The organism is Bacteroidales bacterium, assembly GCA_031275285.1.
Lineage (GTDB): Bacteria > Bacteroidota > Bacteroidia > Bacteroidales > UBA4181 > JAIRLS01.
Map to the genome: position 1 here is coordinate 1 of JAISOY010000089.1, position 57,671 is coordinate 57,671.

Annotated in this window: 42 protein-coding genes (1 of these 42 running past the window's edge); 22 read left to right on the forward strand and 20 right to left on the reverse strand. The window is 40.4% G+C overall.

The features are described from left to right. Positions 1-14: 14 nt before the first annotated feature. On the forward strand, positions 15-6,815 hold the full coding sequence (gene sprA, locus LBQ60_09540; protein MDR2038153.1) for a cell surface protein SprA: 6,801 nt from the start codon (positions 15-17) through the stop codon (positions 6,813-6,815). A 15-nt stretch (positions 6,816-6,830) separates the two neighbouring features. Here sprA and LBQ60_09545 read toward each other — a convergent pair whose 3' ends face one another. Beyond that, the gene (locus LBQ60_09545; protein ID MDR2038154.1) at positions 6,831-8,888 is read right to left on the reverse strand and encodes an acetate--CoA ligase family protein; all 2,058 of its coding nucleotides are present in this window, start codon (positions 8,886-8,888) and stop codon (positions 6,831-6,833) included. 11 nt (positions 8,889-8,899) lie between these two features. Beyond that, the gene (gene recR, locus LBQ60_09550; protein ID MDR2038155.1) at positions 8,900-9,532 is read right to left on the reverse strand and encodes a recombination mediator RecR; all 633 of its coding nucleotides are present in this window, start codon (positions 9,530-9,532) and stop codon (positions 8,900-8,902) included. A gap of 173 nt (positions 9,533-9,705) precedes the next feature. Here recR and fabG point away from each other — a divergent pair, with 173 nt between their 5' ends. The 3 genes from fabG to LBQ60_09565 all read left to right on the forward strand — a co-directional run bounded on the left by fabG (position 9,706) and on the right by LBQ60_09565 (position 13,350). After that, positions 9,706-10,452, forward strand: coding sequence for a 3-oxoacyl-[acyl-carrier-protein] reductase (fabG, locus tag LBQ60_09555; protein ID MDR2038156.1), 747 nt, complete (start codon positions 9,706-9,708; stop codon positions 10,450-10,452). A 165-nt stretch (positions 10,453-10,617) separates the two neighbouring features. After that, positions 10,618-11,022: a hypothetical protein gene (locus LBQ60_09560; GenBank protein MDR2038157.1), complete on the forward strand. Its 405-nt coding sequence runs from the start codon at positions 10,618-10,620 to the stop codon at positions 11,020-11,022. Between the two features lie 105 nt (positions 11,023-11,127). Then, positions 11,128-13,350: a DUF4114 domain-containing protein gene (locus LBQ60_09565; GenBank protein MDR2038158.1), complete on the forward strand. Its 2,223-nt coding sequence runs from the start codon at positions 11,128-11,130 to the stop codon at positions 13,348-13,350. Positions 13,351-13,452: 102 nt separating this feature from the next. On the opposite strand, the gene yihA is transcribed toward LBQ60_09565, so the two are convergent. From yihA to LBQ60_09600, 7 genes are all read right to left on the reverse strand, one after another. Continuing rightward, positions 13,453-14,049, reverse strand: coding sequence for a ribosome biogenesis GTP-binding protein YihA/YsxC (gene yihA / locus LBQ60_09570; GenBank protein MDR2038159.1), 597 nt, complete (start codon positions 14,047-14,049; stop codon positions 13,453-13,455). Then, the gene (locus tag LBQ60_09575; protein MDR2038160.1) at positions 14,046-14,873 is read right to left on the reverse strand and encodes a phosphatidylinositol-specific phospholipase C/glycerophosphodiester phosphodiesterase family protein; all 828 of its coding nucleotides are present in this window, start codon (positions 14,871-14,873) and stop codon (positions 14,046-14,048) included. Before LBQ60_09575 ends, yihA begins: the two co-directional genes overlap by 4 nt. Before the next feature lie 34 nt (positions 14,874-14,907). Next, entirely contained in the window at positions 14,908-15,903 is a 996-nt protein-coding gene (locus LBQ60_09580) for an adenosine kinase (protein MDR2038161.1), read from the reverse strand. A 106-nt stretch (positions 15,904-16,009) separates the two neighbouring features. Beyond that, positions 16,010-17,152 (reverse strand): DUF4105 domain-containing protein, encoded by a 1,143-nt coding sequence (locus LBQ60_09585; GenBank protein ID MDR2038162.1) that lies wholly within the window; start codon positions 17,150-17,152, stop codon positions 16,010-16,012. 100 nt (positions 17,153-17,252) lie between these two features. After that, positions 17,253-17,633 (reverse strand): glycine cleavage system protein GcvH, encoded by a 381-nt coding sequence (gene gcvH, locus LBQ60_09590; GenBank protein ID MDR2038163.1) that lies wholly within the window; start codon positions 17,631-17,633, stop codon positions 17,253-17,255. Positions 17,634-17,741: 108 nt separating this feature from the next. Beyond that, the gene (gene prmA, locus LBQ60_09595; GenBank protein MDR2038164.1) at positions 17,742-18,578 is read right to left on the reverse strand and encodes a 50S ribosomal protein L11 methyltransferase; all 837 of its coding nucleotides are present in this window, start codon (positions 18,576-18,578) and stop codon (positions 17,742-17,744) included. Next, positions 18,575-19,048, reverse strand: a complete 474-nt coding sequence (locus LBQ60_09600; GenBank protein ID MDR2038165.1) for an Lrp/AsnC ligand binding domain-containing protein — start codon at positions 19,046-19,048, stop codon at positions 18,575-18,577. Before LBQ60_09600 ends, prmA begins: the two co-directional genes overlap by 4 nt. A 194-nt stretch (positions 19,049-19,242) precedes the next feature. Between LBQ60_09600 and asnA the strand changes: the two genes are divergently transcribed. Both asnA and LBQ60_09610 read left to right on the forward strand, forming a co-directional pair. Continuing rightward, a complete protein-coding gene (gene asnA, locus LBQ60_09605) occupies positions 19,243-20,280 on the forward strand; it encodes an aspartate--ammonia ligase (protein MDR2038166.1) in 1,038 nt (345 codons plus the stop codon). 26 nt (positions 20,281-20,306) lie between these two features. Continuing rightward, positions 20,307-20,957, forward strand: coding sequence for an HAD family hydrolase (locus LBQ60_09610; protein ID MDR2038167.1), 651 nt, complete (start codon positions 20,307-20,309; stop codon positions 20,955-20,957). Between the two features lie 44 nt (positions 20,958-21,001). Here LBQ60_09610 and LBQ60_09615 read toward each other — a convergent pair whose 3' ends face one another. Further along, positions 21,002-21,226, reverse strand: a complete 225-nt coding sequence (locus LBQ60_09615; protein MDR2038168.1) for a hypothetical protein — start codon at positions 21,224-21,226, stop codon at positions 21,002-21,004. Positions 21,227-21,387: 161 nt separating this feature from the next. Between LBQ60_09615 and LBQ60_09620 the strand changes: the two genes are divergently transcribed. The 5 genes from LBQ60_09620 (at position 21,388) to hisG (ending at position 26,688) form a co-directional block, all read left to right on the forward strand. Beyond that, positions 21,388-22,449, forward strand: a complete 1,062-nt coding sequence (locus tag LBQ60_09620) for a glycosyltransferase (GenBank protein ID MDR2038169.1) — start codon at positions 21,388-21,390, stop codon at positions 22,447-22,449. A gap of 150 nt (positions 22,450-22,599) precedes the next feature. Continuing rightward, the gene (gene efp / locus LBQ60_09625; protein MDR2038170.1) at positions 22,600-23,169 is read left to right on the forward strand and encodes an elongation factor P; all 570 of its coding nucleotides are present in this window, start codon (positions 22,600-22,602) and stop codon (positions 23,167-23,169) included. 18 nt (positions 23,170-23,187) lie between these two features. After that, complete coding sequence (gene tyrS / locus LBQ60_09630; protein MDR2038171.1) at positions 23,188-24,483, forward strand: tyrosine--tRNA ligase; 1,296 nt, start codon at positions 23,188-23,190, stop codon at positions 24,481-24,483. A gap of 105 nt (positions 24,484-24,588) precedes the next feature. Beyond that, entirely contained in the window at positions 24,589-25,788 is a 1,200-nt protein-coding gene (locus LBQ60_09635; protein ID MDR2038172.1) for a hypothetical protein, read from the forward strand. A 48-nt stretch (positions 25,789-25,836) separates the two neighbouring features. Continuing rightward, the gene (hisG, locus tag LBQ60_09640) at positions 25,837-26,688 is read left to right on the forward strand and encodes an ATP phosphoribosyltransferase (protein ID MDR2038173.1); all 852 of its coding nucleotides are present in this window, start codon (positions 25,837-25,839) and stop codon (positions 26,686-26,688) included. Between the two features lie 476 nt (positions 26,689-27,164). Here hisG and LBQ60_09645 read toward each other — a convergent pair whose 3' ends face one another. The 3 genes from LBQ60_09645 to LBQ60_09655 all read right to left on the reverse strand — a co-directional run bounded on the left by LBQ60_09645 (position 27,165) and on the right by LBQ60_09655 (position 31,782). Next, positions 27,165-28,583 (reverse strand): transporter substrate-binding domain-containing protein, encoded by a 1,419-nt coding sequence (locus LBQ60_09645; GenBank protein MDR2038174.1) that lies wholly within the window; start codon positions 28,581-28,583, stop codon positions 27,165-27,167. A 35-nt stretch (positions 28,584-28,618) separates the two neighbouring features. After that, the gene (locus LBQ60_09650) at positions 28,619-30,769 is read right to left on the reverse strand and encodes a putative porin (protein MDR2038175.1); all 2,151 of its coding nucleotides are present in this window, start codon (positions 30,767-30,769) and stop codon (positions 28,619-28,621) included. A gap of 398 nt (positions 30,770-31,167) precedes the next feature. Continuing rightward, on the reverse strand, positions 31,168-31,782 hold the full coding sequence (locus LBQ60_09655; protein MDR2038176.1) for a hypothetical protein: 615 nt from the start codon (positions 31,780-31,782) through the stop codon (positions 31,168-31,170). Positions 31,783-32,010: 228 nt separating this feature from the next. Between LBQ60_09655 and LBQ60_09660 the strand changes: the two genes are divergently transcribed. Beyond that, positions 32,011-33,750, forward strand: coding sequence for a DEAD/DEAH box helicase (locus LBQ60_09660; protein ID MDR2038177.1), 1,740 nt, complete (start codon positions 32,011-32,013; stop codon positions 33,748-33,750). Beyond that, a complete protein-coding gene (locus tag LBQ60_09665; protein MDR2038178.1) occupies positions 33,719-34,219 on the forward strand; it encodes a GNAT family N-acetyltransferase in 501 nt (166 codons plus the stop codon). The genes LBQ60_09660 and LBQ60_09665 overlap by 32 nt, the downstream gene beginning before the upstream one ends. Before the next feature lie 80 nt (positions 34,220-34,299). On the opposite strand, the gene LBQ60_09670 is transcribed toward LBQ60_09665, so the two are convergent. Beyond that, complete coding sequence (locus tag LBQ60_09670) at positions 34,300-37,245, reverse strand: outer membrane beta-barrel protein (protein ID MDR2038179.1); 2,946 nt, start codon at positions 37,243-37,245, stop codon at positions 34,300-34,302. 167 nt (positions 37,246-37,412) lie between these two features. Between LBQ60_09670 and LBQ60_09675 the strand changes: the two genes are divergently transcribed. From LBQ60_09675 to nusB, 7 genes are all read left to right on the forward strand, one after another. Further along, complete coding sequence (locus LBQ60_09675; protein ID MDR2038180.1) at positions 37,413-38,453, forward strand: asparaginase; 1,041 nt, start codon at positions 37,413-37,415, stop codon at positions 38,451-38,453. 230 nt (positions 38,454-38,683) lie between these two features. Next, positions 38,684-39,916 (forward strand): metallophosphoesterase, encoded by a 1,233-nt coding sequence (locus tag LBQ60_09680; protein ID MDR2038181.1) that lies wholly within the window; start codon positions 38,684-38,686, stop codon positions 39,914-39,916. 136 nt (positions 39,917-40,052) lie between these two features. Then, positions 40,053-40,718 (forward strand): uracil phosphoribosyltransferase, encoded by a 666-nt coding sequence (upp, locus tag LBQ60_09685; GenBank protein ID MDR2038182.1) that lies wholly within the window; start codon positions 40,053-40,055, stop codon positions 40,716-40,718. A gap of 22 nt (positions 40,719-40,740) precedes the next feature. After that, the gene (locus tag LBQ60_09690) at positions 40,741-41,352 is read left to right on the forward strand and encodes a DUF4254 domain-containing protein (GenBank protein MDR2038183.1); all 612 of its coding nucleotides are present in this window, start codon (positions 40,741-40,743) and stop codon (positions 41,350-41,352) included. Positions 41,353-41,388: 36 nt separating this feature from the next. Continuing rightward, positions 41,389-41,703: a hypothetical protein gene (locus LBQ60_09695; GenBank protein ID MDR2038184.1), complete on the forward strand. Its 315-nt coding sequence runs from the start codon at positions 41,389-41,391 to the stop codon at positions 41,701-41,703. A gap of 107 nt (positions 41,704-41,810) precedes the next feature. Beyond that, positions 41,811-42,839, forward strand: coding sequence for a glycosyltransferase family 9 protein (locus LBQ60_09700; GenBank protein ID MDR2038185.1), 1,029 nt, complete (start codon positions 41,811-41,813; stop codon positions 42,837-42,839). Positions 42,840-42,926: 87 nt separating this feature from the next. After that, positions 42,927-43,871, forward strand: a complete 945-nt coding sequence (nusB, locus tag LBQ60_09705) for a transcription antitermination factor NusB (protein MDR2038186.1) — start codon at positions 42,927-42,929, stop codon at positions 43,869-43,871. A 79-nt stretch (positions 43,872-43,950) separates the two neighbouring features. Here the strand turns inward: nusB and LBQ60_09710 are convergent, their stop codons facing one another. From LBQ60_09710 to pssA, 3 genes are all read right to left on the reverse strand, one after another. Next, complete coding sequence (locus tag LBQ60_09710; protein ID MDR2038187.1) at positions 43,951-46,041, reverse strand: SurA N-terminal domain-containing protein; 2,091 nt, start codon at positions 46,039-46,041, stop codon at positions 43,951-43,953. Positions 46,042-46,173: 132 nt separating this feature from the next. Continuing rightward, positions 46,174-46,776, reverse strand: coding sequence for an ACP phosphodiesterase (locus tag LBQ60_09715; GenBank protein MDR2038188.1), 603 nt, complete (start codon positions 46,774-46,776; stop codon positions 46,174-46,176). 13 nt (positions 46,777-46,789) lie between these two features. After that, the gene (gene pssA / locus LBQ60_09720; GenBank protein MDR2038189.1) at positions 46,790-47,548 is read right to left on the reverse strand and encodes a CDP-diacylglycerol--serine O-phosphatidyltransferase; all 759 of its coding nucleotides are present in this window, start codon (positions 47,546-47,548) and stop codon (positions 46,790-46,792) included. Between the two features lie 382 nt (positions 47,549-47,930). On the opposite strand from pssA, the gene LBQ60_09725 reads away from it, so the two are divergent. After that, on the forward strand, positions 47,931-54,029 hold the full coding sequence (locus tag LBQ60_09725; protein MDR2038190.1) for a PAS domain S-box protein: 6,099 nt from the start codon (positions 47,931-47,933) through the stop codon (positions 54,027-54,029). 113 nt (positions 54,030-54,142) lie between these two features. Then, positions 54,143-55,012 carry a DUF1080 domain-containing protein gene (locus LBQ60_09730; GenBank protein ID MDR2038191.1) on the forward strand — a complete coding sequence of 290 codons (870 nt, stop codon included), beginning with the start codon at positions 54,143-54,145 and terminating at the stop codon, positions 55,010-55,012. 266 nt (positions 55,013-55,278) lie between these two features. Here LBQ60_09730 and LBQ60_09735 read toward each other — a convergent pair whose 3' ends face one another. The 3 genes in view from LBQ60_09735 to ligA are tightly spaced (at most 34 nt apart) and all read right to left on the reverse strand, a layout consistent with a single transcriptional unit that may run on beyond the window. Continuing rightward, a complete protein-coding gene (locus tag LBQ60_09735) occupies positions 55,279-56,460 on the reverse strand; it encodes a DUF1343 domain-containing protein (GenBank protein ID MDR2038192.1) in 1,182 nt (393 codons plus the stop codon). Beyond that, on the reverse strand, positions 56,457-57,278 hold the full coding sequence (gene murQ, locus LBQ60_09740; GenBank protein MDR2038193.1) for an N-acetylmuramic acid 6-phosphate etherase: 822 nt from the start codon (positions 57,276-57,278) through the stop codon (positions 56,457-56,459). The genes LBQ60_09735 and murQ overlap by 4 nt, the downstream gene beginning before the upstream one ends. Positions 57,279-57,312: 34 nt before the next feature. Then, positions 57,313-57,671: the final stretch of an NAD-dependent DNA ligase LigA gene (gene ligA, locus LBQ60_09745; protein MDR2038194.1), read on the reverse strand. Its footprint extends 1,702 nt past the window's final position; the window shows 359 of its 2,061 coding nt (coding positions 1,703-2,061); the start codon falls outside the window, past its right edge; the stop codon is at positions 57,313-57,315.

Here is a 57,671-nt window from a genome sequence, read left to right on the forward strand (position 1 = left end):
GTATCGGCGATAAAATGCGGCTGGGAATCAACTATAATACCCAGGCTTCTTTCGACTTTGAAAATGAGACCAAGTTGGCGTATGAAGGAAAAGAAGATGAGATCATCCAGAAAATAGAAGCCGGGAATGTGTCGTTGCCCTTACCGGGTTCTTTGATTACCGGAAGCCAGAGCTTGTTCGGTTTGAAGACGGATCTGAAATTCGGCAATTTATCCGTCACGGCTGTGGTCTCACAACAAAAAGGACAGACTTCCACCATCGAGATCAAGGGCGGATCACAAATCAATGATTTTGAACTGGCTGCCGATGAATACGACGCCAACAAGCATTTTTTCCTGTCGCATTATTTCCGCGATCATTACGAACAGGCTTTGAGAAATATACCCACCATTACTTCAGGAGTCACGATCACACGTGTCGAAGTATGGGTGACCAACCGTACCAATTCCACCGAAAACAGACGTAACATGGTGGCTTTTATGGACTTAGGCGAATCCACACATATATACAATAATCGATTTTGTGTCGGGGGAAATTGCAGTACGGAACAACTTCCGCAAAACGATACGGCAAAGATTTTTAATACATTATATACAGATGTAAGGGATATTGTCCGCAACTTCAACTCGGATATAAACGGGGAATTAGAAAGGTTAGGGAAAGGTCTAGCTTCAGGTGTTCATTTTGAAAAACTACAGGGAGCACGGATGCTTACCGAACGTGAATTTACTTTTCATCCTACATTGGGTTATCTCTCACTGAATACGGCCCTTAACGCCGATGAGGTGCTGGGGGTGTCGTATGAATATACCTATCGGGGAAAAACATACAGGGTCGGAGAAATTTCCAGTTCAGGCATTGCAGGAGAGAGAGGACTGGTTGTTAAATTATTGAAGGGTACCACCCTTGTTCCTAAATACCCGACATGGAAGCTGATGATGAAGAATATTTACTCGATCACAGCATACAACCTGGAACAGAATGATTTTCAAATGAATGTACTGTATGCTGACGATCGATCGGGAAATGATATCAATTATATTCCGGAAGATGCTGTGAGTAAAGATATTTTGTTGCGCATTATGGGACTCGACCGGTTGAATTCCCAATTGGATGCCTATCCGGACGGAGCATTTGACTTTGTGGAAGGAGTGACCATCAATTCCGGCAATGGAAAAATTATTTTCCCTGTATTGGAACCATTTGGAAGTACGCTTCGGAATCATCTCAAGCAAAAAGGTCTCCCGGACTCAAAGATAGATAAGTATGTGTACCAGGAACTATACGATTCAACATTGACCAAAGCACGTGAAATAGCGGAACTGAATAAATTCCTGTTGCGGGGAAGATATAGCTCGGAAGGTGGTTCGGAGGTGATCCTGAATGCCATGAATATCCCGGAAGGGTCTGTAGTGGTCACCGCAGCCGGAACACGGTTGGTGGAAAATGTGGATTATACGGTTGACTATAACATGGGGCGTGTAAAAATACTAAATACAGGTCTGCTGGAATCAGGAACCCCCATCAGGGTGAGTGTAGAAAGCAATGCCCTGTTTGCGATGCAACAGAAAACCCTGTTAGGTACCCATCTGAATTACCGTTTTTCAGACAATTTCAATATTGGGGCTACGGTACTTCGTTTGACCGAAAGGCCATTGACACAAAAGGTAAATATGGGAGACGAACCCTTGTCCAATACCATGCTGGGACTCAACTGGAATTATAATACGGAACTTCCTTTCCTTACTTCCTGGGTGGATAAGCTTCCGCTAATACAGACCAAGGCCCCTTCAAGCCTCGACTTCACTGGTGAATTTGCACAGTTGCTTCCCGGAAAATCCAAAGGCGTCATGAACCGGGGTTCCGCTTACATCGATGACTTTGAAAGTAGTCAGACGCCCTATGATCTAAGGGCTTTTGCCGCCTGGCACCTGTCCAGTATCCCCCAAGGGGACAATAATATAAGGGGGGGGACAATGTTCCATGAGTCTACACTCAATAATGACCTGGAAATAGGGAAAAACCGGGCGCGTCTGGCATGGTATACCATTGACCCGCTGTTCGTAGCAGAAGGTTATATGAACTCTTCCACTACCCCTGATTATATCCGTCAGAATCCGGGAAAATATATTTCCAGCAACTTTGTAAGGGCGATCTATGAAGAAGACATTTTCAAAAAGAGGGAGCATATTGTAGGGAAACCTACCAATATAGCAGTCCTGAACGTGGCTTATTATCCCCGTGAACGCGGTCCTTATAATTACGATTTCCAAAATGTGAATCCGGATGGAACATTAAGGGATCCTAAAAATCGCTGGGGTGGGATGACACGGGAAGTGCAACCCAGTGATTTCGAATCGAACAACATACAGTATATCGAGTTCTGGATGATGGATCCTTTCGTGGAGGATCCGCAGAAGCAGCTGAGTGGGGCCGACCTATATTTTAACCTGGGAAATATTTCGGAAGACATATTGAAGGATGCCCGTAAATCGGCAGAACAGGGTTTACCGGTCAATGGAGATTTAAGTATGGTAGATTCCACCAACTGGGGATACGTACCTAAAATACAACCGATTGTCCACTCGTTTGATAACGAGAACCGCACCTATCAGGATGTAGGTTTGGACGGGATGGGAGATGCACGGGAACGCCGCTTTTTTTATCCTTTTGTTGATGGATTAGAAAGAATCCTCGACCCGGAACCATTTCAGACCGTATGGAGAGACCCATCGAGCGATAATTTCCGTTATCCGAGAGGAGGAGAGTGGGACCAGGCCCAGGCGGATATCCTCACCCGTTACAAATATTACAACGGATTGGAAGGGAACTCATCCAACAATGATTTCTCCAATTCCAGCCTGCCGAATGAGGAAGATATCAACCGCGACAATACCATGAGCGAAACGGAAAGTTATTTTCAATATAAGGTACAGATACGTCGTGAGCAGCTGGAAGTAGGAAAAAACTTTATCGTGGATAAGGTGACGAATGATTCTACCATCATCGGAGGAGTAAGAGTACCTTCTGCAACATGGTACCAGTTCCGGGTTCCCCTGAGTGAGTATGAGAAAGCTGTCGGAGGGATACAGGAATTTAAAACCATCCGTTTCATGCGTATGTTCCTGACCAATTGCGAGGATTCCATTATCCTTCGTTTTGCACGGCTGGAACTGGTACGCGGAGAATGGCGGCAATACAATCAATCCTTCCAGCCTGCTACTCCTGGGACATCGACTCCCCAGTCTCCCACGGCCACATTTGAAGTAGCTTCGGTCAATATCGAAGAAAATGCATACCGGCAACCTATTCCTTATATGGTACCTCCGGGATTTGACCGGGCTGTAGACCAGACGACCCGTGAAATGCAACAATTGAATGAACAATCGATGGTATTGCGGGTAAAAGAACTGACCAATGGCGATGCCAGAGCGGTTTACCGGAATGTATCCTATGATATGCGCCGGTACAAAAGTATAGAGATGGAAGTGCATGCGGAAGCCATCAGGGACTATCCGTCATTGCAGGACAATGATATGAGTGTATTTGTGAGGATCGGGACAGATTACCGCAACAATTTCTATGAATACGAAATACCCTTAAAATTAACACCCCTGGATATGGCCGGATATACGGACAGGGATGTCTGGCCGGAAGAAAACCACATGGGTATTGACCTGACATTTTTACCGGATCTGAAGCAGATGCGTAATGATGCCATGCGAAGGTCCGGCTCCTCGGTAACGATCAACACGGTATACCCTTATGACGCCGGGGATGGTAAAAAGTACTATGTATGTGGTAATCCTAACCTGGCGAACGTAAAAGTAGTAATGATCGGATTGCGGTATTCATCTGATTCCAAACAAACGGGAGAAACCCGTTCTGCGGAAGTATGGGTGAACGAATTCCGGTTATCCAATGTAGACCAGAAAGGAGGATGGGCAGCTAATGCCCGTTTGGCTGTCCGTGTGGCAGACCTGGCTACCATCGCTATCTCAGGTGAGACCATCCAGCCCGGTTTCGGCGGGATCGATTCGAAAATTAATGATCGTTCCCATGAAGAACGCAATCAATACGATGTATCGGCCAATATCGAGTTGGGGAAATTGTTTCCTGAAAGGTTAAATGTGCAGATACCTTTATATGTGGGATATGCGGAAAGCTTCGTTACCCCTGAATATGATCCAACCAACCCGGATGTGAAGATGAAGGACGCCCTGGCCGTCCTTTCCAGAAGCGAACAGGATTCACTGAAAAAACTGGCACAGGATTATACCGAACGGAAAAGTTTTAACCTGACCAATGTAAGGGTAAATACCATACATGAAAAGCCCAGATTCTGGAATTTCTCTAACTTTACGTTCAATTACGCCTATTATGAAACATTCAGGCGAAATGTCACCACTGAGAAAGGCCTGGAAAAAAATTATTCGGGAGGAATCATTTATGATTACTCAACAGTACCCTTTACCGTTGCCCCATTTGAAAAGGTAACATTTTTAAGTAATCCGATATTCCGTATTATCCGTGACTTTAATTTCAACCTGAAACCCAATCGTATTTCTCTGGGTACAGGTATGAAACGTACTTATGTGGAAGAGCGGAGCCGTAATATTGACAATCCCGGATTAATCATGGATCCGATGGTTGACAAAAACTGGTTGTGGGATCGTAACTTCATGCTGCAATGGGATTTATCCAGATCCCTTAAATTCGATTTTTCTGCCGCCAATATGGCGCGGATCGACGAGCCTGTAGGAGTGGTTGACCGTCATATGAAAGATGAATACGAGTTGTGGAAAGATTCGGTCTGGCACAATATACGCAGAGGGGGACGAATTACCGATTATAACCATACCCTCTCCGCAAGCTATATCATCCCCATCAATAAACTGCCCCTTCTCGACTGGGTCAGCTCAACAGCCAGTTACACAGGCGAGTATATGTGGGGCGTTGCGCCTATTTCTGCCGATACCTCATTTAATCCCGGCAATACGATCAGCAACAGGAATGCCATCTCACTCAGCGGAACTTTGAATTTTTCCACATTGTATAATAAAGTCCCTTATTTCAGGACGATCACCCAACCGCAAAGAAATCGGCAGGCGTCACAGGAACCCAAACAATACAAAACCGTTACTTATGAACGGAATAGTCTGAACCTGAAAGGAAGCGAATACAGGAGTATTCAGCACAACCTTAATACCAAAGATGTTGAGGTAAAAATAACAGATGCGGAGGGAAAAACCGTCTCAGCAGATATTCAGGTGGTCAGTGAAAACAGGGTAGCTGTTATGGTACCATCCGACATGAGGGGAGTATCCCTGGTAGTAACGGGAAGTGTGGAGAAAAAAGGCGGCGATCCAGTGGATTTTATCACCCAGAATTTTGTGCGGATCTTGCTGGGAGTGAAAAATCTGAGTATTACATACACACAAAATGGAAATACATTGTTACCGGGATACGACATGTCGAGCAATATGTTTGGCGTAAGCGGCTCTGCTCCGGGATTTCCGTTTCTTTTAGGATGGCAGGACAAACATTTCCCGGAAAAAGCGGCAGCCAATAACTGGCTGGTCCGGGAGGAAGCTTTAAATGAGCCTGTAATAATGAACCAGACCAATAGCTGGAGTATAAGGAGTGTTTTTGAGCCCTTCCAGGGCATACGCATCACCCTGACCGGACTGAGAAGTTATACTGAGAACCGGTCGGCTTACTACATCTGGGAATCAGGAGGTTATCCCGACGAATTGCGCTCTCCGCTTACGACAGGAAATTACAGCATCACGATCGTTGCGATGGGTACCTCTTTTGAAAAATCAGACAAGAAAAACGGATACCGGTCGGCTATATTTGAAAAGTTCAAAGAACACAGGAACATTATCGCTCAACGGAGAGCTACGGAATTGAAAGAAAAAGACCCGTCTTATTCAGCTAATGCAGACGGAACGGGTGGTTATGATGGATACAACCTTACTTCCCAGCAAGTCCTGATCCCGGCCTTCTATGCCGCGTATACAGGGCGTGATCCTGAAAAAGTATCCATGACTGATTTTCCGTCTTTCTGGAAAATACGCCCTAACTGGGACCTCAATTTTGACGGATTAAGTAACCTGGAATTCATTAAAAAGTATTTTCGTTCGGTCAATATACGGCATGGATACAGGGCAATATATAAGATACAGAGTTATACGTCCAATTCGGAATACAATGGCGATATAGCATCTGCAACTTCTTATGCCAGGGACCTGCAGAATAATTTTATCCCCAGGAACGACGTGGCTTCTGTAAATATTGAAGAGATATATAGTCCTTTGGTAGGTGTTGACCTTACCTTCCAGAACAGCTTGTCAACACGTTTTGAAATGCGCAGGAGCCGGAATATTTCCCTGGGATTGGCCAATCTGCAACTCACAGAAAACAAGATGGCCGAATACATCATAGGGCTGGGGTATATTTTCAATCAGGTTGCCTTTAATATCAGGACATTCGGTGGAGACCAGAAACGTTTGCAGAGTGACCTGAAACTCAACGCTGACTTTTCTATCAGGGATAGCAAAACATTGATCAGGCGTTTAAGTGATTCGGTTGATGAGGATGGTGGAATAATTACAGATTCAAACCTCCCGGTACAGGTATCTGCCGGACAGAAGGTGGCATCTATTAAATTCTCTGCAGACTACCGCATCAGCAGTAATTTTACACTGACACTTTTCTTCGACCGGATAGTCAATACCCCGTTCGTTTCTACATCATACAAAAATTACAATACCAACTTCGGGTTCAGTATGCGGTTTACGTTGATACAGTAAACGGATAAGGCATGGTTATTTTTTAATCCTGATCCGGGCATCCACCACTGTAATATCGTGGTCTGTCGCCATCAATGGATTCAGGTCCAGTTCTTTAATTTCCGTAGCAAAGCGAACTAAGGAAGACAAACGGACTATAGTCTCTGTAAACTTTTGTTCATCAATTCCTTTACGGCCTCTTGTGCCTTGTATGATTTTATATGCCCTCAGGGATTTTATCATGGAACGGGCTTCACGATAGGTAAGTGGTGCCAGGCCGGATGCAACATCGCCTAGTACTTCGACAAAAATACCACCCAACCCGCACAAAATAACGTGTCCGAACCGTTCTTCATACTTAGCACCTACAAACAGTTCGGTACCGGAAAGCATGGGTTGTACCATTACTGCTGTCACATCCGGCAACTGCATCATCCTGTCAAATTCAAAAACCAGATGTCCTTCGGTTTTGATATCCAATACGACTCCTCCTATATCTGACTTATGTACCGGACCGACGACCTTCATGACCACAGGAAATCCTGTTTTCCGGACATGTCCGACTAACTGCTCCTTATCGGCGGTCACGTAACCGGGAACAACCCGGATACCTGCAGCTGTGAGAAGCTGCTGGACATTATCCGGAGAAGCAAATCCCGAAGGTATTGCATCTATGGTCCTGCGAATCCGGGCTACGTCTATACCTTGCAGTACTGGACCCGATAAATCGGGCCTGGGGGTATTGAGCACTTTTACGACAGCTGTACCCAAGGTTACTTCGTCGGAAAAAGAAACGTGTCCCTTATCCGTAAAAAATTTGACTTCTTCTCCTGCACTGATGACAGATGGCAATATCGGAAATATAGGTTTGTTACATGCATTGATCTTTTGATCCAATACTTCATAAGCATCAAAAATCTTGACTAATCCGGGAGTACCAAAAATTACCATCATAGCATCTATCCCATCAAAACGCGATTCGCAATAATCTATAGCCAATGCCAAATGATGGGCCGTCCCGGTGGCAAGGAGATCGATCGGGTTGGATACGGAAGAACCGGGCATTAGTTGTTTCTTTAGTTCATCAGCCACAGGTCCATCGAGATCTGGAATGCTGATCCCTCCCCGCTCCAAAGCATCTGTCAGCATAACGGCAGGTCCGCCCGCATGGGTAATAATGGCAAACCGTTTTCCCTTCAGTTCTTTCAAGGTAAAAATGGCAGCAACAATCGTCAGCTCCTCTCTCCCATTACACCGCACAATACCAGCTTTTCTGAATAAAGCTTCCACTGCCGAATCAGAAGATGCCAATGCCCCCGTATGCGACAGGGCTGCCCTGCTTCCGGCCTCAGATGTTCCGGCTTTGATGGCAGCAATATGACATCCTTTATGAATAAGTGATGTCGCATGGAACAGGAATAAATCCGGATCTTTGATACTCTCCATGTAGATCAGCTTGATTCGGGAACTCTTTTCAGGATCAAAACTCTCATCTAAATACCTGAGGACATCTTCCACTCCGGTTTGGGCCGAATTGCCTACTGAGAAGACGGACGCAAACCGCAGTCCTTTTGCCATTCCGGATTCAAGGATAAACACAGCGGTTGCTCCCGAACCGGAAATAAGGTCACATCCATAGGGATCCAAAGGAGGTACGGGAAGTGTAAATATACTGGAATGATGCAGGGTGATCACCCCTGTACAATTCGGACCAATCAAACAGCCATTTACATCATTGACAATATCGACCATTTGTTGTTCGAGCAAGGCTCCTTCGTTACCTGTTTCACTGAATCCAGCAGAAATAACAATAAACGCCCTAGTTTTCTTTTCATATGCCAGTGTTTTGATGGACGCTACGCAGGCATCGGCAGGAATGGCCAATACAGCCAGATCCGTTTCAGGAAGGGATGCTACGGAGTGATAACTCTTTATCCCCTGCACCTCATCTTCCCGGGTATTAACGACATATAAACTTCCTTTATATCCGCCATCAAGGATATTCTTTAGTAAACGTCCTCCTACTTTCCCGATATGGTTGGATCCGCCCACAACGGCTATACTTCTGGGATTGATCAAATATTCATTGATCATATGCTGATAGTTTAGGTGTTTCTGTTGAACATATCTTCAAAAGGCTGGCGATTGATAATGGACCGTCCTAAAGTTACCTGATCGGCATATTCCAGTTCATCTCCGATGGATACGCCTCTTGCCAGGGTTGAAATTTTAACAGGAAAGTCTTTCAGTTTACGGTAGATATAAAAATTAGTCGTATCGCCTTCCATGGTTGTACTGAGTGCCAGGATGATTTCGGATATTTCATTCTCTTTGACCTTATTTTCCAGTGAATCAATGGTCAGATCGGAAGGTCCTATTCCGTCCATTGGAGAAATCACACCTCCCAGGACATGATAAACTCCCTGATACTGCATGGTATTTTCAATAGACATTACATCACGGATACTTTCCACCACACAAACCATAGAATGGTCACGGCGAGGATTGGAACAAATATCGCAAACATCGGAATCTGAAAGATTAAGACAGTGTTTGCAATAGGTGATCTCGCTACGCAATTGTATCACTGCCTCCCCGAACTGTCTGACCGATTCCGTTTCCTGCTTCAAAAGATACAGTGCCATCCGTAACGCGGTCTTTTTACCTATTCCCGGCAACCTGGAGAATTCGTTGACTACATTCTCAAGTAATTTAGACGAATATAATTGTTGATTCATGATACAAAAATAACATTTTACTTTATTGAATTTACCGAAAGAATTTATCCTCCGGGACAAATATCCTAAACCACTGAATGAATAAAGGATACACGAAGCATATTGAAATTCTTAAATTTTCCATTAAATTTACCACCAAATTTGAAACGTATTTTTTATAATAATAAACACAAATGAAATTGTTAGAAGGAAAAACAGCGATTGTTACGGGAGCAGCGCGCGGCATAGGTAAGTCCATTGCCATGAAACTTGCTTCTGAAGGGGCCAACGTGGCTATCACAGATTTGGTATACGACGATAATGCTAAAGCTGTAGAGTCAGAACTGAAAGCAATGGGGATTAAAGCCAAAGCTTATGCATCTAACGCTGCTAATTTTGAGGAAACACAAAAAATAGTTGCAGAGATTGCAAATGATTTCGGAAGAATTGATATTCTTGTCAACAATGCCGGAATTACAAAAGACGGAGCCCTGAAACGTATGACTGAGGAACAGTGGGATATGGTTATAGCCGTCAATCTGAAATCGGTATTCAATTTTACAAAAGCCGTGCAGCCGGTTATGTGGAAACAGGGTTCAGGAAGTATCATTAATATGAGTTCTGTTGTAGGTGTTTCTGGTAATGCCAATCAGGCTAATTATTCTGCATCCAAAGCAGGCATCATAGGTTTTACCAAATCTATTGCAAAAGAATTTGGTACCCGTGGAATTCGTAGCAATGCTATTGCTCCGGGTTTCATTGAAACTGAGATGACAGGCGTTCTTCCGGAAGAGGTCCGTAAAGGCTGGTATGACAAGATCCCGCTTCATCGTGGCGGAACACCCGAAGATGTGGCCAATGTGACTTTATTCCTTGCATCTGAACTTTCAGCATATGTCACAGGACAAGTGATCAATGTTTGTGGAGGAATGAATACCTGAGAATGATATATCATAAAAGGCAACTATTTCAAAATGTGAAAAGTTGCCTTTTATAAATAATTCTTTGTTTTACAACAGCATAAGAAAAGCTTTTTTTGATAAATTACTCAAAACTACGCTTAAAGTTTATTACAGGATATAGTTTTTGATGATTAATTGATACTGATGGAGGTTAAAATAGAAAGTAAAATAGGGCAATTAAAAAATAACGAAGAACATATTTATTCTTTTATATCCAATTGCGACAATTTCCGGGAACTGGCCAGTAATGAAAAAGTGAAAAACTGGCAGTCGGACGCTGATTCCTGCGGTTTTACCATAGATGGAATCGGAGATTTGAAATTTCTGATTGTTGAAAAAAATCCTTTTAATCTGGTAAAATTTTCCATAGAGAATCCACAGACAGAGAACATATTTTTATGGGTTCAGTTGAAGGCGGCATCTGCCGGAGATACCAGGGTTAAATTAACCACCAAATTAAATGTGAACCCTATGATGCAAATGTTTATCTCAAAGCCTTTGAAACAAGCTTTGGATAAGATTGTTGAAACACTTGAAAAAATGTATTAGTCATCAAAAATAAACTGTTCGTCAAAAAAACAGACGATAAGCGTTAAAAACAAAACAATTATATTTGCCGATCGTTGTTTATATAATAATGTATAATTATCAAATATGAAAAGGTTTAGTTGGATTTTAATTATCCTGTTGGGTACTTGGATTTCAGGTTGCAACAAAGATAATGACGACTCGGGTAAAAAAGACGATGCCACTTTTATCCTGAAGAATGGTAGCATTATTGTCAATAATGACCCGGATATGAAATTTGTTTCGGCAAATGAATTTCCGGAAGGAATGTCTACAGAATCTGATTTCTCATCAGACAGGAAAAGGTCTTCATTGAAATCGGATCCGGAAAGCGAAACAGACGGATTAAGAGGGTTTGATTACCGGCTAAAACTGGTTGGGAAGGCAGCGACTTTGGTCGTGAACGGCAAGACCACACAAGCCACCCATGTAAAAATTACGGATGATGCGCAATATGCATTTGTATCATACAATACAGCAAAAGGTCTTTATGGCGGCGGGGTGGTGGTTTATAAGATCACGCTTTCTATGGCTCAATCGCTGGATGATATCAAAGCTGACGTTTCTGCCGTATCAATTGTAGAAATGCCCAATGCCGATATTTCCGCTGTTGATTATTTCCAGGGGAAATTATTCATAACAGGTTCGACAATCGATCCTGAATTCGGATATAAGGGAGATGATAATCCGGCTTTTTATGCGGTGATGGAATTAGATGCTGCATATAAATTTAAAAATCAGGACCCTTTAACCATTACTCAACTGACATCTTTTGACGGTACATCTATACGTGTATCTAATGACAGGGTATACATTACTACAGGTGATGGTACGGAAGGAACAAACGGAGGTCTTTATATTTTTAGTGCAACTGATAATTCCCTGATTAAATTCATTGAAAACAAGGATCATGCACGTTCAGTGGACGCAACAGGCACCCATGTTTTCCTGATGCAGGCTGAACCAGCACGCGTCACCATGTATGATCCGGATGGAAACAATGAAACCCAGATATACAGAATGGATACTGAAGCGCAACAGAAATATGCCAAATCGGAAATCCTGGCGTGGAATGGTTATCTTTTTGCAGCAGAAAATGAAAGTGGCGTAAGAATGTTGGATGAGAACGGAGCCGTTATTGACAGGTTATCCTGTCCCGGACAGGAAGATCTGGAGAAGCATGTTACCAACAGCGTTGCCATGAACAGCGATAAAAAGAAAAACCTACAGGGATCGGAAGTTTCTTCCGACATGTTGTTGGTGGCCAATGGAGAAAAAGGCATTTGCTGGTACGATATCATGAAAGTAGAAGGTAAGGACCGGATCGTGCTGTGCAACAACAATAATGTTTTGGCAGAAGAAGGAATATCCGCCAATTTCATTGCTTCAAAAGGAAACATCGTTTTTGTCGCTAACGGTGAAGGTGGATTAAAAGTATTGTATATCGGATTTAATGAAGGGACTCCTCCTCCCCCGCCGTTTGATGCATGTACGGATGTGAAACAGTATTTCAATAATGTCCAGTCATTTTTCCCTGAAGGAAAAAGCGTTTTCAGCAGTAATATTGACGCTGTAAATAAACTTTTTTCCAACCCGGATGATATTCCTAATGAGGTGGAAGTTCTTGAAGACACAAAATTGTTTATCAGTTTTATATGGTCCGGAGCCGGTTATAAAAACGCACTCGGATTCTTTGTAGTTCCATCCGTGGATGGAAACGGGACACTTAATCCTATGAGTAATAAAGATTATTATGACAATTATATCAACAAAGAAGGTGAATTGTATACAACATCCGTTACGGTAAAAGTATTTAACAGGGATAAATACGGATTATTTGACAATATCACATCCGGAGTCGTTCCACAAGGCACATGGCAAATTCAAAACTATAACACATCCGACGGTAAATTCAAAAAAGGAGACCGTGTAGTATTTTTCCTGGTCCAGAACGGATGGGTATCTCAGAATAACAGGGTTGAAATAAGTTCGAGTGCATGGGCGCAGCCAATATTCATGGATCATGATATCAATAAAAGCAACCCGGGTCTGTGGAATTATGCCCAGATTGGTAATGCTGCTCCCGACAATTTTAAAGCGATCCAACATAATACGTTTTATTCCGAAGCATGTAAAAGCGTTGTCCTGTTTTTTGAAGACAAGTATACCGGAACAGACCTTGATTACAATGATATCATTTTCTCGATATCTGATGATATCATTGAAAATTCGGAACAGGGTGATGTTTTGAAAATCAAAAAGCCAAAATATACGGTTGATGAAAACGGAGACATAGGATTGACCCAATAATATAGAAGAAAAAGTTAATTAAAAAACAATTAATGTTATACTTTCTGAACGCAATTAACTTGATCAATGCGACTTAAGAAAACAATAAATAGCAATGAGTGCTTAATTTACTGAATTTGTATGCTCAATAAATGATAAAATTTCTTCTCTCCCGTTTTTGTTTACAGAAGATGTTTCAAAAAAGACGGGCAGTTCATCCCATGTCTTTAACATTTCTGCTTTGAAACTTTTGGTATTTTCACTCAATTGCTTCTGACTGATCTTATCTGTTTTTGTGAATACTATCGAGAAAGGTATTCCAAATTCTCCCAGCCGGTTGATAAATTCCAGGTCATTAGCCTGGGGAGGAATGCGCGAATCTATCAATACAAAGACACAATACAGGTTTTCCCTTTTGGTCAGGTAATTAAATAATGTTTTGTCAAATTCCTTCCGCATGCTTTTGGAAACTTTTGCATATCCATAACCGGGAAGATCGACCAGATACCAGCTTTCGTTGATCAAAAAGTGATTGATCAGACGAGTTTTTCCGGGAGTGCCTGATGTCTTAGCCAAACTTCCATGCATACAGAGCATATTGATCAGTGAAGACTTACCGACATTGGATCTTCCGATAAAGGCATATTCAGGGATATCCGATTTCGGACACTCTTTTAGAGCAGAACTACTTTTTACAAATTCAGCTTTACGAATAATCATCGCTGTACAAATTGTTTTTCAGATAAATCATTCCGACTTCGCACTGATTGGCTCATTTGTTCTTGACTATTATTTAAAAATTCCGCCAATTCGTTTATTTTGTCCGTGTTGATGAAATCTACTTTTAATTTCATCAGCATACGCCATGCCTCGGGATGATCCTCGGCAGCCCAAAAACGTATTTTTTTTCCTGACTTATGTACCGTAAAGATCATATTTTCGATCTTTTTCTGATCATCAGTTGTCATCGCTTTCCCTTTAGCTACACTCCATGGCATGCTGTATAAAGCCACTCTTTCCAGTTGTTCGGGGGTATAGGTTTGGTTTAAAAGACCATCAAACCAAATGAATGACGGATACTTGTCAAAATCGGCAGGTTTGGGGGAATTACCGGTTATTACTATCCGAACGGCATTCGAATTAACTGATGGATCAAATATTTCCGGAAATTTATTCAGCTTATCAACCAAAATGTCAAGAGTCGGTATACAAGGAGTTTTCAAATCAATCATCAATTGGAGCTTTCCATCAGAATTCGGCCATGCTTTATTTTTATTTTGCTTGTAACAAAGTTTCAACGGTTCAATATAAAGAGCATCTAAAGTACGTTCCGGTTTGATTTCGTGCCTGCTATGAGCTACAAATAATTCCCCATCAACCGCATAAATGTCTGCCTCAATAGAACCAAAACATGCGTTATATGCTGTCCAAAAGGGGATTTCATTTTCGTAATCGTTATGTGAATGCGCATTTAATGTCGTATACTGCGCTCCGACCCGAATGCAGAATACCAGGAAAATCAAGGTAAAAATATATTTTTTCATATTGATAACCGTAAAAAGGAGTCGTATGAAAATCTCACAATTGCTTATAAGTTACTTCCTTGATCCGTTCTTTTAATCCGGGCCATTCGGCATCCGGTATCTTAGCCCCCATCACCTCGATTACCTTCCCGGCAAGGATGGTACCTATTTCTCCGCACAAAGATAATTTCATATTATTAAACAGCCCGTAAAGAAAACCGGAAGCATACAGGTCTCCGGCGCCTGTTGTATCAATACAGTTTACTTTTTCGGCAGGAACATGATATACATTTTTCCCGTTTTGTATGATAGAGCCCTTATCTCCTCTTTTTACGACAGCGATCCAACAATCCTGGGCAATTGCATTCAATGCTTTTTCAGGATCCTTCAGGCCGGTAAAGGCCTTAGCTTCCTCGGTGTTGGCAAATACAATATCCGCATATTCTTTCACAAGAAAATGTAAAAAGTCAAGATTGTCTTCCACCACATTAAAACTGGCCAGATCCAGAACCACATCCAATCCGCTTTCTTTCGCCAATTCAACTGCTTTTCGGATCAGCTCATGATGTTGCACCAGATATCCTTCAATGTAGAAATGACTATAATTTTGGAATAAATCAGCATTAAGATCAATCGGTTCCATTTCTACAGCAGCACCCAGATAAGTAGCAAAAGTCCGTTCGCCGTTCCGGCTGACCAGCGTCAATGCTACACCTGTTTCAGTTGTACCGAATTGCATGAGTGGTTTAACGCCATAATGCCTTAAATCGTTCTGAAATACCTCTCCTAAACGGTCATTTCCTACTTTCCCGATAAAAGCTGTTTCAAAACCTAAAGATCCCAATCCGCAAATAGTATTTGCCGCAGAGCCTCCCGATTTTTCGGTACGCTCAAGGTGTTGTACCTGAGATAACGCATTTTCTGAAAATAACCTGTCGACCAGTTGCATGCTCCCTTTTCGTAATGCAAGATCCGTCAATAACTTATCGTTGGGTAATTCCGTCACTATATCGATCAACGCATTCCCCATACCAAGAACATTAATGTTCATAATTTTTTATGATTGATTATTAAAAGATAATGTGTTAAGGTTAAGATCAAGGTTTATATTATTATTTTACCTTTACAAAGGTAAAACATTAATATGAATCGGAACTCTATTTTTTCCTGCTGTTCCAATATGCCCGTAAAGCAATGGCCATAGTTAACGGAATCATTGCTGAATTAAGCTTTTGTGGTAAAAATACCCAACCAGCCAATAAAAGAACGGCGATCATTGCTGTAGCCAGGAAATATTTTTGTACAAAAATACCTGGTTTTTTGGTGAGAAGAAAAAATGCCATGATCAAATGGGTCGGTAATGCCCATATAATATTCAGATTATTAATGGTATTAGTATGGTCGGTAAAAAACCATAAGAAAACGACCAATAATCCAATAAGACCTACCACGAAAAAAAGTGAGAAGTCGAACAGTCTTGCTCCTTTTTTTATAAAACAAAATAAAACGGACAATCCTAAAATCAGACAACAAACCAGCATAGGCGTGAAAAATCCGGGTGGTTGTACGGCTGGCCTGTCAGGAATAAATATATCCTGAGTAGTTTTAACAATAGGCTTTCCATTATATTTTGCTTCGGCAAATGCATCAAATAAATAATCCGGTAAAAACATTTGCTCATACATATTTGTCTTCTGATCAGTCGGTAATCCTAATGCGATATCAATCCCGAACCGTCCCCAGGGGTGGTTTCCCAGATAGAGGTAAATTAATTCCCGGTAAGTGAAATTGGCTTTTTCTTCAGGAAAGACAAGGCCATCATATGTCAGGATCATTAAGTCGCGGATGCGTGTAGCGCAATTATCCAGAAAAAAATGATACAGATAATACCTGTTCTCCGGTTGTACATTATTTATCAGGAAATTGATGACAAATTGTTTCTGTACAGAGTCAAGTTCAAAGACCTGTTCCTTTATTTTCCGGTTTTCATAAGCATATGATGCAAGAAACGAATCAAAATCATAGGCCCCCAAATAATAATTTAATCTTCCTTGTGCAAAATTACTATAGAAGTTAGGTGCATGAAAATCAAACATACCATAATTGAATACTGCATCGTATCCGGAAACCGCATCTCTTACGCGTATAGCACTATGCCCCCATGATGTAAACAATTCTTTCCCTGGATCTGCGGTTAATAGACTGATTTCAAAATTTTTATAATCCTGACCTTGGAGTATCAGGTTTCCCTGAATGAAGATCCCATATAAAAGAACACCTATAAAAACTATATTTTTCATCCGCTTAACAAATACTTTTATTCAAAGTAAAGTATATTTTATTTATATAACAAAAACCCGGCAAGTTTTATGCCGGGTTTGTTTGTTTTATCCAAAAAGATCAGGACTCGATGTGTGCCTGATAATCTTCCGGAGTAAGAAGGTTATCCAGGTCCCCAGGCTGGGATATTTTAATACGAATCATCCAACCATCGTTATAAGGTGACTTATTTACAGTTTCAGGAGTCCCTTCCAGCTCAGCATTGACGGCAAGAATAGTTCCGGCAACAGGCATATATAAGTCTGAGACAGTCTTTACAGCTTCTACCGTTCCGAATTTTTCACCTACAGACAGCGTTTCTCCTTCGGTATCGATGTCTACAAAAACAATATCGCCTAATTCTTTCTGTGCGTAATCAGTAATGCCTATAACAGCTTCATCACCTTCTATACGTATCCATTCATGCTCACGGGTGTACTTCAAATTGTCAGGAAAATTCATGATAATCGTTATTTGTTTGATTAGATTGATGGGTAAAAGTAAATAAATAGCTGATATAATCAACTGATTTTTGTCAATTTTGTTTTAAAATATAAATATGGAACTTGTTTATTTTATGAACTGTGCCGCTACCCAGTCTTTTTTTGTTACATGCCTTACATATTTCAAGCCATTTCTTTTTGCTTCATCGATAATATCCGGTAAATCAGCCGTATAAAATCCGCTGACCTGTAACATCCCCTTATCTTGTATGCATCCCGCATAGATATGAATGTCGTTCATCAAAATATTTCGGTTGATATTTGCCAAGATAAGATCAAAGGAATTTCCGGATAAAATCCCGGAATCGCCTAGCTCTATTTTAATATTCGTAATGGCATTACGTTCACAATTTTCAATGGCATTTTTATAAGCCCACTCGTCGATATCAACAGCCATTATCTGCCCGGCTTCTTTCATTGATGCTAAAATGGCCAGAATTCCTGTCCCGCTACCCATATCCAGCACTTTTTTCCCTTTCACATCCATATCCAGCATTAACTCAATCATCAATGACGTCGTTTCATGATGTCCTGTCCCGAAAGACATTTGGGGAAGAATGTTTATTTTATATTCCAGATCGGGGACATTTGTATGAAACGGGGCAAATACGACACACCGGTCACGGATGACAGTCATAGGGAAATTACTTTCCCAGACCAGATTCCAGTTTTCCTGTTTGATCTGGTTGATATCAACAGAATCGATCAGCATTCGATGTTCTTCGAGCCATTCTGAAAAGAGAGCCTTGTCAAAAGATATTTCCCTGATATATGCCTTGACTTCTTCTCCGGAAGTTTCAAAACTCTCAAAACCGAATTCGGAAAGTAAGGCTACAACAATATCCGCCGATGTTTCCGATCGATGTTCTTCCGTCAACGAACAAATTACTTCAATATAACTCATTCTGAAGGATATACGGGAATTTGCCGTATAAAGCTTTGTTCCAACGAGATTAAAGTTTCAGTACGTGAAATTCCCTGGATAGCCTGAAGCTTATCTACCAGAATATATTTCAGGTGCTCGTTATCATGAGCATATACCTTGATAAAAATAGAGTAATTCCCGGTAGTATAATGACATTCTGTTATTTCAGGAATTACGTTCAACTGTTCAACAACAGACTTGAACATACTTGCTTTTTCAAGATATATTCCCATAAAAGCACAGGTATGGTATCCCATGATCTTGGGATCAAGAATAAATTCTGATCCTTTGACAATGCCAAGCCTTGTCAGACGTTGCATCCGTTGATGTACCGCAGCACCTGAGATTCCACATTCACGGGCAACTTCAAGAAAAGGAACACGTGCATTCACACAAATCATGGATAATATCTTCCGGTCTAAACTATCAATTTGAAACTTTTCAGCCATTTTTCGTTAATTGAGATAAAAAAAACATTTTTTTTACGCTATTTAAATAATTATTTATAGGCAAAAACCATTTATCTTAAAGTAAAATTAAAAAAGTCATTGGTTTTAAACTAATAAATCATCATTTTTGCAAACATAAAAAATTTATTTTTTATTTTATAACTTTCTGTTTAGTTTTTGTTTGAAATTATCACATGTCGAAATTATTCTTACCGAAATCATATATTCCCATCCTTAATTTAAGGCAAACGGAAAAAGCCATTAAGTTATTGAAAGATTTTGTTGAATCGAATTTATCATCCGAATTGCAGTTAAGGAGGGTTACGGCTCCACTTTTCGTTCTAAAGGGAACTGGCCTGAATGATGATCTGAACGGAACGGAGCGGGCGGTTACATTTCCGATAAAAGATATGGGGGATGCCAGGGCAGAAGTCGTACATTCTTTAGCTAAATGGAAAAGGATGATGCTGGCTGAATACGAGATAAAGACCGGATATGGCTTATATACGGATATGAATGCCATCCGTTCTGATGAAGAGCTGGATAACCTTCATTCCCTTTATGTTGATCAATGGGATTGGGAACTTGCTATTAATGAAAAAAACAGGTCGTTAGATTTTTTGAAGCATACCGTATCGAAAATATTCAATGTATTAAAACGGACTGAATTCTACATTTATGAGAATTATCCGGAATTAACACCACGTTTGCCGGAACAGATCACCTTCATACACTCTGAGGAATTACTGGATATGTATCCGGATAAAACACCCAAGGAACGGGAACATTTGATTACTCAAAAGTACGGTGCCGTGTTTATCATCGGTATTGGCGGAAATCTCGCCAACGGAAAACCTCATGACGGAAGGGCTCCTGATTATGATGACTGGACTACGGAAAACCAGAATGGGTATAAAGGCCTGAACGGAGACATTTTACTTTGGGATTCTTTGCTGGAGTGTTCGATCGAAATATCTTCAATGGGTATACGGGTAGATGCCAACACCTTAGCAAAACAACTAAAAATCAATGATTCGGAAAACCGTAAGGAACTAATGTTCCATAAAAAATTATTGAACGGTGAATTACCTCTTTCTATTGGAGGTGGAATAGGTCAGTCGCGTTTGTGTATGTTCTTTTTGCGAAAAGCGCATATTGGCGAAACCCAATCCAGCATATGGCCTCAGGAGATGATTGAAGTATGCCGGAAACACAATATTATACTGGTCTAAGTCTTTTCACACTTTTATTTCTTTTAATGAATTTTCGTGCCGTAATTTTTGATCTGGACGGAACACTGGCAGATACGCTTGAAGATATTGCAGACGCAATGAATAGGGTATTATCCTCTTTGGGATATCCTGCCCATAAATATGATGAGTACCGGTTTTTAGTAGGTAACGGGATAAAGAACCTGGTAAAAAAAAGCCTTCCCGAATCTGCACAGACGGAAGAGAACATTGAAACATGCTTTAGGTATATGATGGATGATTATGAGAATAATTATCTCAATAAGACAAGTTTATATACCGGCATTCCGGATCTATTGGATAAGCTATCTTCCGACCATGTTAAGCTGGCAGTGTTATCCAATAAAGCAGACTCCATCACACAGAAAATATGTGACGTTCTGTTAAAAAACTGGCCGTTTACATTAATCATGGGGGCAAATAATCGTTTTCCACGCAAACCGGACCCACAATCAGCTTTATATATTGCAGAATATATGGAGTTAAAACCCCGTGATATTTGCTATCTGGGAGATAGTGACGTGGATATGCAAACTGCCAATGCGGCCGGATTCTTTTCCATTGGAGCAGGCTGGGGTTTCCGGCCTAAAAAAGAATTGATCGATAGCGGAGCAAAGAAGGTAATTGACTTTCCTACGGAAATGTTGTCCCTGTTTTAATCATTTGGTCATCCAAAAACTGTATCTTTGGGCAATTGGTATCTTCATGCCGGAACAGGGCTTACCAATAAAAACAATACGTATGTCCCAATGTTTACCTGTAAAGTCCGCGAAGCGGGCAAATATAAATAACCGCGGGTGTAACCCGTGGCAGGAATATAGTAACGTCCTCGCGTCCCCGAAAGGGGGCGAATATCGCATTTACGCCATTCGCCCCCTTTCGGGGACGCGATTGCCGGCTGTTGCCTTTTTCCGTGAGTTACACTCACGGTTATTCTTATTCAGTCCCTTCGGGACATTGGGCAAATATCGGGACATGCGTAAAACAATTAATGTTGTACTTTCCGAACGTAATCCATTTTATCAATGCGACTTAAGGAAACAATAAATATCACTGAGTGCTTAATTGATGGATGATAAATATTATTTCATGAAGATTTGTTTTTTCAATTGTGCAAAGGTATGGGGAGGTGGTGAGAAATGGCATATGGAACATGCCCTGGCTCTTTTACAGGAAGGGCATCAGGTAGTGGTTGTCTCCAACAAAAACAGCGAACTATTGAAACGGGCTTCAGCCCGTCAAATAAAGACAAAGTCTTTTTCATTGGGTAATCTGAGTTTTTTGAATCCCGCTAAGCTATTCTCAGTATATCGTTTTTTTAAAAAGGAAAAATTTGATGTAATCATCATGAATTTTTCTAAAGACCTGAAAGTAGCTGCCCCAATGGCCAGACTGGCAAAAATTCCGAAAATTGTTTATAGAAGAGGGAGCGCCATTCCAATAAAAAACAGCCTGTCAAACAGATTTCTCTTTCGAAGGCTGACTCACATCATCGCAAATTCTGAAGCGACTAAAACCACCATACTGCAAAATAATCCGAATTTATTTCCTGAAGAGAGAATAAAGGTAATCTATAATGGGATAAATATCCCGGATCCTGAAACCAAAAAACAAAACGACATCCCGGTTGTTGGTACTCTGGGAAGATTAGTATATCAGAAAGGATTGGATATTTTACTGGACATTGCTGCTATTTTAAAGAACAGGCAGGTTGTCTGTAAAATCAGGATTGGCGGAGACGGAGTATTGAAAGATGAGTTGAATAAGCAGGCCCGGGAAAATGATTTATCCGATTATGTTGAGTTTACAGGATTTGTCGATCATCCCAATGAGTTTATGAACCATATCGACATCTTTGTCCTGACTTCCAGATGGGAAGGCTTCGGATATGTACTGACCGAAGCCATGTGTGCAAAGAATCCTATCGTGGCTTTTGATATCAGTAGTAACCCTGAACTTGTTTTTAATGAAGAAAATGGTTTTCTGATACCGTTTGAAGACAAAGAGGCTTTTGCCAATTCGATTCAATTACTTGTAACACAACCGTCGATAAGAGAAAAAATGGGGAATACAGGTTATGAAATAGTTAAGAGAAAATTTGACTTTGAACAAAATAAAAAGAAACTACTGGACTTTTTAGCTACCGATTAAGTATCCGGCTTTTATATCTGTAACGCCAATAGAAGAATCGAACTACTTGCGATGAAACGGAACTTTATCATTTACCCTTGTCATTTTCATTCAATTGTCGTATTTTTGCGGCACTTTAAAATTGATTGTAAATTAAATAATAAAATTTAGATGGCTTCTACAGCAGATTTTAGAAACGGAATGTGTATCCTGTACAATGAAAAACCTTGCTCCATTATTTGGTTTCAACATGTGAAACCCGGAAAAGGAGGTGCTTTTGTAAAGACCAAACTCCGTAATTTAGAGAATGGCAAAATCTTGGAAAATACCTTTAATGCGGGTGAAAAAGTAACAGAAATACGCGTTGAACGTCGTCCTTACCAATTCTTGTATAAAGATGATCTCGGATTCCATTTCATGCATAATGAAACTTATGATCAGATTGATCTTCAACCTGATATGGTAGACAATGCCGACCTGATGAAGGAAGGACAATATGTGGAAATGATGTTTCTTGCCGAAGAAGAAAGGGTATTGAGCTGTGAGCTGCCCCCGTTTGTTGAATTGGAAATCACCTATACTGAACCCGGAGTACGTGGCGATACAGCATCTACCTCATCATTGAAACAAGCTACGATGGAGACAGGAGCCGTAATCGGGGTTCCTTTGTTTATTGAGCAGGGTGAAAAGATTAAAGTAGATACCCGTACCCGTGAATACTCTGAGAGAGTCAAATCATAATCAATCATAAATCATACGATGAATTTTGTAGAAGAATTGCGTTGGCGTGGCATGATCCAGGAGATTATGCCCGGTACTGAAGAATTATTGCAAAAAGAAATCGCCTCAGGTTATGTAGGTATCGATCCTACTGCCGATTCATTACACATCGGACATCTGGTGAGTGTAATGATACTCAAGCATTTTCAACGTGCCGGACACCGTCCTATCGCTTTGGTCGGGGGCGCAACTGGCATGATAGGCGATCCTTCACTGAAGTCGCAGGAACGCAATCTGCTTGATGAAGCAACGCTTCGCCATAACCAGGAATCCATTAAAAAGCAATTGGCCAAGTTTCTGGATTTCGATTCCAATCAGCCGAATGCCGCTACATTGGTCAATAACTACGACTGGATGAAAGATTTTTCATTTCTTAATTTCATCCGCGACATAGGCAAACACCTTACAGTCAACTATATGATGGCTAAAGATTCGGTAAAAAAACGTCTTAGCGGGGAATCATCCGAAGGAATGTCGTTTACCGAATTCTCCTATCAGTTAATACAAGGATATGATTACCTGTATTTATACGAAAACTACGGTTGCCGTATCCAGATGGGTGGTTCGGACCAATGGGGAAATATCACTACCGGAGCCGAACTAATCAGGCGTAAACTAGGAAAGGAAGCTTTTGCCCTGGTCTGCCCGCTGATCACCAAAGCAGACGGTGGAAAATTCGGAAAGACCGAATCCGGGAATGTCTGGCTAGACAGACGCTATACTTCCCCTTACAAATTTTATCAGTTCTGGCTGAATGTCAGTGATGCCGATGCCGAAAAATACATCAAAATCTTTACCGCTCTAAGTAAGGAAGAAATCGATGCATTGGTGGAGGAACAAAAAGCAGCCCCTCATCTGCGTCCGTTGCAAAAACGCCTGGCAAAGGAAGTGACTGTGATGGTACATTCAGAAGAAGATTATCTTAAAGCGGTGGATGCCTCGAACATCCTTTTCGGCAGCTCAACAGCCGATTCGTTGAAAAACCTGGATGAAGAAACTTTTCTGCAGGTATTTGAAGGTGTACCCACTTTTGAGGTTTCCAAAACAGAATTATCTTCCGGCATCAAAGCTGTAGATTTGTTAGCAGAAAAAACATCTGTTTTTCCGTCAAAAGGAGAAATGAGAAAAACCGTACAATCGGGTGGCGTACAAATCAACAAGGAACGTATCTCTGAATTTGATATGCTGATCAACGAACAATTCCTGATCAACGGAAAATATATCCTGATACAAAGAGGCAAAAAAAACTATTATGTAGTTATTGTCAGGAGCTAAATCCGGAATTCAGCGTTTCCTGATCATTGCTTTTCAACAGATAATTCTGAATAATTGCGCAAAGGTATTCCCATATATGTTGTGTTTTTGCTCTTCATTTTTAATGTGGTAGCAGCATCAGGATATAAGGCCATAATACCGTATAAAGCGTCTGATTTTATTCATTCTATTGGAGTAAACACCCATTTCGGTTATTATGATACCCAGTATGGGTTGTATGAAGATGTTCTTAAGCCCAGGCTTATAGAGTCCGGCATCAAACACATACGGGACGGCACTTATAACGAAGATGTATTACAGAAATATCGTGATGTAGGACAATATGGTATCAGGCTACTATTGATTACCCGTCCTTCCCGGGCAATTCACCAGGCAAAGTCAATTGGCCCGATGCTTTGGGGTATGGAAGCGATCAATGAACCGGATGTAAGAAAAGAACCCGGGACCTGGGAGGAATTTGCCCGGAACGAACAACAGCAATTATTTGAAACAATTAAAAATGATGAAGCAACGAAACATATTCCAGTAGTTGGTCTTTCGTTGGCCAATATACGGGATAATCCCGCCCGGCTGGGTGATATATCCCAATGGATGGATTACGGGGGAATGCATCCTTATGCTGCCGGACAACATCCATCCAATCATTGGGGATGGGGACTTTCGATGGAGAAAGCCATTTCAACCGCCCGGTTAGTAAGCGGCGAAAAACCTTTACTGGCAACGGAATGTGGTTATCATAATAAAACTGATAATCCTCATCACCCGGGAGTATCTGAAAAAGCAGCGGCAATATACCATATCCACCTGCCATTTGTCTATTTCAATGAGGGAATTACCCGTTCGTACAAATATGAATTTCTGGATTTAAAACCAGATCCGAAGATGACTGACATGGAATGCCATTTTGGTTTGATTCGATCCGACGGAACACCCAAACCCTCGTTCTATGCATTAAAAAATTTATTGGAAATTCTTGAGGACGAAGAAATAAATTTTACCGTTGCCCCATTGATGCTCCATATAAATACTTTCGGAGATGAAAAAGTAGAGTATACATTATTGCAAAAATCCGATGGCAGTTATTGGCTGGCCTTGTTCAGGAATGTGACCGTATTTGAGCTGGACAGGAAAGAAGATATTGATCCGGTATCTATTCCCGTCCAACTACGATTTAAAAAAGCTCCCAGGAAAATAAGCCTTTATATGCCGAATGTTTCAGATCAATTTTTGTTATCATTGCAAAAGCAAAAACAGCTGGATTTATCCCTGGGATCTGAATTATTATTGATTGAAATTGAAAAATAATTTGTTAACCATAAGGATTGACAAGTAATATTATAATACGAAAAAAAAATGTTAAGAATTGCCGTTCAGGCCAAAGGCCGTCTTTATGAAGAAACCATGAATCTGCTTACTGAAGCGGGAATCCGCCTGGAATCAGGGAAGCGGACATTATTGGTACCTGCCAAAGGATTTCCTGTAGAAATCCTCTTTTTGCGCGATGATGATATTCCGCAGGCCGTTGCCGATGGAGTGGCAGATGTAGGTATAGTAGGTGAAAACGAATATGCCGAACGCAAAAAAAACGTTCAGATCATCAAACGTCTTGGTTTCAGCAAATGCCGTTTATCCCTGGCGATTCCCAAAGACGAGGAATACAATGGATTGGATTGGTTCAAAGGAAAAGTCATTGCCACCTCTTATCCTGTTATCTTAGAGAATTTTCTTTCAGAAAACAACATCAAAGCCGATACACATGTGATCTCAGGTTCAGTCGAGATTGCTCCCGGTATCGGTCTGGCCGATGCTATCTTTGATATTGTAAGTTCCGGTAGCACTCTGGTAAGTAACCGGTTGAAGGAAGTTGGGGTAGTGATGAAGTCGGAAGCCTTGCTGATAGGAAATCCCGGATTATCTGATGAAAAGAAAAAAATACTCGATGAGGTTATTTTCAGGATCAATTCCGTACAAACCGCAGAAGGGAAAAAGTATATTCTGCTGAATGCCCCTAATGATAAAATTAATGAAATTATTGAGGTATTGCCAGGAATGAGAAGTCCCTCCGTACTCCCGTTGGCAAAAGAAGGGTGGAGTTCTTTACATTCGGTAATTGAAGAAAATCGTTTCTGGGAAATTATCGGAAGGCTGAAAATGTTGGGAGCCGAAGGTATTCTTGTCATACCGATTGAAAAGATGATCCTATAAGCCACTACGAAGTTTTTTTAATAATTACCTGATGTTACGCAGAGATTAGGTTTTTATTCAAAAAATAAGCGTTTCGCCATGAAATGGCAGATTATTTTAACCCAATGGCTTCAGCCTTGGGAAATGAAAACGAATTCGGACAAAGCGGGCTGCAAGCCCAGGTTAATTAGCTAACCTGGGCTTGCAGCCCGAAGAATCAAAAATGATCAAAATCCCGAGGCGTTGCCGTCGGGCTAAATTAAAACGGACTTACAGTCCTTGATATATTGATGTTTGAAAGCAATATTATCAAAATCACTCCTATGCGTAATGTTCTTGCTGATAAATAACCCAAACGGATTATTACGTAACATCAGTTATTACTTATTTACATAAGTAATCAGAATCATATTAAAACAAATCCCTTCTTCAAAAATAGCGTTGAAGAAGGGATTTGTTTTTTCCCGGAACGTCTTCCGGGAAAAATAAACCTATATTTATCTATCTATGTTTTTATAGTGTTCGTAACGCTTCATTATTTGTACAACAAAGGCGTACGTTTCCTTTCCTTTGCATCGCCCGTGACGAACTTCAGGATCTTTATAATATTTCGGATCAGCTTTATTCAACAAACAAGAATCAACATTATTGTCCCATACAGTAGCATCCTTACCGTATTTTTCAGCCAATCGCTGGGCATCCATCACATGGCCGGGACCGATGTTGTATGAAGCCAGAACGAATTTGATCCGTTCTTCTGTATCTGAAATCGTTTCAGACAACATCTTATCTAAATACTTGATATATTTCACGCCTGCTGCAATGTGTTTTTCAGGGGATGCAGTAGTGTCGATACCAAAAAATTCCAATGTTGACGGCATCATCTGCATTAATCCGTATGCTCCTTTCCTGGAACGCGCCTCAGGCTTGAATTTGGATTCCTGACATACCAAAGATGCTAGTAAACGCCAGTCCCATCCGATTTCAACACTGTACTTCTTGAATAGATCGTCATATTCGGAAATGACTCCGGTACGGCTGGCAAAATATTTCGTATTGACATTGAACAAAAGGGTCCTGCTTTCATGGTATTTTTTATACAAAACGGCATATTTATTGGTCTTCCTGAAATTATCCAACCATTGATTTATCTCACCCAATAGCTCTGATGATGTAGGTCTCACTACCCAACCGATAGGTAATTCGCCCAGTTGGGTCTGCATATCCAGGTTAGGATAACGCTCCATGATCAAACGGGCAATAGAATATTTGCATGCTGCGTAATCCAGTTCCCCTTCTTCAACCAGATTGATCAACGCTTCCGGTTCGATCTCCCTAAGCGTTACAAACTTAATATGCCGTCCGTCAATAAAATCTGCGTTGTTCTCTAACGGTGACCAACCGGATGTATACACCATTTTTCCGTTCAGATCTTCAGGATCACGGACCAGAACCTGTTCAACCTGTTCAGTTGTCATTTTACGCCATGACTCGGGTTTACGCTGAATCAGCACTTTTTGATCCTGATAAAGCATTTCACTATTTGCAGCTTTTGAACTGTCAATGTTTGCTATCAAACCTGAAACAATCATATCGCAACGGCCTTCCGATAGGCTCTGCAGGTTATCTGCATAACTTTTCCCGATCTGGATATCCACCTTCAGTCCAAGATGTTTCCCTAATTCGGAGAGTATTTCATACTGAAATCCCATTGGCTCACCTTTGTAAATGAAATAATCTACTGAATTATGATCAATAGATACAATCAAGCTATTCCTGTCACGGATTTCTGATAAGTCGATTACCTCCTGTGTTATTTCTTCCTGTGTTTGTTGTGTGCAAGCACTCAACCATAATAACATAATTCCTAAAACATTTTTTATTACTTTTTTCTTTTTTTGATTTTCACAAATCATGATGAATTTATTTGGTTAATACTAAGGTGTAAGGGTCAATCATAGAAAGCCCACGAAACGCCGAATTTCACCCTGAGTGTATTCAGGGGATAGCGGTACACCATAAAATAATCTCTTCCTAAAGGTTCCAGCATAGCACTAAGTCCTTCCGTTTTAACAAACAGACGGGCTTTTTTTATCTGGAAATTTAAAAAAACGTCAAAAAACGGATAGTTTCCTATTTTTTGTTCTTCCTGCAGGTAAAACATTCCCGAAGAAGGCATATAGGCATATGCATAATATTTGGTATGGTAATTTATATCCCATCCCAATTGTACTTTTAACACATCCCGTACCAACCATGCTTCAAAATAAGTAGATTGGTATCCGGCAAAAGCCGGCAACGGAATGACATTTTCGTGAGAACTATACTGTCCGTAAAGCCTGAACAAAAAACCGAATTTCCACCATTTAATATCTTTTTCAATGAACGCTGTTCCTGTAACAATCAAATCCGAATATTGTTCAGGTACAGCATCCGAATTGATAAAAACATGATTATTCAATTGTGAGACATAAACCCCGGCTTTAAATTTACGATGGGGTATTATAAACTCACCCCTCAACCTGATTTCCTGGGATGATTTGAAATCATTGTCCCAAACCAACCAGTTGGATGCATATTTATTTAAAAAATAACTCGGCTTTGCATTTTCAATATTTCCTCCTAACAAGAGTGTATTTTTTCCCTTTTTGGTATAATAATGCAATTGTACATTTCCGTCAATATTGAAATCACCGATTTTATATCCTGTAAAATAAAGTCGTCCGCTAAAATCCCAGTTAAGATAACGTCCGGTATGATTGAAAAAACGTCCGGTAAGTGCGGTATTGAAATATTTTTTCGTTCCCCGGTATACCACACTGGTATCGCTCCATGTTACCGGCAGTGTTTCGCCACCCCATACATTACCCGAAGAAGATCCTCCTTCCCTTGATATAATCGTAGAATCCGGAATGATATTATTGTTGTAACGATCCATTTCATTCAGGAGACCGACACTAAAACCTGCCGTAAATTTGCTACGTGACTGTTCTTTGAGCATTAACTCAAAATGATTGAAAATACGTCTGAAATATAGTGAATCATGGGTCGCTTTCGTACCGAAATTAGGTGTCGTTCCAAGATATATATCCGTATCGGTGAATTCCCGTTTATTCCATTCGTATTTGAAGGTATGGTTCAATGTAAAACGCGATACATTGATAGAGTCGGTCGGAACACCTTTGTTAAAAAGATCCAGTTTCTTAAAAGAATAAGCATGCTGCACATACAAACTCCTGTTAAGGAAAATGGTTTTTCCCGAAAGGGAACGAACGGTATAATTTTGCGGACGCAGCCGCGGTTCATTATGATGTTGTTCGAAATTGGCAATTCCACCATTTTCCCTCATACGGATGTTGTTCCAGTTAAAATTAGCATACATGGAATACTGGCTGCCCCGAAATGCCGAAAATAAGGAAAATGCATTATCAGATGAGTTCTGGTTTGGATATTGCCCGACAGAAGCCAGAATATCATAATTCAACCCGACATTCCATCTCTTATTAACATTCTGCGTATGGACAATACTCAAAATGGATTCGTTTTCAGCCTTTGATCCTGCCGAAGAATAACAAACATTCGTATATGGGGTCTGGGTATGATAATATACCGTTTCTTCGGGATTATGCATGTAAACGGACAAATGATCCGTAAAAAGAAAATCCGAAGGACGCTTTCGTGCTTCAAATCCGATCGGGTAGTAAGAAAGTCCGGTATTTCCCAAAGAGGGACCGATATAATACTTTTTCATCACCGGATTGTTGATCTCAAAACGGGAAAGGGTAGTATCTATATCAACCTGTATCCGCGCAAATGAATTTTTATCCAATACGTTAAATGCATATATCCTGTTAGATAAAGTATCCAAAGGATCTGCCAGTCCAATAATGACAATTTTAGGAACAGAATCCTTTAAAGAAACAATGGTATCATTCACCGATTGATGTAAGGCATTGCCGATAGAATCGGAGGAAAACGATAATGAATCCTCAGGTATGATCCGAATAGTATCTTCCAGCGGCACCATTACAGGCAATTGGGAAATAGACACAGAATCCTTTTCCTGTCCGAAAATGAAACCAGAAGAATTTGCTAAAAGCATCCAGATACTGATGCATAAGCACTTTATGAAAAATAAAAAATAATTTTTCATGGCGGCAAAGATACAGCTAAAAACGAAAAAGAAATAGATGCAGCCTACTTTTTTGCCAACATGTCATCCCATATCATTTTATGCCTGTGTTTATCGCCGCAAAAATAGATTATTTTTGGGACTATTCCTTATGATCCGTAGTTTCATAAAGCCATATCCTATCCGGAAAACCATTACTTCATTCTTTTCTCAACTGTCGGATCATTTAACCTTACCCAATAGATCGCTATCGGCTCGTCCTTTTCAGGAATACCGTTATTATTGGCATCATGCCTGGTGTATATGTACATGATATCATTCTTATAATCATAAGTCGACCTTAAAGCAGAATAACCCGACGGGATCAGTTATGTTTTCTTATGGTTGAACTGGTCGATATGGTAAAATTTCCTCATGTCTTTGGTGTTGATCAGAGAATCCTGATTGGTATCCTCATCATAAACTGAAACCAGAAAATAATCCCTTGAAACCGGTTGATGTCTCAAAGAATCTCTTTTTAGTCCGGGAAAATACAAAGTCCTGATGAGTACCGGATTTTCAAAAAAGTAAGATAATTTTTCGGTTTCAATATCATAATGTCCGATATTGATCAGGTTATAACCGTACACAATATCAATTCCCGGCATAAAATACTTGTAGTAATCTTCTTCATCCTTATCCCAATAACTAAAATATGTCATACCGAGGCCATATTGAACATCCTTATCCGTTTTCGGATTGATCTTGTAAATGGGGATTAGCCTGATCCTGTCTATTCCGGTTAAAAGTACCGAATTGGACGAACTTGTCAGTTGCCCATAGGTCGGATTATCTTTGGTTGCAATTCCGGTGGGCATATTCTGCTGAAATTCATTGTATGTAAGTTGCTCTATTTTCTTCTCTGTTTTTTTACCACAGGATACCATCAAAAAAACGATCAGGAATAACCATATTTTACTGCCTTGTTTTTGGAGGTTTTTCATTTTCATTTAATTACAGACAATTTATATTTATCTTACAACACGTGCAATATACAAATTATTTATCAACACCTTAATCTCTAAACATCTCATTGAATTTCAGTACTCTTATATGTAAAATCAATACCTTGAACAAAGAAAGTATAAACGATATAAGTTGGAAAAGAATAAGTATTGTACCTTTGCGCGCCATACAATGTTCATATTGTATGATATATAATTATTCCATCCATGATTACATTTGAAGATCTAGACATCTCACCGCTTATCACCAAAGCTTTATATGAATTGGGATTTGAATACCCAATGCCCGTACAGGAAAAAGTGATTCCCCTGCTATTAAAAAATGAAACGGATATAGTTGCCCTGGCGCAAACCGGAACAGGAAAAACAGCTGCTTTCGGTATTCCGGTAATTCAGGGAATTGACCCTGACAAAAATTATCCACAGGCCCTGATCCTGGCTCCGACACGGGAATTATGCGTTCAGATTGCTGATGACCTGCAGGATTATTCCAAATATATCGACGACGTTCGTATCCTTGCTGTATATGGCGGTTCAAGTATTGAAATGCAAATCAATGCCCTGAAAAAGGGTGTCCATATCATCGTAGCTACTCCGGGACGTTTATGCGACCTGATCCAGCGTAAAAAAGTGATCCTGAAGCATGTGAAAAAGGTGATCCTGGATGAGGCGGACGAGATGCTTCATATGGGATTTATAGACAGCATTAATGAGATACTGGCCCAGGTGCCCAAAGAAAGGAATACCCTGTTGTTTTCAGCTACCATGCCTAAAGAAGTAGCAGGAATCGCAAAGGACTATATGACCGATCCGGAAGAAATCACCATCGGTAAGAAGAATTCCGGGGCTGAACATGTTAAACATATCTGTTATACGGTACATGCCCGTGACAAATATCAGACCCTGAAGCGTATCGCCGATTATCATCCGAATATATATGGTATCGTATTTTGCCGCACCCGAAAAGAAACGCAGGATATTGCCGACAGCCTGATTCAGGACGGCTACAATGCAGATGCCCTGCATGGGGATCTCTCGCAATCACAACGTGACTATGTGATGCAAAAATTCCGTAATAAGAACCTGCAATTGCTGGTAGCCACCGATGTCGCCGCCCGCGGACTGGATGTCGATAACCTGACGCATGTGATCAATTACAATCTTCCTGATGATCCCGAGGTATATACACATCGTAGCGGACGAACCGGAAGAGCAGGAAAACCTGGAGTTTCAATAGCCATTGTAAATTTAAAGGAAAAGCACCTGATACGCCGGATCGAAAAAATGATCAACAAGTCTTTTGAAATGGCTGAAGTTCCTACAGGACGGGAAATCTGTGAAAAACAACTGTTCCACCTGATTGATAAAGTGGAAAAAGTTGAGGTAGATCATGCCCAAATAGAATCCTATCTGCCTGCCATTTATCGGAAATTAGAATGGTTTGACAAACAGGATCTTATTCAGAGATTTGTTTCTCTTGAATTCAATCGTTTCCTCAGTTATTACCGTGATGCTGCCGATATTATCAGTGAGTCGGAGTTCAAAGGAAAAAAACAGGAACGATCCAAAAGATTGGCAGATACGGATTATACCCGCTTATACATCAATCTGGGACGAAAAGACAGGATTGCCCCACCTAGCCTGATCGAAATGGTAAATGAGGTGGTACCCGGCGCTTATGTCCCGATCGGGAGAATCGATATTTATGATACCTATTCTTATTTTGAAGTAGCCACACCATATGCTGCACAAATAATGAACGAATTGAAACAGATGGCTTATCGTAACCGTCCGCTCAATCTGAATTATGCTTCTGAAGATAACAAAAGTGCACATAAGAAAAAGCCGGGGAACAAAAATGAGAAAACATGGAACAACGATAAAAGAAAAGACAGTAAGCGCAAAAACCCTAAAAATGAAAATCAGACAAGCCATCGCAGAAGATAACGGACTGATACATGATCTGGCTGTACCCGCATGGGAAGTAGCATATGCTGACATTCTAACTAAAGAGCAGTTTGCATACATGATAGAAAAAATGTATTCAGATGAGGCGTTGAAGCAGCAAATGAAAGACGGGCATACTTTTTTCATCGTTTCACTTGATGACGGAAAACCGATTGGCTTCGTATCCATTAATCCCAAGTCTGAGAGCCTGTATATCCTGGAAAAATTATATGTCTTACCGGAAGCGCACGGATCCGGAGCCGGGCGTTTTCTTGTGGAACACGTCGAAAAGCATATTTGCGAACTTCATCCCGGAAAAAAAATCACCCTTGAACTGAATGTAAACCGCAATAACAAAGCGGTAAATTTTTACCAGCATATTGGCTATCATGCGGATCGTAAAGTTGATGAATATATCGGCAATGGGTTTTACAAGAATGATTACATCATGCAGAAAATCTTAGGGTAATTTCTTCTAAAAAAATCATTCTCAAAAAATCGAACTTTCACATTATTTACCCGTCATATGACTATTAAATTGGTCATGGATTAATTTGGAGGACCGCCACCCGGCCTGAACCCTCCGCCACCTTCTCCTTCAAACCGACGGGGCATCCCCTCTCCTCCGGGCATCCCGTCCCGGGATCTGCCGGATTGATTAATATTCCCGCCAAATGAAGTGAACCTATACGAAAAGCTGAACATCACAAAACGACCTATCGTGTTGGTATGCGTATCTTCTATATAATTATCGGTGGTGGTACGCCTGTAATTCTTATTTTGCTTTAAAATATCATATACGCTCAATTTCAGGGTTCCTCTCTTATTCTTGAATATCAGTTTGGATATATCCGCATTCCACATAGTCATATCACGGTTGAAATCATCATCATAGCCTCTGTAAAAGTTATAATTTACATTGCTGGAAAGTATAAAACTCCAGGGAAGATTGATCAACAAATCTCCGGATAAGGTATGATTATAATAATTCGTGGTGGCTTTGTTTTCAAGCGAATAACGGGCCTGATTATACCCCAGCCGATAAGTCCCCATCAGTTCCAGCCAGTCATTACGGAAGGTCATCCGGAATGTTTCGCTAAGCCCTGTATTCTTTGTATAATTCTTTACACTTTCCGTACTATCTATGCTGGAATAATTGACGCTGTTTCCATAATTTCCCGATAAGGTATTGCTCATGGATAATTTGGTATTGGGTATGGGCATATTTACCATAATCCTTGCATTAAGGTTATATACCCCATTGACATTGACCGGTTTGGTGAATTGTTTACCTGTTCCATCATATCTGGTAAAATTTACAATGCTGTTGTTGGTGGTATTGAATGATAGTGAAGTCAGGAAAGTCCGTAGGTTCGATGCGTTGAAGTTATTATATGTCACGCTCAGGTTGTGACGGAAGGACGGTTTCAGATCCGGGTTTCCTTCCCGTTCATACAATGGATTGGTATTGTCGGCAACCGGTTGCAACTGTTGTATGGTTGGTTGTTGTGTTGACCCGCGGTAATCGAACCTGAGTTGGTTCTGGCGTGAATTTCCATAGGTCAGATTCGCCGAAGGAGAAAAATTCACCACATCTTGCGTCAGCCGGTCCCTGTCAGGCCAGGTAATACTGGTCAATGACGACGGCTGCAAGCCAACGCCCAGTGTATAACTATATTTTTCACGCCTAGTGTTGAACCGGATATCAAACTGCTGATTTACATAAGTATTTTCATATTTACTGGAATAGGCAGAATCCAACAGATCGTAATTATTGGTCAGTTCATTAAAATCATAAGTACGTCTTTCTGATATGGTATTATTTTTATTGTAGGAATAAGAAAATTCCAGAAACCGGTTGTTTCCGAAAGGTTCAGTATAAGACGCGCGTATTCCGTAGTTATAACCGTTATTATTATTGGTATATGTCTGGTCTACCGTATCTGTTTCAAACAGGTTATTTTGGCTATTCCATGTAATATTGTCCTGGAAATTGGTCCCGTCGGATTGATTGTCAGAAACCCCATACGAAAGATTTACCGACAATGTACGACCTGCTTTGTTGAACTTATGCCGCCACAACAAGCTCCCGGAGGTCGATAAGGAATTGTTGCTCGAACCGGAAAGTGTATTACCCTCATTCAACATCATGCCGGCACGCGTCTCCGTCAGATAATTATATATACCATCGCTTTCTCCTTTTCCTATATTCAGGTTTGGCCGGAACAATATGGAATTGTTATCATTGATGGTATAATCCAGTTCCAGGTTGATCCGGTGGTTTTGGGAATTCCTGTTTTGCGACTGGTTTTGCGTGTAATAGAAAACACTGTCAGGAAGGATATTTTCACGGATACTTTGCTGATCCATTTTGCTGTCTACAACATTGAAAAAATAATTACCGCCAAGCTTCAATTTTTCTCCGAACCGGTAATTAATATTGGCACCTCCGGATGTCGTAGTATTAATTCCTCCACCTCCCGAGCTGATGCTGAACCCTCCTAAATTGTAGTTTCCACCGCCGCCGCCACGATTTCCACCGCCGCCACCGCCACGGTTTCCGCCACCACCACCCGATCTACGGCCACCGCCACCCGTACTGCTCATTGCATCCCCCATAAAATCTGTAAATCCGATATTATTGGTATTGTTAGTAGACAATAGGGCAGCCAGTTGTGTCTCCCCCTGGAAATAACTGATCATGCCATTTCCATTGTACCGGTCATCAGTACCATACCCAACGGAAGCCCTTCCAAAAAGTCCGTTACGGTTACCCGGACGCAGGGTAAGGTTGATCACTTTTTCAGTATTATCATCTTCTATTCCGGTAAACTGCGCCTGATCGGATTTTCTATCTACTACCTGTACTTTGTCAATGATATTGGCAGGTAAGTTTTTCATAGCGACTTTAGGGTCATCGCCAAAAAATTGTTTCCCTTCTACATATACTTTGGTAATTTGCTGTCCACCAGCGGTAACGGAGCCATCAGATTCAACTTCCACACCAGGTAGTTTTTTCAATAGATCTTCCACAACGTCACTTTCCTGTGTTTTATAAGCAGATGTATTGAATTCGATGGTGTCCCTTTTTACAATAATAGGATTAAATTTAGCAGCTACCACTACCTCTTCAAGTTCCAGATCCTGTTTATGGATATATATTCTTCCCAGGTTGATGTTCCGGGAACTTCCCGATAAATTTAACGGACGGAACAATGTCTTATACCCCAAATAGCTGACCACTAATTGATATCGCCCGGAAGGAATATTTTTCAATTCGAACTTTCCCGAAGCATCGCTCATTCCTCCGGATACAAATATCGAATCTTTTTCTTTAACAATCATGACATTAGTCGCATCCAGTGCTTGTAAGGCAACACTGTCAATCACAAATCCCGCAATAGTATAGGTATTATTCTGAGCAAATAAAGGTTGTGCGAACGAGCAAATCAATATGAACAAGGCCGGGTAAAACAGGTTGATCAGTTTATTCATGATAAAAGGATGGGTTAATTGTCGTTTATTCTTTATCCTATTGACTACACAAGTAGAAAAAGGTTTATTGTACTTTCTTTTTTCTATTTGATTTCCTGATACGCATGACATAACACATGCTGACTATTTTGATTACATTTGCATTTACATTGATAGATGAATGAACCATGATCGATAATAACGCTTCTGTTCTTTTGATTTATACCGGAGGTACTATAGGTATGATGGAGAATGAAGAAACCGGATGTCTGGAATCTTTTGATTTTGAACATCTGAAAAATAATTTACCGGAATTCGGAAAGCTGAGATTTAAAATCGACAGTACCCAGTTCGATCCGCCTATTGACTCATCGGATATGAACCTGAAATGTTGGCAGAAGATCGTCCGGATCATACAGGAGAATTACAATCATTATGATGGATTCGTTATCTTACATGGGACGGATACGATGGCTTATACCGCATCTGCACTTAGCTTTATGTTGGAAAACATCGACAAACCGGTCATCCTTACTGGCTCCCAGTTACCTATCGGGAAAGTGCGTACCGATGGTAAGGAAAATCTGATCACGGCATTGGAAATAGCCGTAGATAAAGATCATAACGGACATCCCTTTGTCCCTGAAGTCTGTATCTTTTTCCAGAATGACCTGATGCGGGGAAACCGGACAAAAAAAATCAATGCCGAGAATTTCAGTGCATTCAAATCATTCAATTATCCTGTCTTGGCAAAAGCAGGGGTTCATATCAAATACGAACATCACCTGATCATACATCCCCGTATAAGAAGACTACCCAAGTTCCATTATTTGCTCGATCCCAATGTGGTCATATTGAAGATATTTCCGAATATGTCACCCGACATGGTGGATGCTATTTTGCATATTCCTGACTTAAAGGGGGTTGTACTGGAAACTTACGGAACCGGAAATGCCCCTAATCAGAAATGGTTCCTCGACTCGATAAAAAATGCTATTGACAGAGGAGTGGTAGTAGTGAATATTACCCAGTGTATATCCGGAACGGTCGAAATGGGACGTTACCAATCCGGATCAATTTTATGGAATATTGGTGTGGTAAGCGGATACAACAGTACCACCGAAGCTGCGGTTACAAAACTTATGTTTCTTTTGGGACATGGGATGTCCGCCGAAGAAGTAAAAAACCATATGCGGTGTTCCCTGGTAGGAGAAATAGATACCCATTAACGATTTTACTATTGTTCCGACAACTTAAAGAACATTTAAGTATACAGCACACAATTTATGTCATATTTTATATACATAATCAGTTTGACCAATGTGACTTAAGAAAATAATAAATAGTACTGAGTGCTTAATATTCAGCTGTTTTTGATTATTTTTTAATATTTTTATCAGGAAGATAGACAAATTTAAACTTACTTTGCAATAAGTTTTAAAATACAATATGTATTGGTATGAGTTTCTTTTTAACTGCTTTTGTCCTCATCATACTTGATACCATCACGGTCCGGGGAATAAAATATATTTTCCCTAATTTCTGGATACGTCACAAGTCAGGAATAAAAACATTCTTTATCCTACAGGTAATATTCTTCCTTTTCTTTCTTATGGGGGGATTCTTTTTGCAGGAACATACCCGCGATTACAGGGTATTTACCGTATATTATTACCTCTTTGGATTAATGGTCGCACTTTATTCGCCAAAAACGATATTTGCCATCTCATTGGTTTTAGATATCATCATTTCCAGAACCGGTAATAAGAAACGGCGTTCCCGGAATTTGTCCCCCAAAAATCCAAGCCATATCCTGGCAAAATGCGGAATGGTGACAGGTGTGTGTATGACGCTTATCATCGTTTGGGGAATTTTATTTGGACGTTATAATTATGATGTTCATCATGTTCAGATCACATTTGACGATTTGCCTGTAAAATTTGACGGATTTAAAATTGCACAGATATCCGATGTACATGCAGGTAGTTCGGCCGGAATGATCCACCGGTTTCAAAAAGCGGTCGATCTGATCAACCAACAGGCTCCTGACATAATTGTATTTACTGGTGATATGGTCAACAACTTTGCGGAAGAAACTTATCCGTTGATCCCTGTTTTTTCGGGATTAAAAGCTTCCGGCGGGAAATATGCCGTAATGGGGAATCATGATTACGGTATGTATTATAAGTGGAAAACACCTGCTGAAGAAAAAGCCAATATACAAAATACAGAGCAGGCAATTACCTCAATGGGGTTTGATTTATTAAACAACAGATCTGTCGTTATTGAAAAGGATTCACTTAACCGTATTGCCGTTGTCGGTATTGAGAATTGGGGTATACGCGACCGGCATCCTAAATTGGGAGATATTGATATAGCTACAGATTCTGTTAAAGATATTCCTTTCAAAATATTACTTTCCCATGACCCTTCATTCTGGGCCGAAAAAATAAAAGGGAAAACAGATATCCCTCTTACACTTTCCGGTCATACCCACGGGATGCAGATTGGCGCCAGATTTGGAAAAAGACGTTTCAGTCCTGCACGGATGCAATATGAGTATTGGGCAGGTTTATATCAGGTAAACCGGCAATATTTATATGTAAACCGGGGATTGGGAGTCATTGCCTTTCCGGGAAGGATAGGGATGCCGCCTGAAATCACCATCCTTGAATTAAAACGAAAGGACTAACCGGCTGATAATGCTTTCATCAAAAAAGAAGAAAACAGAAATCTCTTTGATAATTTCTTTTTTTTCCCTATCATTGTCAAGATTAGTCTTACTTATTGAGATTTAAAAAACATAAGTAGCCCTAAATTTTTGTTATATGATTACCGTTTTAAATAAGAATAATTCACTTTTTAATACGTTTCTATCCGAAACCAGGGACGAACATATCCAAAAAGATAGCTTTCGTTTTCGAAGAAACCTGGAACGGATGGGGTCCATCATGGCTTATGAAATAAGCAAAAAGATGGATTACAATACACATCAGGTATCCACTCCTTTAGGTATTGCCGAGGAGCAAACCATAGCTTCTCCGCCCGTTGTTATATCCGTATTGCGGGGCGGTGTTCCGATACACCAGGGCATCCTTAATTTTTTTGACAGCGCTACGGGAGGGTTTATTTCCATCCGGCGGGATCACGACAAACAAGGTAATTTACAGATAAGTATAGAATACGTATCATGCCCTTCAATTGATGGAAAGGAAGTGATCTTATGTGATGCCATGATTGCTTCCGGAGCATCCATGTCGTTGACATACCAGACATTATTGTCCCTGGGGACTCCCAGGCATGTTCATTTGATCTCCATAATTGCTAGCAGGGAGGGTCTTGATAATCTACGGAAGCGGATTTCACCTGAAAACACCTCTGTCTGGCTTGGAGCAATCGATGACGAACTAACCGTGAAATCATATATAGTCCCTGGATTAGGGGATGTCGGAGATCTTGCATTCGGAGAGAACCTGGCACAACATGCAGAATAAAACCAGTTTAAATTATATATTCATGAAGACATTCAGTCAATTGTCCAATCAAATTTTTAACGAAAGTATCGATCAGTATCATATTCATGATGATGTAGATACTGAAATACAAAATCCATATGCGCTCAAAAGCATAGAATATTATTTATTTTTAAAAAACTGGATAGATACAGTCCAATGGCATTTAGAAGATATCATCCGCGATCCGGGAATTGATCCTGTGGAAGCCTTAAAAATCAAACGCCGCATCGACCGGTCCAACCAGGATCGAACAGATCTGGTAGAATTAATCGACAGCTATTTTCTTGATCAATATAAAGAAGTGGTTATTCTTCCTGAAGCAACCATTAATACTGAAAGTCCGGCCTGGGCCATTGACCGGCTATCTATCCTGGCCCTGAAAATATATCATATGCTACAGGAAGTGAACCGTCCTGAAGCGTCGCCTGAACATGTAGCACAATGCCAGCAAAAGCTGAATATCCTTAATGAGCAACAGAAAGATTTGTCAACAGCCATTGATACCCTTTTGGCAGATATCAAATCCGGAAGAAAATACATGAAAGTGTATAAACAGATGAAAATGTACAACGATCCTGAACTGAATCCGGTATTGTATTCTGGTGCCAAATAAACAATAACAGGATAACAAAGCATTCAGCAGATCACGATGATAGGTGCCGGGCATATGTTGGACATGATCCACAAGGTAAAGCAAAATTTATCTATGTTGCCATCCAAACGGTCCAAATTTAAAGAACATGGTAAAAAATCATTTTCCATAGCTCCTAAAAATGCCCCTGTCTATCATAAAAACATTTCTAAAGAAGAACTGGATATTATCTTATCAGAAATACAAAATAAAGCATTAAAAGAAAAGAAGAAAAAACTATTGATATCTATTGTTTCCGGACTTTTTTCATTGCTTCTTTTTCTTCTGGTCGCATATTTTTTCCATCGGAGTTTATCATCGATACAATCTTAGATTATATGGATGATAAAACATAATTACACAAATCATTAATTTAAATTGATGAATATTCAAAGTGTGATTAATTTTGAATTCGAAATTTTAAATTCGAAATTATATAAATGGCCCATATCTTAATTATCCGTTTTTCAGCTATTGGTGATGTGGCAATGACGGTACCTATTGTTACGGCATTGGCCGAACAACATCCTGAAGATTGCTTTACCATGGTGTCCCAGTCTTTTCTGGCTCCACTATTTTCTTATTGCCCATCTAATGTCCGGTTTAAGGGGATCGACTTAAAGACAGGATATCCCGGCTTAAAAGGTATGTACAGGTTGTATAAAGAATTGTCGATAGAAAAGTATGATTCTTTTGCAGATATTCATGATGTATTGCGTACAAAATTTTTACGCCTTTTATTTCGTCTTGGAGGCGTAAAAGTAAAACACATCAATAAAGGCCGGAAAGAAAAGCGTTTGCTTACCCGGAAAAAAAATAAGGTTTTTCTTCCGTTAAAAACATCGACAGAGCGTTATGCTGATGTGTTCCGGTCTATCGGTTTACCTGTTACAGCTGACTTTCATTCTATCTTCAAAAACTCAACAGCCGATTTTCAGATGATCGATCACCTTACAGGAAAAAAGGAGGATAAGTGGATAGGAATCGCTCCTTTTGCAAAGCATCAGGGGAAAATATATCCAATCAACCGGACAGAAGAAATATTGGCATATTTCGCACATCAAAAGGTGAAAATATTTTTGTTCGGAGGAGGTGCTAAAGAAAAAGAAATACTGGAAAATTGGGAAAAAAAATATCCCAATACCATATCTGTTGGTGGAAAAATCGGATTAGCCCAGGAATTGATCTTAATGAATTACCTCGATGTAATGTTTTCAATGGACTCCGCCAACATGCACCTGGCTTCGCTTACTGCTACCCAGGTAGTGTCAGTGTGGGGTGCAACACATCCATACGCAGGATTTTATGGATATGGCCAAAATCCTGAAAACGCAGTCCAGATCGATTTATTCTGCCGGCCTTGCTCAATATATGGCAATAAGCCCTGTTACAGAAATGATTATGCCTGTCTAATGGAAATTTCACCAAAAATGATCATTGGAAAAATATCAGCCTTATTAAATAATTAACGTTTGTATCACTACTAAAAATGGTTTTTATCGTCTTTTTGTTAAAAAATGATTTACTTTGCATAGTTTTTAGTTTCTTGAAAAAATATGATTAGCAGAAGATTGCTTCGCATAAAGATTTTACAAGTTTTGTATGCCCACTTCAATTCGGTTGAACCGGGGTTAGTTAAATCGGAAAAGGAGTTGGGTTTCAGTATAAAAAAAGCTTATGATCTTTATTATTATTTATTTTTATTGATCATTTCAACAAAACGGTATGCTGAATCCCGTATTGAATTAGCCAGGAATAAGCGACTCCCTACTTTTGAAGACCTACACCCGAATACCAGGTTTATAGATAATGAAGTAATCCGTCAAATTGAGGAAAGCCCGGCCTTTAATGCTTACCTGAGTGAACAAAAACTGAGTTGGGTCAATTATCCGGAACTCATTAAAAATCTATACAACAGATTGGTAGAGTCTCCGTATTATTTAAATTACATGGAGGCCGATACATGTAACTATGAAGATGATAAAAACCTATTAATAGAGTTTTATAGCAATGAAATAGAAGAACATGAAATGTTTTTCAAAATCATGGAAGAACAGAGCATTTTCTGGAACGATGACATTGAATTTGTAGTGAGCATGGTGGTAAAAACCATTAAAGGAATGAAAGAGGATAAAAGTATCAAGCTATTGCCCATCTACAAATCTGAAGACGATAAAGAATTTGCATTTAAATTATTACGGACTTCTATTCGAAACTATGCCGAATATGAAAAACGGATAGAAGACAGTGTGGATAATTGGGATATTGAACGTATTGCTATGATTGATAACCTGATCATGCAAATGGCCATTAATGAATTAATTGAATTTCCTTCCATTCCCATAAAAGTCACATTTGATGAATATCTGGAATTGGCAAAATATTATTCTACCCCTAAAAGTTCTATCTTCATCAATGGTCTACTGGATAAGATATCTTCCGATCTAACCAAGGAAGGAAAAATCGTCAAAATCGGTCGTGGACTGATTACTGAAAGTTAATCGTTATAACTATCCTATAAAAAAGAAAGACGTATGGAATCCACACGTCTTTCTTTTTTATAAATTATTTTGATCTATTTTAATAAAATTTCGATCGCATATCTTTAATATTGGCTGCTTTCCTTAATGCCTGCAAAGACTCTGAAGCAGATCTGTTCCTATAAGTGGAAAGTAATCGGTTTTTAGCTTCTCCGACCATTCCTTCCTCAGGTTCTGTTATTTGTTTTACAGTAACAAGATATACACCATTGGCTCCTTCAACAGGTTGTGAAATATTACCTTCAGGTAAAGTGGTAGCAGCTGCAATCAACTTAGGTTCGATACCAGCACTAGGCACAGAAAATGAAGAAAATGTAATTTCAGAAGCTGATTCAACAGGTATTCCCAGTCCTAATGCCATTTCCGAAAATGATTGTGCATTTTTAGCAGCATCTGAAAGGGTCGCAGATATTTGTTGGGCTTTCTTTTGTTTTTGTACTGTTACAGTAATTTCCGCAACTACCTGTTCAAAAGGTGCAATTCCTTCCTTCCGGATATTCTTTAATACAGCAACGACGTAAGCATCATCTAAAGTGAAGACATCGGATACTGTTCCTTTTTTCGCTTCATAAGCCCACCGGATAATCTGGCGTCCTGATGATAACCCTGGAATCTGACGGTCATTCTCTCCTAAATATGTGGCTACACGCTTGCTCAGTTGTTGGGATGCTTCATCAAATTTTGCTTCTGTTCTGTTCTCAATAGCAAACTTACTGGCCTGGGCATACAGAAGTTGCTCTGTCCTCGGACTAGGAAGAATATTGTATTGAAGTATAGCTACCTGTACTTTTTTCACCTCTTTTCCTCTTTCAGTAACCTGGGCAATGAACAATCCCTGGGGACTTTCCATTTTTGTTACTTCACCTTTTTTCATGCTGAATAATTGATCAGCCATCGACCCGGCCTGGACATCTATTTCATGGATCCAACCGATATCTCCGTTTGTTGCGCTCACAGAAGGATCTGAAGAGTATTTAAGGGCCAAAGTCGTAAAATTCGCTCCGCCTTCAATCGCGTTCTTGATACTGTCAGCCAGATTAACTGCTTCCATAGCAGCTTCCTGGGTTTGTTGCTTCGGCATAATAACAATTTGCCGTACCTTCACAGAATCCGGCCGGTTTTCTATTTTTGCCAATCTGGCTAATTTTAATGCTTCTCCTTCCTGGTAGGGCCCGATTACTTCTTCCATGTCCGCATTAAATATGGATGTCACCTGTACCGGAAGTTGTTCCTGGGTATAGAATTTACTATCAAAAGGCACATGTGAATTCAGGTTAACAAATTGTTGCGGGTTTTCTGCCTTTTCAAAATCAGGTTTGATCTTTTCTATCCATTGATCAGCAGCTGCCCTGTCTTCATCAGATGGAACAATATTGAATACAACATATTCTATATCGCGTGATGCATCCTGCTGCCACTGCCCTTTATTCTCATCATAATATTTTTTCAGATCGGTATTATTCACTTTTACGGCACTATCCGGAACCGAACTGTATTGTTTCACCATAAAATCAAAATCAACCTTCTTATTGACCTCAAGATTTTCGTTATTTACCATAAAACCGGGAGCATAAATCCCCCTTGAAACCAGATTATCATACTTTTGCGCATAACGGTTATTCATCAGTTCTTTTTCCAATATAACCCATTGGCGTGCAGCATCAGGATATAAATTTTTATTCTTAAGAAATTCCATCAACCGGGAGCGGCTAAAAGCACCTGTCTGAGGATCTGTAAAATCAGGGATCTGCCGGATCATCGGATCAGGATTGGCCCCCTGTACGAGGTCGAACAACTCTTCCGGAGATACCGTTAAGCCTATTTTTTCATATTCCTGCTCAGCCACTACTCCGCTAATCATAAATTGCCAGGCCTGTTCCCGTACCATATCCATCATACGCTCATCCAAACTGCTTTGTCCGGTACTTTGTTGATACCTGTTGGTCATCTCAGCAATTCTCTGCTCATAATCCTGATAAGTAAGTTTTTTCTTTCCAACTTCAGCCACATCAGAATTTCGTGATCCGTTCCTGGGAATAAAATCACCCAAAATAAATGCAACTAATGCTGCACCGATCACTACAGACACGATTACACCGCCCTTGTTCCTAATAGTCTCTAATACTGCCATATAAATGGTTGTTTTTTAACAATAATCAAAATTTTAAAGGCACGAAGATATTAAAAATAGGGATATAAAAACAAAAAATATGCATAATATAGTACTTTTATTTCGTACATTAATGGCATTTGCATGCTTGTATCACGATTCAGGACGATAAATTGAAATCATAAATCTTGATTCTACAAACTCAATGATCTGTCCGAAAAAATCAAAAAATTCATGCCGGAAATCATCATAATGAGCTTCCATTACACTGATTGCATATTCTGTTTCGTTAGGTAACGAAGTCCTTTTTGACATTGCGTCCAACACATCTCGGATTCCCTCAATTGTCGCATAACGTTCAATCCACCGTTCATTCATGAATCCGGGGAGGTAATTCTGTAACCTTTCAGGCAGGATATCAAAATTATTCAACATCACATTATGCATTTTATTTACATAGTCATGTAATGAAAGATCACTGAAATCACTCCAGTTTTTTGCGAGGTAGTGATCATACAATATATCAATAATTACCCCTGAATATTTTGAATAACGGGATTGAAACCGGCTGGAACTCTGGTGTACAATAGGGTGTCGGTCTGTAAATGAATCAATATTTCGATGCAATAAAATCCCTGTCCGGATATCTTCAGAATATTTGAGGTAATCACTCCCCTTTACCCAATCTCCTAAAAAATTCCCGATTTTAATATCATCATTATCGCCTGACAAATATGTATGCGCCAGATAATTCATTAACCAACCATCATCATTTTATATTTTTTATGATTTGCTTTTTATCACTGAAGATACGGACAAGAATGGATAAAAGGATATAAATCAAAATAACCAGAGCCAATCCTGCCCAATGAAAAAATACCAGGACCAGTATGGAGAAAATTAAAAAGACATAACGGACCTGATTGGCTTTCCAGCCAAATGTTTTAAATTTGAGCGAGAACAAAGGCAATTCTGCCACCAACAAGTATGAGAAAATAACGGTTATAGCCAACAGGAAATACATGTTGCCTGTAAAAGATGCGATCCATCCGTCTCCCTGTACAGTAAATGATAAGGCACAGATAAAAAGCGCATTGGCTGGCGTCGGCAAACCTATGAATGAATCCGTTTGCCGGGTATCAATATTAAAATTGGCTAGCCTGAGTGCGGAAAAAACAGCAATGATATATCCCAGCATTGAAATCATCCATCCACAACTAAACATGTCTGTCGAAAAACCCTGAAGAGTAACCGAAGAGATAAGTAATGCAGACATAATTGCAGCCGGGGCCACTCCAAAACTGACTACATCTGCCAATGAATCTAACTCTTTCCCTATATCGGAATACGCTTTTAACCAACGTGCGGTAAAGCCATCAAAAAAATCAAATACGGCCGCCGCAAAAATAAAATAACAAGCCATGTCCAATCTTCCGTTCAAGGCCATAACAATAGATAAACAACCCGAAAATAAATTAAGGCATGTAATTCCATTAGGAATATGTTTCAAAAAAGATTTTTCAGACATCTTAACTATTTATTTAGATTTTTTACAAATATAGTGAAAGGTGAGAGCAATTGTAGAAAGCTTGCTTTAGAAAAATTGCCGAACCGTATCCTATATTATGCAAATATAACAGAATTTTAGTTTTTCCGGTTAAAAGGATGATAAGATTACGTTGCAGATTAATTGAAAGGCATTTTAAATATTCCAGGTAAGCTGTAATGATTTATTATGATTTTCCTATAATGGATAATATGAAGGAAATACCTGTATTTATTGGATGAGTACTTCCCTTACGAACTTATTCATTTCTTAAGTCACTTTTTTTTTCTAACTTTATCCCCATTTTGCGAGTATAATATCCATATTGATGCTCGGAAGGATAAGATATAAGGAATAATCATATATGCAAGATCATATAAAGCAGTTAGAAGAAGAAAATAAGGCTTTAAAAGAGCAATTATCCTGGTATAGGAACGCTACTGTCGATGATAAGGAAACGCTTTCTGATCCGATGGATATTACCCATATCCGTCTAACTGATATTATTCCTTTAGATCACCTTCAATCATTGCAGGATCAGTTTTCCTTAGCTAACGGTGTAACATCCGTTATTGTTGGTATCAATGGGGATCCGATCACGAAAATGAGTAATTACAGCGATGTTTGTACATCTAAGTTATATGCCGGGGAAGATTGTTATGTGGAAGAAAGGATCGTACATGAAATAGTTCCTAAAGGACACCCATGCAGGTTGATTGACGCCAAGGCTCCTATTTTCATCGGGGAAAAACACATTGCTGACTGGAAAATCGGGATGTGTGGATTTGGCGGATCCATAGCCCCATTCATGAAAGTTGCCGCCGGAAATGATGAAACTTATGCCGGACTTTTTCCAAAATTACAAGACGAAATTCAGGAGCATTTTAAGAATATATGCTGTATGTTGGAAATCATGGCCAACGAAATATCCAGCATTGGCTATAATAACCTGAAATTAACGCACGAATTACTGAAAGATAAAGAGAATAAAGAAAGGATAGCAGAAAGTGAAAATACCATCAGGAGCATTTTCGATCATTCACTTGATGGTATCATCCTAACAGATACCGATGGCATTATACGGGAATGGAGTTCGGGATTTACCTTATTGACAGGAGTGGATAAGGAAGAAGCCATCGGGCATTTACTCTGGGATATAGTTGAGTCCCTGTTGACCAATGATCATCTGGATGAAGAAATGACAAAGCTTCGAACTGAGGTAAATTCAGTCATAGATGAAATGAAATCCATCACACTGCTTCACCCCATCAAGCATAAACAAAGCGGTGAACAAAGAATGCTTCAGATATTGTATTTTCCTGTGAAAATTCCCGGAAAAAAAACAATGATGGGAGCGATAAGCCGTGATATTACTGATGAAGAAGCAGCAAAAAAACTAATTGTACAAAACGAAATAAAACTAACTGAAAATAATGCCCTTCTGAAAAGCATTATGCAGACCATATCAGCGCCGCTATATGTGAAAGATAAAGAAGGGTATTATACTGATTGTAACAGTGCATTCTTAAATTCTTTCGGTCTATCCAGGGAACAAGTCATCGGAAAGACCGTTGAAGATGTTTTTCCAATGAATGCAGAAGAAATCAGACGTATCGATGAACAATTGATGACAGATATCAACGAGCATCAAATTGAGACATTGATGGAGACTGGTTCCGGATTACATGATTTCCTGGCCTATCGTGGGGCTATTCGCAATAAAGACAATGAAAAGACAGGTGTTGTAGGGGCCTTAATAGATGTTACTGCATTAAAGAATGCGGAAAGTGCATTGTTGAATGAAAAAAACCGGCTGGAATCCTTATTAAGAAACTTCCCCAATGGTTGTATGTTCAGTTTCAGCATGGATATACAAACCCAGGAAACACATATCACATACCTGGGAGATACATGGGAAAAGTTAACCAATGTACCCAAAGAAGCTGCTATGAAAGGAAGTATTTTTGATGCATTTTCAAAAATCTATCCTGAAGATTTTTCCCGTTTTGAGGAAACAGTCAAAAGAAGCGCTGCTTCATTGGTTAATTTCGATGAGGAGGTCCGTTTCCGGTTTTCCGATGAAAAAACGATCTGGCTCCAGTTATCCTCAAGTCCTCGTAAAGATAGGGATATGATACTATGGGATGGTTTTGCTCTGAACATCACCGAGCGAAAAGAGTCGGAAAAAGAATTGTTTATGGAAAAGGAGCGGCTCCAATCCCTTGGGAATAATTTTCCAAACGGATCCCTTTTCACACTCGCATATGAGCCCGGAACAAAGAAAATGGGTTTCCATTATTTAGGCGGAACCTGGGAAAAAATATCAGGAATAACAGCAGAAAAAGCACAGGATGACATTTCTGTGGTATTTGACAATGTTTACCAGGAGGATCTTCCCGGGTTAATGAGCGGCATTCAGGAAAGCCTGGAAACATTGACCAATATCGACTTATCCATTCGTTACCATCATCCTGACGGCTCTACAAAATGGATACAGATAGCATCTCACCCTCATCCGGAAGGTGAGGTTATTTTCTCCGACGGGTTTCTTTTTGATATCACCAGCCGTAAAGAAGCAGAAAAGGAATTATTAACGGAAAAAGACAGGCTTCAGTCACTGGGAGACAATTTCCCCGGAGGATGTCTATTCCGTTTTGTACTCAATAAAGCAACTCAGAAAAAAGAATTTACCTATTTGAGCGGCTCCTGGGAAGACTTGACCAATATCCCCCAGGCAGTTGCTTTCCAGGATTCTACCAATATCTTCTCTAAAATACATCCGGATGATCTGGAAATGTTCCGTCATGATTTCTACGGTGCTTTAGAAACACTGGATTATCTCAACTTAGAGTTCCGGATTCTTTATACTGAAGAAGACATTCGCTGGATACAAATTTCCACACATCCACGTACGGAAGGAAATTATACTGTGCTGGACGGCTTTTTACTTGATATTACCAAACGGAAAACAGCTGAATTAGAATTGGCCGAATACCGTGACGAACTGGAAAGGTTGGTTAAAGAACGGACAGAAGAACTGGAAGCGTCCAATGAAGAACTATACGCTATCAATGAAGAGTTGTACGCTATCAATGAAGAATTTTCGGTAACCAATGAAGAACTTCATCAAAAAAATGACCAGCTACAACAGGAGATCACTACCAGAAAACAAATCATGCTTCAACTGGAGGACAGTGAAAGCAAGATGAGGAACTTTATCAGCCAGTCTTTTGAAGGAATTACCATTCTTGATGAAGAAGGCCGGGTTGTTGAATGGAACAAGTCGCAGGAAAAAATCACGGGAATCACCAGAGAGGAAGCCCTAGGACAGTATGAGTGGGACCTGATGTTCGCACTCAGGACAAATGACCAGAAAACTGATGAAGTCCGTAAACAGATACGTGAAAAGCGTCTTGCTTATTTTCATGGCGGACATAAGCAATCACGCGAAATAGAAAATGACTCGATCCTGACTCCTTCTGGAGAGGTACGTTATATACAGGTGTCATTATTCACCATTGAATTAGCCGAAACCAATTTTTTCGGAAGGATCTTTCACGATATGACAGAAAAAAGGCTTACCGATCTGGAACTGGATAAATACCGTACCCAGCTTGAACAGATGGTTGAAGCCAAAACCCAGGAATTAGTAGCCAGCCAGGAACGCCTGATCTCATTAAGTGATAATCTTTCCGGAGGTGTCATTTTCCAGATACTGAACAATCATTTTACATACATCAGTGCCAACTTCTCAAGTATGTTCCATCTGCCCATTGATGAAACCAAAGAGGATGCCGGCTTATTTTTCGATATTATCCATCCGGATGACCGGAAACAAATTGAAATGCTGTATCAATCACATCCTGAGTCAATGGTTTGTGATGCAGAATGCCGTTTCCAGCTGGATGAAACGGAAAAATGGGTACATATAAGAGCGGGCGCCCGCATCCAAAATAACGGAGACCTTACATGGGACGGCTTTATGATCGACATCACCGACCGAAAGCTTGTCGAACAGGAACTGGAAGAAATCCGTAAACGGCAGAGCATCCTGATAAAGGTATTGCAAATCGTCCAGTCTTCGGATAATATGTCGGAAGCCATCGGCGAAGCATTGAGCGAAATAGGGAAATATGCAAATGTCAGTCGCGTATATATATTTGAAAAGAATGCAGATGGGAAAACCGTCAATAATACCTATGAATGGTGTAATGATGGAATTATGCCGGAAATAGATAATTTACAGGATGTTCCTATCGAATATATGCAAGATTGGTTTGATGCATTCAACCTTGGAAAATATATCTGCACTTCAAATATTAAGGAATTGACCCCTGTCGCCTATGAACAGTTGTCCCAACAAGGAATCAAGTCCATTTTGGTACTCCCATTAATCACTAATGGTATCAACTATGGATTTGTGGGTTTCGATGAATGCAGACGTTACAAAACATGGGAAAAAGGCGAAGTGGATCTGATCATCAGCCTTTCTCAAATCATATCCTCCACCACGCGCCGGTTCAGGGCGGAAAACTCCATTCTTTTGTCCCAGCAGACCATGCGTACTGTACTGGATAACATCAATGCCAGTATATATGTTGTCGATCTGGAATCATCAAAAATCCTTTTTGCCAACAAAAAGATCAAAGAAGATATCGGACATGAAGTAGAAGGGGAAGTATGCTGGAACGTATTACAAAATCAAACCGGCACATGCGATTTTTGTCCCAGGCCACATTTACTGGATGACAATAAAAAATCAACCGGCCTGTATAACTGGGAGCATAAGAATTTAGTCACCAAACGTTGGTATGAATGTACCGATGCGGCCATCGAATGGGTTGACGGACGATTGGTCCACATGGAATATGCAACTGATATCACAGACCGGAAAATGGCAGAAGAATCTTTACGGAAATCCGAGGAAATGTACCGCCAATTGACGGTTGCTTCTCCCGATGCCATCGTCGTCTGTAACTCAGAAGGACGTGTAATATACCTGTCCCCGAAAGCCCGGGAAATGTTCCTTATTGATGAACAGGCGGATACATCAGACTTCCGTATGTTTCATTATGTGCATCCGCATGACCTGAAAAAGGCTTCGGATATGTTCCAGTTATTTGTCAAGGATAATGTGGCATTTCTCCCTCAATTATTGTTAAGACGCAAAGACGGAACAGAATTTTTCGGTGAAATATCATCCGCATCTGTAAAAGAAAGCAATGGAAATACATCATCGGTGATCATGGTCATACGTGATATTACCGAACGAAAGATGAGTGAAATGGAACTCATCAGGGCTAAAGAAAAAGCGGAGGAATCAGACAAATTGAAATCGGCTTTTCTGGCAAATATGTCTCACGAGATACGTACCCCAATCAACGGGATTATTGGCTTCTTAAATTTTCTCGCTGACGACCATCTGTCGCCAAAACGCCGGAGTGAATATATATCCATTGTGAACAACAGCAGTGAACAATTGGTAAAATTAATCGATGATATCATTGACGTTGCCAAGATCGAAGCGAAACAAATGAGTATTCGTCCAATTCCTTTCCGGATCAATGAGTTCATGAACGAATTACAGGTGTTTTTTGAAACATATTTACGGGCCAACAATAAAGAACGGATCGCCCTGATCCTTGATGACAGTGAGTTTATCGAAAATAGCCTTATATATGTCGATCCGATGCGTCTCAGGCAGATACTCACCAATTTGATCGGGAATGCCATCAAGTTTACGGAAAAAGGATTCATTCGTTTCGGATATAAGAAGTTAACCTCGAATATATTAGAATTTGTAGTCGAAGACTCCGGAATAGGCCTGGCTCCCGACCAGCTGGAAGTGATCTTCGAACGCTTCAGGCAGGCCGAACTGAATAATAGCCGGAGATACGGCGGTACAGGATTGGGATTGACCATATCCCGCAGTCTGGCCCAAATGATGGGAGGCGATATCCGGGTAGAATCAGAAGAAGGGGAAGGATCCTGCTTCCACTTCACCATATCTTACCTTCCGGTAAGCCCACAGGATGAACACTTATTTGAAACTACCGAAGAAGAAGGAGAAGAAGCAACTGATCCATCTCTTAAAAATTCGTCCATTTTGATTGTAGAGCCGGAAATAATGAAATCCGACTACCTGGAAAGATTATTATCACATACAGGGGCCAACCTGATACTGGTCCAAACCGCCAAACAGTGGATAGATGCTATCAGCCAGCGAAAACATATAGATGTGGTGTTGGCAGATGCCGATGTTTTCAAGAATGAGAATGATGAAACAATCAGGCATATTAAATCCATCAGGTCCGGATTACCTTTAGTGTTGATCGTTTCGGAAGATAATGAGTATTATCAGCATCTGATATACGAGAGTCAGGCCAATAATGTATTGTTTCCTCCGATACATTTTGATAATATGTATCAGGCATTGAAAAAGTATACTCATCCTGGAAAATAAGTAATACCAATCATTTAATGCTATATTTAATGAACGTAATCAATGTGACTTAAGAAAATAATAAATAGCACTGAGTGCTTAATGTTGAATCCTAATTAAATATTTTACCAACAATGAAAAAACCAATATTCTATGTTCTTTCGCTTTTTGTGATCCTTTTGGTAGCTTCCTGCGGTTCTAAAGAAGCAAAATTTGAATCTATTTTTAACGGAACCAATTTTGACGGATGGGAGACATATCTGGGCGTTCCTGATCCTTCTGTGGATGTTCCGGGAATGGAAAGGAACGAGGAAGGAGTATACACCCAACCGATAGGCCTGAATAAAGATCCGTTAAAAGTCTTTTCTATCAAAAATGTAGACGGAGAACCGGCGCTGTACGTTACAGGACAAGTATACGGTTCTTTTGCCACTGTAAAAGAATACGAAAATTATCATTTAAGATTGGAAGTGAAATGGGGAAATAAAAAATGGGCTCCCCGTGAAGACAAACCAATGAATGCAGGTGTTCTCTACCACAGTATTGGAGAATTCGGTGCAGGACTGGGTGTCTGGAAAATGTCACACGAATGCCAGGTAATGGAGACCATGTTTGGTGATTCATACAGGATGTCTAACACATATTGTGACGTAACAGCTTCCCGCACATCTGAAAACGAACGCTATACTTTTGATAAAAAAGCGTCAAAAGTATCTTTCGGCCATGACCTGCCTGCCGGTCCCATTTGTTCCAAAAACCCTATGAATGAGAAAGACCACGGCGAATGGAATGTCATAGAAGTTCTATGTTATGAAGGAACCAGTGTACATGTGATCAACGGAAAAGTGAACATGATCAATACCGATTCCCATATCAAAGTAGACGGCAAAAAAGTTCCTTTGACAAAAGGTGCGATACAACTCCAGTCGGAAGGTGCCGAGATCTATTACCGGAAAATGGAAATACGCCCTATTACCGGAATACCCGATCAATATCTGAAGTAAAATAACGTTTTGATCAACCGGTTATGATCCGGTGAAATCAAACTTTAGATTATATTACAGCGTCTGTGTAATTTTTATGACATGGACGCTGTAATCGTTTAAGCTATAGCAGAGCCTGTATAAAAGGCGGGGTTCAACTTACAGCACGCGTTACAAACGCGCTCGAACTGAGCGCAATAGCCATTTTACCTACTACCAAATTTCCCGTTATTCGTAGCAAGGACGCTACGAATGATTAATAATAAATAAGGTTTCCCGAAAAGAAATTATTCATCATACAGAAGATAAGGCCGGCGTTGTTCTTTAAAAGAAACAACACCTTTTGCCCAGGTTGCCTTGATTTCAGCGGCTGATTTCCCTTCAATGATCATTTTCCGTACATCATCCACTCCTATCAGTTTTTCGAAAAAAGAAGTAAAGAACCGGTCACCTAATTGAAGGTTATTGTATGCATCCAAGATGTAAGAAAGATCGATCCCTTTTTTATAGATCTCTTCATCAGGAATATTGCGGAGATCCACACCGTAACAAGTTTTATCCAGGAGAGGAGGATTCTTTGCTCCCGGAACACTGCGGGGAGTGAAACAAAAATCATAACCTTTCATATCGGGATGTCCGTATACCTGAAACGGGAAAGAAGTTCCCCTGCCCAGACTCACCGGAGTACCTTCGAAAAGACAGGTAGAGGGGTACAGATAGATGGATTTCATATTAGGCAGATTCGGAGAAGGAGGAACCGGCAACCGGTACATGGTCCGGTGGGTATAATTCCTGCATTGGATAACCGTTAGGTCACATGTTCGCCCATCCGGCAACCATTTTTCCCCATTGGCCATCCGGGCCAGTTCACCAAGCGTCATGCCATGCACAACGGGAATCGGCAACCACCCCACACCGGATTTATGTTTCATGTCCAGTATCGGCCCGTCGACATAATGACCATTGGGATTCGGCCTGTCCAGAATGATCATTTTCTTCCCATATTCCGCACAGGCATCCATCAGGCGTACCATGGTAATATAATAAGTGTAAAAACGGAGTCCTACATCCTGTATGTCATACACCAATATATCAAACGATTGCATACTTTGCGCACTGGGTTTCCGATCTTTTCCGTCATAAAGCGAAAGGATCGGGATCCCAGTTTTTTCATCTGTCGAATTGGAAACATGCTCGCCGGCGTCGGCGTTGCCTCTGAAACCATGTTCCGGTGAAAAAATAGCCACCACATTGAACTTATTCCGGTGCAACAGATCAACAAGGTGTTCATTACCCACCATTCCCGTGTGGTTGGACAAAACAGCCACCCGTTTGTTTTTCAGTAGCGGAAAATATTCCCCTGTCGATTCGGCTCCCACCATCACCTGCTGTTCCGATCCCCGGCAAGATATAACACAACATACAAATAAACAGGCAAAAGCCGTTATTATAGAATAAGAAGTCTTCATGGCAAGTCTTTTTTTCTTTCGATTTCCAATACTTTTTTTACAGAACCATTTTTCAATAGTAATTCACGGGCTTTTTCATCGGGAATACCCAATTCTTCGACAATCATACGTGTGCCCCTTTCCACGAGTTTCCGGTTGGCCAGTTGCATATTGACCATTTTATTCCCTTTTACCCTCCCCATTTTGATCATTAAAGTGGTGGATATCATATTCAGTACCATTTTCTGGGCGGTTCCGGACTTCATCCGGGTGCTTCCGGTGACAAATTCAGGACCGACAACTACTTCAATAGGGTATTCGACAGCTGCTGCCAAAGGAGAACCCGGATTACATGTGATACACCCGGTAAGCAATCCTTTTTCCCGCGCTTTTTCCACCCCTCCGATCACATATGGGGTGGTACCCGATGCAGCGATGCCGATCACCGTATCCAAAGCCCCAATACCCATTCCCTGTAACTCATCCCAGGCCTTTTCCCGATCATCTTCAGCCCCTTCTATGGATTTCCTGAGTGCCGTATCACCGCCTGCAATCAAACCTATGACAACATTAGATACCCCATAAGTGGGTGGTATTTCAGAAGCATCAAGTACACCCAGCCTGCCACTGGTTCCCGCACCGATGTAAAATACCCGTCCGCCTTCCGGTAAACGGTCCATGATCCGTTCGATCAATGCTTCTATCTGCGGGATCGCTTCACCTACCGCCAGAGGAACCTTACTGTCTTCACGGTTCATCCCGGCCAGTAGATCATGGACGTTCATCTGGTCCAGATCCTGAAATGGGGACGATGACTCTGTTATGCTGGTTTTCTTCATTTAAAAATAACTTACTGTTTGCTGACAGATATATTCATTCATTTCCTGCGATCATCTGCATGAATTCTTCTTCGGAGATAATCGGGATATTCAGTTTTTCTGCTTTCTTGAGTTTTTCAGGGCCCATTTTCTCCCCGGCAAGTACATAATCGGTTTTGGAGGATATGGAACCGGAATTTTTACCGCCATGTTCTTCCACCATCTTCTTGATATCATCACGCGGAATAGAAAATACACCGCTGACAACGATACTTTTCCCCTTCAGGGCCTCCGACTTTTGCTGGTGGCTGCTTTCATCCATAGCGAACTGCAATCCTGCTTCCCGCAATTGTTCAATCATTTCACGGTTGGATATCCGGTCGAAAAAATCCACCACACTCCCGGCTATACGCC

What these genes read in the sequence shown, in the direction of transcription:
- sprA (MDR2038153.1), top strand. Translation starts at nt 15, where the DNA reads ATGCGGCTGGGAATCAACTATAATACCCAGGCTTCTTTCGACTTTGAA.
- LBQ60_09545 (MDR2038154.1), bottom strand. Translation starts at nt 8,888, where the DNA reads ATGATCAATGAATATTTGATCAATCCCAGAAGTATAGCCGTTGTGGGC.
- recR (MDR2038155.1), bottom strand. Translation starts at nt 9,532, where the DNA reads ATGAATCAACAATTATATTCGTCTAAATTACTTGAGAATGTAGTCAAC.
- fabG (MDR2038156.1), top strand. Translation starts at nt 9,706, where the DNA reads ATGAAATTGTTAGAAGGAAAAACAGCGATTGTTACGGGAGCAGCGCGC.
- LBQ60_09560 (MDR2038157.1), top strand. Translation starts at nt 10,618, where the DNA reads ATGGAGGTTAAAATAGAAAGTAAAATAGGGCAATTAAAAAATAACGAA.
- LBQ60_09565 (MDR2038158.1), top strand. Translation starts at nt 11,128, where the DNA reads ATGAAAAGGTTTAGTTGGATTTTAATTATCCTGTTGGGTACTTGGATT.
- yihA (MDR2038159.1), bottom strand. Translation starts at nt 14,049, where the DNA reads ATGATTATTCGTAAAGCTGAATTTGTAAAAAGTAGTTCTGCTCTAAAA.
- LBQ60_09575 (MDR2038160.1), bottom strand. Translation starts at nt 14,873, where the DNA reads ATGAAAAAATATATTTTTACCTTGATTTTCCTGGTATTCTGCATTCGG.
- LBQ60_09580 (MDR2038161.1), bottom strand. Translation starts at nt 15,903, where the DNA reads ATGAACATTAATGTTCTTGGTATGGGGAATGCGTTGATCGATATAGTG.
- LBQ60_09585 (MDR2038162.1), bottom strand. Translation starts at nt 17,152, where the DNA reads ATGAAAAATATAGTTTTTATAGGTGTTCTTTTATATGGGATCTTCATT.
- gcvH (MDR2038163.1), bottom strand. Translation starts at nt 17,633, where the DNA reads ATGAATTTTCCTGACAATTTGAAGTACACCCGTGAGCATGAATGGATA.
- prmA (MDR2038164.1), bottom strand. Translation starts at nt 18,578, where the DNA reads ATGAGTTATATTGAAGTAATTTGTTCGTTGACGGAAGAACATCGATCG.
- LBQ60_09600 (MDR2038165.1), bottom strand. Translation starts at nt 19,048, where the DNA reads ATGGCTGAAAAGTTTCAAATTGATAGTTTAGACCGGAAGATATTATCC.
- asnA (MDR2038166.1), top strand. Translation starts at nt 19,243, where the DNA reads ATGTCGAAATTATTCTTACCGAAATCATATATTCCCATCCTTAATTTA.
- LBQ60_09610 (MDR2038167.1), top strand. Translation starts at nt 20,307, where the DNA reads ATGAATTTTCGTGCCGTAATTTTTGATCTGGACGGAACACTGGCAGAT.
- LBQ60_09620 (MDR2038169.1), top strand. Translation starts at nt 21,388, where the DNA reads ATGAAGATTTGTTTTTTCAATTGTGCAAAGGTATGGGGAGGTGGTGAG.
- efp (MDR2038170.1), top strand. Translation starts at nt 22,600, where the DNA reads ATGGCTTCTACAGCAGATTTTAGAAACGGAATGTGTATCCTGTACAAT.
- tyrS (MDR2038171.1), top strand. Translation starts at nt 23,188, where the DNA reads ATGAATTTTGTAGAAGAATTGCGTTGGCGTGGCATGATCCAGGAGATT.
- hisG (MDR2038173.1), top strand. Translation starts at nt 25,837, where the DNA reads ATGTTAAGAATTGCCGTTCAGGCCAAAGGCCGTCTTTATGAAGAAACC.
- LBQ60_09645 (MDR2038174.1), bottom strand. Translation starts at nt 28,583, where the DNA reads ATGATTTGTGAAAATCAAAAAAAGAAAAAAGTAATAAAAAATGTTTTA.
- LBQ60_09650 (MDR2038175.1), bottom strand. Translation starts at nt 30,769, where the DNA reads ATGCTTTTAGCAAATTCTTCTGGTTTCATTTTCGGACAGGAAAAGGAT.
- LBQ60_09655 (MDR2038176.1), bottom strand. Translation starts at nt 31,782, where the DNA reads ATGAAAAACCTCCAAAAACAAGGCAGTAAAATATGGTTATTCCTGATC.
- LBQ60_09660 (MDR2038177.1), top strand. Translation starts at nt 32,011, where the DNA reads ATGATTACATTTGAAGATCTAGACATCTCACCGCTTATCACCAAAGCT.
- LBQ60_09665 (MDR2038178.1), top strand. Translation starts at nt 33,719, where the DNA reads ATGAAAATCAGACAAGCCATCGCAGAAGATAACGGACTGATACATGAT.
- LBQ60_09670 (MDR2038179.1), bottom strand. Translation starts at nt 37,245, where the DNA reads ATGAATAAACTGATCAACCTGTTTTACCCGGCCTTGTTCATATTGATT.
- LBQ60_09675 (MDR2038180.1), top strand. Translation starts at nt 37,413, where the DNA reads ATGATCGATAATAACGCTTCTGTTCTTTTGATTTATACCGGAGGTACT.
- LBQ60_09680 (MDR2038181.1), top strand. Translation starts at nt 38,684, where the DNA reads ATGAGTTTCTTTTTAACTGCTTTTGTCCTCATCATACTTGATACCATC.
- upp (MDR2038182.1), top strand. Translation starts at nt 40,053, where the DNA reads ATGATTACCGTTTTAAATAAGAATAATTCACTTTTTAATACGTTTCTA.
- LBQ60_09690 (MDR2038183.1), top strand. Translation starts at nt 40,741, where the DNA reads ATGAAGACATTCAGTCAATTGTCCAATCAAATTTTTAACGAAAGTATC.
- LBQ60_09695 (MDR2038184.1), top strand. Translation starts at nt 41,389, where the DNA reads ATGATAGGTGCCGGGCATATGTTGGACATGATCCACAAGGTAAAGCAA.
- LBQ60_09700 (MDR2038185.1), top strand. Translation starts at nt 41,811, where the DNA reads ATGGCCCATATCTTAATTATCCGTTTTTCAGCTATTGGTGATGTGGCA.
- nusB (MDR2038186.1), top strand. Translation starts at nt 42,927, where the DNA reads ATGATTAGCAGAAGATTGCTTCGCATAAAGATTTTACAAGTTTTGTAT.
- LBQ60_09710 (MDR2038187.1), bottom strand. Translation starts at nt 46,041, where the DNA reads ATGGCAGTATTAGAGACTATTAGGAACAAGGGCGGTGTAATCGTGTCT.
- LBQ60_09715 (MDR2038188.1), bottom strand. Translation starts at nt 46,776, where the DNA reads ATGAATTATCTGGCGCATACATATTTGTCAGGCGATAATGATGATATT.
- pssA (MDR2038189.1), bottom strand. Translation starts at nt 47,548, where the DNA reads ATGTCTGAAAAATCTTTTTTGAAACATATTCCTAATGGAATTACATGC.
- LBQ60_09725 (MDR2038190.1), top strand. Translation starts at nt 47,931, where the DNA reads ATGCAAGATCATATAAAGCAGTTAGAAGAAGAAAATAAGGCTTTAAAA.
- LBQ60_09730 (MDR2038191.1), top strand. Translation starts at nt 54,143, where the DNA reads ATGAAAAAACCAATATTCTATGTTCTTTCGCTTTTTGTGATCCTTTTG.
- LBQ60_09735 (MDR2038192.1), bottom strand. Translation starts at nt 56,460, where the DNA reads ATGAAGACTTCTTATTCTATAATAACGGCTTTTGCCTGTTTATTTGTA.
- murQ (MDR2038193.1), bottom strand. Translation starts at nt 57,278, where the DNA reads ATGAAGAAAACCAGCATAACAGAGTCATCGTCCCCATTTCAGGATCTG.